The 57671-nt window shown below is 49.2% G+C and carries 45 protein-coding genes, 1 other RNA gene and 1 pseudogene (1 of these 47 running past the window's edge); 12 read left to right on the forward strand and 35 right to left on the reverse strand.

Features of this window, described 5'->3' with window-relative positions:
- Positions 1-123 precede the first annotated feature (123 nt).
- The 14 genes from pyrE to LHUE1_RS12585 form a co-directional block, all read right to left on the reverse strand.
- A complete protein-coding gene (pyrE, locus tag LHUE1_RS12520) occupies positions 124-765 on the reverse strand; it encodes an orotate phosphoribosyltransferase (RefSeq protein WP_049169826.1) in 642 nt (213 codons plus the stop codon).
- Complete coding sequence (gene pyrF, locus LHUE1_RS12525; protein ID WP_049169827.1) at positions 758-1477, reverse strand: orotidine-5'-phosphate decarboxylase; 720 nt, start codon at positions 1475-1477, stop codon at positions 758-760. Before pyrF ends, pyrE begins: the two co-directional genes overlap by 8 nt.
- Positions 1474-2343 carry a dihydroorotate dehydrogenase gene (locus LHUE1_RS12530; RefSeq protein WP_049169828.1) on the reverse strand — a complete coding sequence of 290 codons (870 nt, stop codon included), beginning with the start codon at positions 2341-2343 and terminating at the stop codon, positions 1474-1476. The genes pyrF and LHUE1_RS12530 overlap by 4 nt, the downstream gene beginning before the upstream one ends.
- 52 nt (positions 2344-2395) lie before the next feature.
- Positions 2396-5578, reverse strand: coding sequence for a carbamoyl-phosphate synthase large subunit (gene carB, locus LHUE1_RS12535; RefSeq protein ID WP_277848244.1), 3183 nt, complete (start codon positions 5576-5578; stop codon positions 2396-2398).
- Between the two features lie 2 nt (positions 5579-5580).
- Positions 5581-6663, reverse strand: coding sequence for a carbamoyl phosphate synthase small subunit (locus LHUE1_RS12540; RefSeq protein ID WP_277848245.1), 1083 nt, complete (start codon positions 6661-6663; stop codon positions 5581-5583).
- Positions 6660-7934: a dihydroorotase gene (locus LHUE1_RS12545; RefSeq protein ID WP_049169830.1), complete on the reverse strand. Its 1275-nt coding sequence runs from the start codon at positions 7932-7934 to the stop codon at positions 6660-6662. Before LHUE1_RS12545 ends, LHUE1_RS12540 begins: the two co-directional genes overlap by 4 nt.
- Positions 7935-7942: 8 nt before the next feature.
- Positions 7943-8884: an aspartate carbamoyltransferase catalytic subunit gene (locus tag LHUE1_RS12550; protein ID WP_049169831.1), complete on the reverse strand. Its 942-nt coding sequence runs from the start codon at positions 8882-8884 to the stop codon at positions 7943-7945.
- A complete protein-coding gene (locus LHUE1_RS12555; RefSeq protein ID WP_010488287.1) occupies positions 8871-10178 on the reverse strand; it encodes a uracil-xanthine permease family protein in 1308 nt (435 codons plus the stop codon). Before LHUE1_RS12555 ends, LHUE1_RS12550 begins: the two co-directional genes overlap by 14 nt.
- Before the next feature lie 3 nt (positions 10179-10181).
- Positions 10182-10730, reverse strand: a complete 549-nt coding sequence (gene pyrR / locus LHUE1_RS12560; RefSeq protein WP_010488286.1) for a bifunctional pyr operon transcriptional regulator/uracil phosphoribosyltransferase PyrR — start codon at positions 10728-10730, stop codon at positions 10182-10184.
- 467 nt (positions 10731-11197) lie between these two features.
- Positions 11198-12310, reverse strand: coding sequence for an IS110 family RNA-guided transposase (locus LHUE1_RS12565; protein ID WP_138132191.1), 1113 nt, complete (start codon positions 12308-12310; stop codon positions 11198-11200).
- 360 nt (positions 12311-12670) lie between these two features.
- Entirely contained in the window at positions 12671-13591 is a 921-nt protein-coding gene (locus tag LHUE1_RS12570; RefSeq protein ID WP_049169832.1) for an RluA family pseudouridine synthase, read from the reverse strand.
- Entirely contained in the window at positions 13588-14055 is a 468-nt protein-coding gene (gene lspA, locus LHUE1_RS12575) for a signal peptidase II (RefSeq protein ID WP_277848140.1), read from the reverse strand. Before lspA ends, LHUE1_RS12570 begins: the two co-directional genes overlap by 4 nt.
- Positions 14056-14163: 108 nt before the next feature.
- The gene (locus LHUE1_RS12580) at positions 14164-15837 is read right to left on the reverse strand and encodes a formate--tetrahydrofolate ligase (RefSeq protein ID WP_049169833.1); all 1674 of its coding nucleotides are present in this window, start codon (positions 15835-15837) and stop codon (positions 14164-14166) included.
- 12 nt (positions 15838-15849) lie between these two features.
- Complete coding sequence (locus LHUE1_RS12585; protein WP_049169834.1) at positions 15850-16254, reverse strand: EbsA family protein; 405 nt, start codon at positions 16252-16254, stop codon at positions 15850-15852.
- Between the two features lie 24 nt (positions 16255-16278).
- Here LHUE1_RS12585 and LHUE1_RS12590 point away from each other — a divergent pair, with 24 nt between their 5' ends.
- Positions 16279-16677 carry a ribonuclease HI family protein gene (locus LHUE1_RS12590; RefSeq protein ID WP_025012381.1) on the forward strand — a complete coding sequence of 133 codons (399 nt, stop codon included), beginning with the start codon at positions 16279-16281 and terminating at the stop codon, positions 16675-16677.
- A 119-nt stretch (positions 16678-16796) separates the two neighbouring features.
- Here LHUE1_RS12590 and LHUE1_RS12595 read toward each other — a convergent pair whose 3' ends face one another.
- Positions 16797-17399: a nitroreductase family protein gene (locus LHUE1_RS12595; protein WP_025012382.1), complete on the reverse strand. Its 603-nt coding sequence runs from the start codon at positions 17397-17399 to the stop codon at positions 16797-16799.
- Between the two features lie 300 nt (positions 17400-17699).
- On the opposite strand from LHUE1_RS12595, the gene cls reads away from it, so the two are divergent.
- Positions 17700-19169 (forward strand): cardiolipin synthase, encoded by a 1470-nt coding sequence (gene cls, locus LHUE1_RS12600; RefSeq protein WP_277848139.1) that lies wholly within the window; start codon positions 17700-17702, stop codon positions 19167-19169.
- 169 nt (positions 19170-19338) lie between these two features.
- On the opposite strand, the gene LHUE1_RS12605 is transcribed toward cls, so the two are convergent.
- Both LHUE1_RS12605 and LHUE1_RS12610 read right to left on the reverse strand, forming a co-directional pair.
- Positions 19339-19665, reverse strand: coding sequence for a hypothetical protein (locus tag LHUE1_RS12605; protein WP_010488279.1), 327 nt, complete (start codon positions 19663-19665; stop codon positions 19339-19341).
- A gap of 137 nt (positions 19666-19802) precedes the next feature.
- Positions 19803-21254 (reverse strand): helix-turn-helix domain-containing protein, encoded by a 1452-nt coding sequence (locus LHUE1_RS12610; protein WP_049169836.1) that lies wholly within the window; start codon positions 21252-21254, stop codon positions 19803-19805.
- Positions 21255-21572: 318 nt separating this feature from the next.
- Between LHUE1_RS12610 and nrdH the strand changes: the two genes are divergently transcribed.
- From nrdH to nrdF, 3 genes are all read left to right on the forward strand, one after another.
- Positions 21573-21803: a glutaredoxin-like protein NrdH gene (gene nrdH, locus LHUE1_RS12615; protein ID WP_010488276.1), complete on the forward strand. Its 231-nt coding sequence runs from the start codon at positions 21573-21575 to the stop codon at positions 21801-21803.
- Positions 21804-21872: 69 nt separating this feature from the next.
- Entirely contained in the window at positions 21873-24044 is a 2172-nt protein-coding gene (gene nrdE, locus LHUE1_RS12620; protein WP_049169837.1) for a class 1b ribonucleoside-diphosphate reductase subunit alpha, read from the forward strand.
- Positions 24045-24097: 53 nt separating this feature from the next.
- Positions 24098-25078: a class 1b ribonucleoside-diphosphate reductase subunit beta gene (gene nrdF / locus LHUE1_RS12625; RefSeq protein ID WP_049169838.1), complete on the forward strand. Its 981-nt coding sequence runs from the start codon at positions 24098-24100 to the stop codon at positions 25076-25078.
- Positions 25079-25245: 167 nt separating this feature from the next.
- Here nrdF and LHUE1_RS12630 read toward each other — a convergent pair whose 3' ends face one another.
- Both LHUE1_RS12630 and LHUE1_RS12635 read right to left on the reverse strand, forming a co-directional pair.
- A complete protein-coding gene (locus LHUE1_RS12630) occupies positions 25246-26136 on the reverse strand; it encodes a LysR family transcriptional regulator (protein ID WP_049169839.1) in 891 nt (296 codons plus the stop codon).
- 237 nt (positions 26137-26373) lie between these two features.
- The gene (locus LHUE1_RS12635; RefSeq protein WP_049169840.1) at positions 26374-28278 is read right to left on the reverse strand and encodes a M13 family metallopeptidase; all 1905 of its coding nucleotides are present in this window, start codon (positions 28276-28278) and stop codon (positions 26374-26376) included.
- A gap of 722 nt (positions 28279-29000) precedes the next feature.
- Between LHUE1_RS12635 and LHUE1_RS12640 the strand changes: the two are divergent.
- Both LHUE1_RS12640 and LHUE1_RS12645 read left to right on the forward strand, forming a co-directional pair.
- A pseudogene (locus LHUE1_RS12640) lies at positions 29001-30179 on the forward strand (RNA-guided endonuclease InsQ/TnpB family protein); the annotation flags it as partial.
- Positions 30180-30363: 184 nt separating this feature from the next.
- Entirely contained in the window at positions 30364-31377 is a 1014-nt protein-coding gene (locus tag LHUE1_RS12645; RefSeq protein WP_049170414.1) for a lipoate--protein ligase, read from the forward strand.
- 77 nt (positions 31378-31454) lie between these two features.
- On the opposite strand, the gene LHUE1_RS12650 is transcribed toward LHUE1_RS12645, so the two are convergent.
- From LHUE1_RS12650 to LHUE1_RS12675, 6 genes are all read right to left on the reverse strand, one after another.
- Positions 31455-31682: a hypothetical protein gene (locus tag LHUE1_RS12650; protein ID WP_025012388.1), complete on the reverse strand. Its 228-nt coding sequence runs from the start codon at positions 31680-31682 to the stop codon at positions 31455-31457.
- Between the two features lie 133 nt (positions 31683-31815).
- On the reverse strand, positions 31816-32751 hold the full coding sequence (locus tag LHUE1_RS12655) for a phosphoglycerate dehydrogenase (RefSeq protein ID WP_049170412.1): 936 nt from the start codon (positions 32749-32751) through the stop codon (positions 31816-31818).
- 3 nt (positions 32752-32754) lie between these two features.
- Complete coding sequence (locus LHUE1_RS12660; RefSeq protein WP_277848138.1) at positions 32755-33906, reverse strand: THUMP domain-containing class I SAM-dependent RNA methyltransferase; 1152 nt, start codon at positions 33904-33906, stop codon at positions 32755-32757.
- A gap of 406 nt (positions 33907-34312) precedes the next feature.
- Positions 34313-34678: RNase P RNA component class B (gene rnpB / locus LHUE1_RS12665), an RNA gene on the reverse strand.
- Between the two features lie 12 nt (positions 34679-34690).
- The gene (gpsB, locus tag LHUE1_RS12670) at positions 34691-35089 is read right to left on the reverse strand and encodes a cell division regulator GpsB (RefSeq protein WP_010488257.1); all 399 of its coding nucleotides are present in this window, start codon (positions 35087-35089) and stop codon (positions 34691-34693) included.
- A gap of 55 nt (positions 35090-35144) precedes the next feature.
- Entirely contained in the window at positions 35145-35720 is a 576-nt protein-coding gene (locus LHUE1_RS12675; protein ID WP_049170408.1) for a DUF1273 domain-containing protein, read from the reverse strand.
- 66 nt (positions 35721-35786) lie between these two features.
- Between LHUE1_RS12675 and recU the strand changes: the two genes are divergently transcribed.
- Together recU and LHUE1_RS12685 are read left to right on the forward strand one after the other, a co-directional pair.
- Positions 35787-36413, forward strand: a complete 627-nt coding sequence (gene recU / locus LHUE1_RS12680) for a Holliday junction resolvase RecU (protein WP_049170407.1) — start codon at positions 35787-35789, stop codon at positions 36411-36413.
- Positions 36406-38712, forward strand: coding sequence for a PBP1A family penicillin-binding protein (locus LHUE1_RS12685; RefSeq protein ID WP_277848137.1), 2307 nt, complete (start codon positions 36406-36408; stop codon positions 38710-38712). Before recU ends, LHUE1_RS12685 begins: the two co-directional genes overlap by 8 nt.
- A 187-nt stretch (positions 38713-38899) precedes the next feature.
- Here LHUE1_RS12685 and LHUE1_RS12690 read toward each other — a convergent pair whose 3' ends face one another.
- The 9 genes from LHUE1_RS12690 to LHUE1_RS12730 form a co-directional block, all read right to left on the reverse strand.
- On the reverse strand, positions 38900-39364 hold the full coding sequence (locus LHUE1_RS12690; RefSeq protein ID WP_049170402.1) for a deoxycytidylate deaminase: 465 nt from the start codon (positions 39362-39364) through the stop codon (positions 38900-38902).
- Positions 39361-40014 carry an endonuclease III gene (nth, locus tag LHUE1_RS12695; protein ID WP_049170399.1) on the reverse strand — a complete coding sequence of 218 codons (654 nt, stop codon included), beginning with the start codon at positions 40012-40014 and terminating at the stop codon, positions 39361-39363. The genes LHUE1_RS12690 and nth overlap by 4 nt, the downstream gene beginning before the upstream one ends.
- A gap of 73 nt (positions 40015-40087) precedes the next feature.
- Positions 40088-40708 (reverse strand): DnaD domain-containing protein, encoded by a 621-nt coding sequence (locus LHUE1_RS12700; RefSeq protein ID WP_049170398.1) that lies wholly within the window; start codon positions 40706-40708, stop codon positions 40088-40090.
- Between the two features lie 54 nt (positions 40709-40762).
- Positions 40763-42061 (reverse strand): asparagine--tRNA ligase, encoded by a 1299-nt coding sequence (gene asnS / locus LHUE1_RS12705; RefSeq protein ID WP_049170397.1) that lies wholly within the window; start codon positions 42059-42061, stop codon positions 40763-40765.
- A gap of 30 nt (positions 42062-42091) precedes the next feature.
- Positions 42092-43267, reverse strand: a complete 1176-nt coding sequence (locus LHUE1_RS12710) for a pyridoxal phosphate-dependent aminotransferase (protein ID WP_025012399.1) — start codon at positions 43265-43267, stop codon at positions 42092-42094.
- Between the two features lie 52 nt (positions 43268-43319).
- Positions 43320-43811: a cell wall elongation regulator TseB-like domain-containing protein gene (locus LHUE1_RS12715; protein WP_025012400.1), complete on the reverse strand. Its 492-nt coding sequence runs from the start codon at positions 43809-43811 to the stop codon at positions 43320-43322.
- Between the two features lie 172 nt (positions 43812-43983).
- Complete coding sequence (locus LHUE1_RS12720; RefSeq protein ID WP_277848136.1) at positions 43984-46764, reverse strand: helicase C-terminal domain-containing protein; 2781 nt, start codon at positions 46762-46764, stop codon at positions 43984-43986.
- Between the two features lie 43 nt (positions 46765-46807).
- Positions 46808-50518 carry a helicase-exonuclease AddAB subunit AddA gene (gene addA, locus LHUE1_RS12725; RefSeq protein ID WP_049171454.1) on the reverse strand — a complete coding sequence of 1237 codons (3711 nt, stop codon included), beginning with the start codon at positions 50516-50518 and terminating at the stop codon, positions 46808-46810.
- The gene (locus tag LHUE1_RS12730) at positions 50515-54054 is read right to left on the reverse strand and encodes a PD-(D/E)XK nuclease family protein (RefSeq protein WP_049171452.1); all 3540 of its coding nucleotides are present in this window, start codon (positions 54052-54054) and stop codon (positions 50515-50517) included. The genes addA and LHUE1_RS12730 overlap by 4 nt, the downstream gene beginning before the upstream one ends.
- Positions 54055-54176: 122 nt before the next feature.
- Between LHUE1_RS12730 and mvk the strand changes: the two genes are divergently transcribed.
- The 3 genes from mvk to fni are packed head-to-tail and all read left to right on the forward strand — an operon-like array spanning position 54177 to position 57124.
- Positions 54177-55112 carry a mevalonate kinase gene (mvk, locus tag LHUE1_RS12735; RefSeq protein WP_049171449.1) on the forward strand — a complete coding sequence of 312 codons (936 nt, stop codon included), beginning with the start codon at positions 54177-54179 and terminating at the stop codon, positions 55110-55112.
- Positions 55113-55119: 7 nt separating this feature from the next.
- Entirely contained in the window at positions 55120-56124 is a 1005-nt protein-coding gene (mvaD, locus tag LHUE1_RS12740) for a diphosphomevalonate decarboxylase (protein ID WP_049171446.1), read from the forward strand.
- A complete protein-coding gene (gene fni, locus LHUE1_RS12745) occupies positions 56090-57124 on the forward strand; it encodes a type 2 isopentenyl-diphosphate Delta-isomerase (RefSeq protein WP_049171443.1) in 1035 nt (344 codons plus the stop codon). The genes mvaD and fni overlap by 35 nt, the downstream gene beginning before the upstream one ends.
- Positions 57125-57212: 88 nt before the next feature.
- On the opposite strand, the gene LHUE1_RS12750 is transcribed toward fni, so the two are convergent.
- Positions 57213-57671: the 3' portion of an RsmF rRNA methyltransferase first C-terminal domain-containing protein gene (locus LHUE1_RS12750; protein WP_049171438.1), read on the reverse strand. 873 nt of this gene lie beyond the right edge of the window; the window shows 459 of its 1332 coding nt (coding positions 874-1332); its start codon lies beyond the right edge, outside the window — the gene reads right to left on this strand; it ends in the stop codon at positions 57213-57215.

Raw genomic sequence — 57671 nt, forward strand, 5'->3', positions numbered from 1 at the left:
AACGTCATCGTAGCTTTAGAAACATTTCAACAAAGAAAGGCCCTGTCAGCAATGTTGAAAATCGACATTGCTGACAGGGCCTTTCCGATTAAATTTTGATGAATATGCTCGACGGCCTAGCGATTATTGGAACCGATCGCCCCACTTGGCGGGATCCTCACGCCATTGATGTAAGGAACTTAGCTGCTGAGTCGTTATGGCGCCTTGAGCTTCAGCAGTTTGAATGAGCGCCGTATAGTTGGTCAGCGTGAAGAATGGCAAGCCTGCTTTGGCGAAGTTAGCGGTCACTGCTGCCAGCTGATAACTGAAGATTGCTGCGACCCCCAGAACGTTGACACCGTCTTTTTGCGCTGCGGCCACGGCACTGAGCACGGAACCGCCCGTCGATAGCAGGTCATCAATGACGACCAGCTTGGCGTCTTCTGGAAGGTGTCCTTCAATCTGTCTCCCCTGCCCGTGGTCTTTAGGCTTACTCCGAATATAAACCAATGGCAAGTTCAGCAGATTGGCGACTAAAGCCGCATGCGGAATCCCGGCAGTGGCCACCCCACCGATGGCCGTCACGTCCGGGTAATGAGCCACGATTTCCTGGGCTAAGCCGGCCGCAATTTTACTGCGAACGTCAGGGTAACCGATAGTGAGACGATTATCGGTATAAATTGGACTTTTTAACCCGCTTGCCCAAGTAAATGGTTCTTCGGGACGTAATGTGACGGCTTTGATGCGGAGTAAATCGCTGGCAATTTGGTTTTCTAGTTTAGTCATGTGCTGTTTCCCACGCTTTCTTGATCGATTGATAGGCTTCTACCGGGTCAGGCGCCTGTGTGATCGGGCGGCCGACAACAATGGCCGAACTACCTAACCGTTTGGCTCTTCCCGGTGTGACGACCCGTTTTTGGTCGCCGATTGCGTCACCCTGTGGCCGGATGCCTGGTGTGACCACGAGAAATTCAGGTTTAGTCACACTGCGGATCAATGGCGTTTCCAGGGCACTGGCAACAACGCCGTCTGCATCACTGGCCTGCGCGATGGCCGCCAAGTGTTGAACTGCTTGATTAAGTGGCACATCGATGGATAATTGGTTTTCCAACATGGTTTGATCGGTTGAGGTCAGGTGGGTAATGGCGAGCATTTTGGGTGCTGGATGGTGCGCGGCTTTGGCACCTGCCAACAAGCCGCGTTTAGCCGCTAGCATCATTTCCTTACCGCCGGCTGCGTGCACGGTTGTCAGCGCCACACCTAATTTGCCTAATTGCCAAGCGGCTTTTTCAACTGTATTCGGAATATCATGCAATTTTAGGTCGAGGAAAATGTCAACCGGGTGTGCTGCCTGAATGGCGGTAATAATCGCCGGCCCTTCAGCATAGAAAAGTTCCATCCCGATTTTGACGAAAAGCCGTTTATCTTTTGGAAAACGTGCCAAAAAATCAAGTGTGGTCGCCTGATCTTTAAAATCGAGTGCAATGATAGGTGTCATACCGCCTGTCCTTCCTGAATGCGTGCAAATGCTGCGGCAATTTTAGGAATTGCCTTTTCTTCATAGTAATTGGCCGATCCGATTGCGACTGCCTGGGCGCCTGCAGCTAACATCTCGGCAGCATCGTGACCGGAGCTGACCCCACCCATGCCGATAATTGGAACATGAACAGTGTGGGCAACCTGATAAACCAGATGCAGTGCTATCGGGAAGATTGCCGGACCGGACACGCCGCCAGTGACATTGTCCAAAACCGGTTGACCCGTGTGGATATCCAAGCGCATACCCACCAGCGTGTTAATCAAGGAGATGCCATCTGCACCAGCGGCTTCGACTGCTTTAGCAATCACGGTGATGTCAGTGACATTAGGCGTGAGTTTAACGAAAATCGGGACCGAACTGGCTTCTTTGACAGCGCGCGTGACGGCCGCAGCAACCACCGGATCCGTACCAAACGCCATGCCACCTTGTTTCACATTTGGGCAGGAAATGTTAACTTCCAAAGCTTTGACATTTGGGGCCGCGCTCAATTTTTTAGCAACCGCCGCATATTCAGCAACATCGGCACCGGCAATGCTGGCGATGATTGGCAGATCAGGATAGTTTTTTGCCAACCAAGGCAGTTTTTCGCGTAACACAACCTCGGATCCCGGATTTTTCAACCCCACGGCATTCAGCGTACTGCTCGGGCCGTCAGCGAAAATCTTGCCTTGGTTGCCAACCCGTGGCAATAAGGTGGTTGATTTGGTCACCAATGCCCCCAGCAGGTTCAAATCATATTGTTTGGCGTATTGTTCACCAAAACCGAATGTTCCGCTGGCGGGCATGAACGGATTCTTCATCGTAAAGCCGGGTAATTCAATCATGTGACGCTGCCTCCTTTGTTGTAACGGCTGCTGCTGCCGGCAGTTGTCGGCTTTAACTTCTAATTGGTGTCATCGAAAATGCCCGTGATTCCAAGACCTTCAAAATGGCATCTGCGGTATCGAGGCTGGTCATCAATGGTACGCCATGTTCGATAGCAGTTTCCCGAATGCGGAACCCATCACTTGAGGTCTTCTTGTCGGCGGTCATGGTGTTGATCACCAGCTGAATCTTGCGGTCGGCAATGTCCTCCAAAATAGTTTCTTTGCCGCTATCAAGTTTCTCGATGGTCTCAACTGTAATCCCGGCTTTTTCAAATGCTTTGGCTGTGCCGCTGGTGGCGACCAGCTGGTAACCGACTTCACGGAACCGTTTGGCCAGTTCGGTTGCTTCGGTTTTATCAGCGTCTTTAACCGTGATTAATGCGCGGCCGAATTGCGGCAAGTGCATGCCGGCTGCCTCGAATGCTTTGTATAAGGCTTTGGCTAGGGTTGTATCACTGCCCATAACTTCGCCGGTGGACTTCATTTCCGGTCCTAACAAGCTATCAACGTGATTCAACTTGGAGAAGCTGAACACTGGTGCTTTGACGTGAATTCCTGCCTGGTTTGGCAGTAAGCCCGTTTTAAAGCCCTGCTCTTTCAGACTTAATCCGAGAATCGCCAAGGTCGCAACTTGCGCCAGTTTGACATTGGTTACTTTACTTAAGAAAGGAACCGTGCGGCTGGCCCGCGGATTGACTTCGATGACATACGCTTTGCCTTGATGAATGATGAATTGGACGTTCATCAAGCCGATGCAGTTCAAAGCCCGTGAAAGTTTGATCGTTGCATCGGTGATCTGGTCAATGATGTCCTGACTGAAGGTTTGCGGCGGATAAACAGCCATCGAGTCGCCGCTGTGAATGCCGGCGCGTTCGATATGTTCCATGATTCCCGGCAAAACAACTGTCTCACCATCGGAGATGCAATCAACTTCGCATTCTTTTCCGACCAGATAGTGATCAATCAAAACCGGATGGTCGTGGGAAACCGACACAGCCCGATCAATGTAACTGGCTAATTCATCGGCATCATGCACGATTTCCATCGCCCGACCGCCTAATACGTAACTTGGCCGAACCAAAACCGGATAACCAATCTTGTCTGCAACTGCCAGTGCGCCGGCTTTATCGGTTGCGGTACCGCCTTCCGGTTGCGGTAACTTCAATTGTTTGATGACTTGATCAAACAGATCCCGATCTTCCGCCCGATTAAGATCCTCAACGGAGGTGCCTAGAATTTTAATGCCGCGTTTAGCCAGTGGTTCCGCCAGATTAATCGCTGTCTGGCCGCCAAACTGCACGATCACGCCTTCTGGTTGTTCCAGGTCAATGACGTTCAGAACGTCTTCGAGGGTTAAGGGTTCAAAATACAGCTTATCCGCAATCGAAAAGTCAGTGGAAACCGTTTCTGGATTGCTGTTCATGATGATGGCTTCATAGCCGGCTTTTTGAATGGCCTTAACGCTGTGAACCGTTGCATAATCGAATTCGACCCCCTGGCCAATCCGAATCGGACCGGAACCGATGACTAAGACGCTCGGCTTATCGCTTTTGAAGCTATCCGTGCTGCTTTCATAAGTGCTGTAATAATACGGCGTATCACTGGCAAATTCGCCGGCACAGGTATCGACCATTTTATAAACCGGTAAAATGTGCTGTTCTTTGCGCATCTGCCGAATCTGATCCGCATGTAAGCCCCAAAGCTGGGCAATTTCTTCATCAGCAAAACCATAACGCTTTGCTTCAGCGAGCAACGGCAAATCGGCTTTATGCGCAGCCAGTTCCCGTTCCAATTCGACGATGTGTTTAATCTTGTCGAGGAAGAATGGGTTCATTTTGGATAATTCGGCGACTTCATCGATGGTGTAATCCCGCCGAAATGCTTCAGCCAGATAAAAGAGCCGTTCGTCGTTGGCTTGAATGATATGCTTACTTAATTCATCGTCGCTAAGCTTGGCAAAAGCCGGACGACGGGGATGAATGAGGCCGACTTCAAGTGAGCGTACCGCTTTTAGCAGACTTTCTTCAAGCGTTCGGCCGATCGCCATGACTTCACCGGTGGCCTTCATCTGAGTGCCGAGGGTGCGGTCGCCGTTTTCAAATTTATCGAATGGGAAACGCGGTAATTTGGTAACCACATAATCCAAGGCCGGTTCGAATTCAGCCCAGGTTTTCTTGGTGACCGGATTCTTGATTTCGTCTAGATGCAAGCCGACTGCAATTTTAGCGGCCATTTTGGCGATCGGATAACCGGTGGCCTTGGAAGCTAACGCGCTGGAGCGGGAAACCCGGGGATTGACTTCAATGACATAGTACTTGAAGCTGTTGCGGTCAAGGGCAAACTGGACATTGCAGCCGCCTTCGATCTTCAACGCACGAATGATCTTCAAAGCTGAGTCACGCAACATCTGGACTTCTTTATCCGTGAGCGTTTGTGTTGGCGCGAAGACCATTGAATCGCCGGTATGCACACCGACTGGATCGAAGTTTTCCATGTTGCAGACCACAATGGCGGAATCGGAAGCATCGCGCATGACTTCGAATTCGATTTCCTTATAGCCGGCAATGGAACGCTCGATCAACACCTGGGTGACCGGGCTCAGGTTCAAACCGTTTTCGGCAATTTCGGCAAGCTCTTTTTCATTATCGGCAATACCGCCGCCTGTGCCGCCCATGGTGAAGGCCGGGCGAATGATAACAGGAAAGCCGATTTTGTCAGCAAACTCCTGCGCTTCATCGACGTTGTTGGCGATGGCAGATTCCGGAACCGGCTCGTGGAGTTTTTGCATCAGGTTTTTGAACAATTCGCGGTCTTCGGCTTGATCGATTGCGCTGAGCTTGGTGCCCAGTAATTCGATGCCGAGCTCGTCCAAGATGCCGGTGTTGCTTAACTTCATGGCAAGGTTCAGACCGATTTGTCCGCCGATTGTTGGCAAAATGGCATCTGGCAACTCTTTACGCAAGATCTGGCTGACGAATTCGACGGTTAACGGCTCGATATAAACCCGATCCGCAATTTCCGTGTCGGTCATGATGGTGGCCGGATTGGAGTTTACCAAAACAACTTCATAACCTTCTTCACGTAAGGCAAGACAAGCCTGAGTCCCCGAGTAATCAAATTCTGCGGCTTGCCCGATGATAATCGGACCTGAGCCGATCACTAAGATTTTATGAATATCTTGACGTTTTGGCATGATTATCCTTTCTGCGTACGATCTGAAAATGCATCCATCATTTCCATAAACTCATCAAAAAGATGGTCGGCGTCATGTGGGCCCGGAGCAGCATCCGGATGGAACTGAACTGTGAAGGCTGGGTAAAGCCGATGGCGTAAGCCTTCTACCGTACCATCATTGATTTCAACGTGGGTGACTAACAAAGTGTCCGGATCAATGCTGTCCGGATCAACGGCATAGCCGTGGTTTTGGCTGGTAAAATCGATGCGTCCAGTCGCAATCTCGCGAACCGGATGATTAAAGCCGCGATGACCGTATTTCATCTTAAAAGTATCAGCGCCGTTGGCCAAAGCAAACAACTGGTGGCCGAGGCAAATCCCGAATAACGGAATTTTACCTTCAATGCCGCGAATCATATCCAGCGCTTCCGGCACATCTTTTGGATCACCGGGGCCATTGGTCAGCATCACGCCATCCGGGGCCAACTCAAGAATGGTGGCAGCTGTTGTCGTCGCTGGCAACACGGTTACGTTGCATTGGCGCTTGGCCAATTCCCGTAAAATGCTATGTTTGAGACCAAAATCGATGACCACGACAGTGCGGCCGGTACCAGGTGCCGGATAGGCTTGCTGAGTCGAAACCTGTTGCACCTGATTCTTCGGAAGCACCAACGCTTTGAGTTGATCAAAAGCATGTTCATCGGCTGCATCCACAATGCTGGCCTTCATGGCGCCGACTTCTCGAATTTTCTTGGTCAGAGCACGGGTGTCAACACCGCTGATGCCCGGAATATGTTTGCGTTTAAGAAATTCATCGAGTGTCATCTGACTGCGCCAGTTACCGGTGACCCGGGCTACCTCGCGCACCACGATGCCTTTGGCGGTGGGATCAATGCTTTCATAATCATCGCGGTTGATCCCTACATTGCCGATAAGCGGCTGCGTGAAGGTAATGATCTGGCCGTTGTAACTTTGGTCGGTAATCGTTTCCTGATAACCGCTCATACCGGTATTAAACACAATTTCGCCGGTTGTGACGGTTTCCGCACCAAAGCCGACGCCAGGAAAAACGCTGCCGTCTTCAAGAATTAAATAGCGCTTCATGCTTGTCCTCCCTTTTGATAGGCAATCCGCCCGCGACTGATCGTATACAAGGCCTGGCCCTGAACCTTTTCGCCGATAAATGGTGAATTCTTGCCTTTGGAGAACCAGTCGGCAGGATCAATGGTGTAAGTGGTGTCCAGATCGAGAATCGTCAGATCGGCGGGACCACCTACCGTGATATGGCCGCCTGGCAGACCAAACTTCCCTGCCGGAACCGTACTCATTTTGGCAATCAGTTGCTTAAGCGTGAACATTTTTGATTTGACCAGTTTGGTGTAAAGCAGTGGAAAGGCGGTTTCGGAACCGACGATGCCGAATGCCGCGGTTTTAAAGGAACCGGATTTTTCTGCAGCTGTATGTGGGGCATGATCCGTGGCGATCATGTCCAGTGTGCCGTCTTGCAAGCCTTCAAGTAAGGCCAGATGATCGGCGCGGGAACGCAAGGGCGGGTTCATCTTGAACATCGGATTATCGCCTGGGATATTATTTTCATCAAGTAGTAAGTGATGTGGCGAAACTTCGGCGGTGACGTGAACGCCGCGTTTTTTGGCTTCGCGAATCAAGGCTACGCTTTGGCGAGTTGAAACATGGCAGGCGTGGTAATGAACACCGGTGGCTTCTGCCAAGTCCAGATCGCGCGCCAGCTGGCTGCTTTCGGTTTGATTGATGATGCCAGGCAGGTTCAACTTCTCAGCAACCGGGCCGGCATTGATCACGCCGCCGTGCATGAGACTGGCATCTTCGATATGGGCGACAATCGGTGCTTTCAGTTTAGCCGCCTGTTTCATAGCTTGATACATTGTATCGGCATCCTGAACGCCAACGCCGTCGTTGGAAAAGCCCAGAGCGCCTGCTTCCAGCAACGCCGGCATGTCGACTAGCTGATCTGAATGTAAGTCATGCGTAATCGGGGCAAACTGCCGGACGGTAATCTTGGCATCGCTCCGGTTTTTCGCCAATACCGGCGTCAAGGTGGCGACTGTGTCGGGAACAGGTTTTAGATTGCTCATCGCAACAACAGTGGTAAATCCGCCATGTGCGGCTGCTTGAGCCCCGGTTTTAATCGTTTCTTTAGCAGTAAAGCCAGGTTCGCGAAAATGAACATGGACGTCAATCAGTCCCGGAACGACTGTTGCACCGGTGGCATCAATGACGGTTTCATCACTGCGGGCAGCAAGTTGCTGGCCGATCGCCGTAATTTTGTCGTCGGTGATCTGAATATCCGCTGTGTATTCGGTATCGCTGATGATATGGGCATTTTTGATGAGCATAAGTAAAGTTACTCCTCTCCGAAGTGACGGGCGTTGATGACCGCCTCAAGCATCGCCATCCGCATGAAAACGCCATTTTGCATTTGGGTGAAGATCCGTGAGCGCGGACCGTCAACCAAGTCGCTAGCTAACTCAACGTCGCGGTTGACCGGTGCCGGATGCATGAAAATGGCATTGGGCTTCATGGTTTTGGCTAAAGCATCCGTGATACCGTATTTCGCATGATAGCTTTCTTTGGAAAATGCTTCGCGGTTGTCAGTATTAAACCGCTCAAGCTGAACCCGCAGCAACATCAAAACATCGACCTGTTTGACTAGGTCCGGCACGCTGATGAAGTCGCCATATCGATCAAAGCTAGGATCATACCACTGTTGTGGGCCGGCAAAATGCAGCGTCGCCCCAAGTTTGTGAAGCATCTGCATGTCGCTGCGCGCAACCCGACTGTGGCTAAGATCACCCACAATTCCGATATTCAAGCCATCAAAATGCCCGAATTCTTCGTGAATCGTCATTAAGTCCAGCATCATTTGGGATGGATGCTGACCGGCACCGTCACCGGCATTGACAATGGCAGTTGTCGGCCAGGCGCCCATGAGTTCTTTGTAATAGCCGTCTTTAGAATGACGCATGACAGCGATGTTGACACCGATGGCACCGATCGTTTTGATCGTATCTTCCAAGGTTTCGCCTTTCGAAACCGAACTGTGGGCGGGATCAAAGGGAATAACGGTCAACCCTAGTTTGCGTTCGGCCATTTCGAAGCTGGTGTGTGTGCGGGTGCTATTTTCAAAGAATAAATTGGCAGCATAGATCGGCTCTGGAAAATGAACTGTCTGACCAGCCTTGAAGTCTTCGGCCCGGTTAATTAGTGCCAAGGCGCTTTTTTCGTCAACTTGTTCAGCGGAAACAAAATCTTTAAATGGTGTATCAGTGAGATTAGATAAGGTCATTTTTTTCTGCCCCTTCTTCGTTAGCGGCATGTTCTGGTAAAACAAAGTTCAGGAAGATTCCGATCACGGTTGCCAGTGCAAGGCCGGAGAATTGATACCCGGCGAATTGCAGGCTGGCATTGCCGATACCGATCACAAGAATGGTCGAGGCAATCATCAGGTTGCGTTTTTTGTCGAAGTCGACTTTGTTGTCAATTAAAACCCGTAAGCCATTGGAAGCGATGACGCCGAACAGCAGGAAGCTGATGCCGCCGATGACCGGGCTTGGAATACTGCGAATCAAAGCACTTAACTTACCAATGAAGGCGAACAGGATGGCAAACATGCCAGCGCCGCCTAGCACATAGACACTGTGAACTTTGGTCATGGCAAGCACCCCGATGTTTTCACCGTAACTGGTCACCGGTGGGCCGCCGACGAAACCGGCAATAATGGAAGCCGTGCCATCCCCTGCCAAAGTATGATTCAGGCCCGGATCCTTAAAGAAGTCGCGTTTTGTCAATTTGTTGAGGACCATGATGTGGCCCATGTGTTCGGTCATGGTGACAAAAGCGATGGGCGCCATTGAGAGAATTGCACCCCAGTAAAGTTGCGGTTTGTAGCTGATGAATGGCAACTCGAACTTCGGTAGGTCAAACCAGGCAGCTTGCTGAACCGAGGTCAGGTCCACGATGCCAAACAACAGCGCTACAACATAACCCGTGACAATCCCCAGCAGAATGGGTAGTAAGCTAATGAATTTTTTGAGATACATGTTGTAAATGATGACCGAAGCCAACGTGATCATGGCAACGGCGAAGTAGCGCAAATCATACACGCTTTTGGTCGCGGAAATCGTTCGCATGGTGGCGTCAGTTGCGGCAGTGCCGGCCAGTGACAACCCGATGACCATGACAATCGGCCCAACGACAATTGGCGGTAAGGCGCGATCAATCCAAGCCGACCCGCTGCGGGCGACGATCAATGCCACGATCAGGTAAACAACCCCGACAGCGACGGTGCCTTGTGCGATCGCGGGATAACCGGCACCTTTCATCAACGCCTGCATGATGGTAATGAATGAAAAACTTGATCCCATGTAGGCCGGAATTTTACCGCGGGTGATCAAAATATAGACTAAAGTGCCAACCCCGCTTGAGAATAAGGCAATACTTGGATCCAAACCGACCAGAATCGGTACCAGCACGGTTGACCCGAACATGGCGAAAAGATGTTGGATGGATAAGCCCACCCATTGACCGAACTTCGGCTTGTCGCCGATGTCCAACACCGCTTCATCGTTGTGAAAAGCCATTGACTAGTCCCCCATCTTCTCGATGCTGATGCCGTCTTTGCCATCAAGTTCCGCAACCTGTACCTGAATCTGTTCGTCAAGGGAGGTTGGAATATTTTTGCCGACGAAATCAGGACGAATCGGTAACTCGCGATGACCGCGATCAACTAAAACTGCCAGACTGATCTTGCGCGGGCGACCTTCGTCCATCAAGGCATCCAGGGCCGCGCGGATGGTGCGGCCAGTGAAAATGACATCGTCTACCAGGATGACGTGCTTCCCAGTGATGTTAACCGGCAGCTGCGCACCTTCAACATCGGGTTGATGTTCGTGATCGATTTTATGAACGTCATCGCGATAAAAGCGAATGTCCAGTTCGCCGACCGGTACCTGAAGGCCTTCGAGCTGTTCAAGTCGCTTGGCAATGCGGTGGGCCAGATAAATCCCTCGTGTTTTAATGCCGACAAGAACGAGATCGTTCAAGCCTTTGTTTTGTTCGATGATTTCATAACTGATTCGGGTCAATGCGCGTTTCATCGTTACCTCGTCGACTACTTGTTTGGACTGTGTCATGATGTGCCATCCTTTCTTGTATGTATGCTGGTTGGTGTGGGATTTGCGTGGGGCTGTTCTATTGGAGGCGATTAGGAGCTTGGGCTTTCGCGTTCTGTTATGAAGTGACCCCTGTCAACCCCATCTTTATAAGATTTTCGATATTGTCGTTGGCACTAACAAGCTCCAGAATTCCGTTGTCTCTCGACATTTAACCACTCTGTTATACGGGGATTGGCTACCCCAGGTTAATGGTCCCGTCGAAGGCTTTAGAATCTAATCTATAGTCGTGGATCACAAACTCTTTGTCTCTAGATATGGCCATACCCAGGGCGAGCCTGTGCCAAAATAGAACGCTCGTAAATAGCCAGACCGTTGAATTCTGACGCTTGTTGCTACCAGCGACAATATCGTGACGCTTTAGTCCTTGATACTTCTTGCTGTCATCTTTGTTGTTTGAATCTTCGGGCTCAATTGCGCTTTGGTGATCAGTAGTTGATATTGCCAGTTTCCATACCCCAGATAAATCCAGCGAGTTCTCGGGCGACTGCGGCGATTGCCACGTTATATGATTTTCCTTGAGTAAGCATCCGCGTGAATTTGCGATGAAGATGAGCGCCTGCCTTATCGGCATAGCTAATAACGGCTGATTCTTGTCCTGCTTGGCGTGCTTTTAGGGCTCTTGATTTGTACCCAATGCTGCCCTTGACCAATCCCTGTGTGGCTTCAATGATGGTTGTGCGGACGATACTGTTACCTTGCTTCGAAATCCCCCCTTTGATGGTATGATCGCCGCTTGAATGTTCTGACGGATTTAGCCCAACGTAAGACATAAACGCTTTAGCTGTTTTGAAACGTTTGAAGTCCGCAATCTCGATGTGGATGGTCATGGCTGTTGTGGTTTTAAATCCCTTCATACTTGTCAACGCGTGAATGGGCTTGGTGTAACGTTCACTGTTCGCAAACGTCTCGATGGTCTGGTCGTAGCGGGCAATCTTTTCCTCTAATTCAGATTTCTGCAGCGTCATTTCGTCAAGCACTGACCGTAATACCGGAGACAATGGGACTTTCTTTAGCCAATCCATATAGGCCAGCGTCCACTTGGATGCTGAGCACTTCAATCCTTGACGGAGAAGGAACATGCCGATTTGCTGTTTCACTCTAATGAGGTCCTTTTTCATCATTTTACGTAGTCTAATGAATTCTTTTACCTCGTTATCCGCTTCATCAGGGACATAAACGGCACAATACGTATTAGCTGCAAGATTCTTGGCGATCATTCGCGCGTCCATTGAATCATTTTTGACCATTTTGTTCTTAGCGGAACTATACATCGTTGTCGGTGCCAGAATGATACAGTCAATGCCTAAGTTTTTGAGTGAACGATAGAGTGAATATCCTAAAATACCAGCCTCATACCCGGTCACGAATTTTGTGTCTGATTCCAGTTCTTCAGCTAATCCGTTAATAAATTTTTCGACTAATTTTGGCTCTGAAGCGCACTGGGTCTCAGCTAAGAGCGCACCCGTTGCTTTGTCTAACGCGCATAGACTGTAAGTGGCTTTATGGACATCCATCCCGACGTAAACTATACTTTCCATGTGAGTGACCTCCTATTGTCATGGGGTAATGATTGTATGGTTCGTTTTAACACAACACCATTATCAGTCTAAATCCCCGAGTCGACAATCTAGGGGGTCACTTCATATTATCTATAACGCGCTCACAGTCGCAGAAATCTCCGTGTAAGGACCTTGGTCGCAATGGCCAAAATCGGGCCATCACGCCCAAGGCCACTTACACTCCGATTTCTAAGCGCTCCTGTTCGCGCTCAAACAAAAAGCGCCTCCCATCCAATTTGGATAGAAGGCGACCGTAGCCTGAATAATCCGCCGCAACGGAAAGGGACCTTCTAAGCCTCACTGGACTTAGTTAAAGGTGCTTGTTTGATTGAGTTAAGATTACCGGACGTTGCGGGTCTTGTCAATGCCTGCGCGCAGATCAACTAAGGTTTTTTCGAAAACTTCGGGGACCGGTGCCGTGAAAGTTAAGCGTTTACCGCTGGTTGGATGGACAAAACCGAGCTTGGCGGCGTGGAGAAATTGGCCGTTGCCTGGGAGTGTGCGTTTAGGTCCATACAAAGGATCGCCTGCTACCGGATGGTGAATGTAAGCCATGTGCACGCGGATCTGATGCGTCCGGCCGGTTTCCAGAACGCATTTGATCAAGGTATAGTGGGCAAATCGTTCCAGCACCTGAAAATGGGTAACCGCATGCCGACCGTCAGCAACCACCGCCTGTCGTTTGCGGTCACGCGGATCACGGCCAAGCGGTGCATCGATTGTGCCTTCATCTTCTTTAAACGTCCCGTGAACTAACGCGAGGTATTCACGAATGGACGTTTTGGCTTTAAGTTGCGCCGACAAACTCAACTGGGCCTTTTCGGTTTTGGCGACCATCAACAAGCCGCTGGTGTCTTTATCGATGCGGTGCACAATCCCCGGCCGAATGACGCCATTGATGCCAGGCAAGTCAGTATGATAAAGCAGGCCGTTCACCAATGTGCCGTCAGGATGGCCCGGCGCGGGATGGACAACCATGCCTTGAGGTTTATTAACCACGATCACTTGGTCATCTTCATAGACAATATCAAGCGGAATCGGCTCTGCGACGGCTTCTAAGGGTCGTGCTTCCGGAATTGAAACGGCAATGACATCTCCTGACGAGACCTTATAATTGGCTTTCACCGGCTGGCCGTTAACGGTGACCAAGCCGTCCTGAAGCCATTTTTGTACCTGACTGCGGGTATGGGTCGATTCATGGGCCGTGATCACCTTATCGATGCGCCCTTGTTCAGTCGTGATGGTAAAGGTCTCGGTCATGCGGACACCGCCTTGTCGCGATCAAATAAAATAAACAACAAAACCAGAATCACCCCGAATGTGATGCACATATCGGCAAAATTAAAAATAGCGTTGAACCGCCACTGATCCAAAAATTCAAGGTGAAACATATCCGTGACGTATTGAAACCGCAGTCGATCAATGAAGTTACCAATCGCCCCTGCCGTGATCAGTGTCAGGCCCAGCCGATAAACCGGCTTATGCAGGCTATCACGCCAAAGCAACGCGACGACCACAAACGCTAGAACCGTTGTGACGTAGAAGAACCACTGTTTCCCTTCAAACATGGAAAAAGCCGCACCGGTATTACGGATGTGCGTGAGATCAATCACGCCCGGAATCAGTTGCTGGCTTTCGCCAAGTGGAATATGCGCGCTCACCCAGGTTTTAATGACAAAATCAATCAAAACCAAGACAGCTGCAACGATCACATAAATAAACACAGATGTTCCCCCTGAATAAATGACATTTGCCTTTAAGTGTACCGCGCCAAAAGAAAAACCGCCATTCGAAAAATGACGGTTACATCTTGCGCCGAAAACATGGATGATTTAAAAGAGTCCGGAAATTTTACCATCATCGGTGACATCCATGTTTAAAGCGGCTGGCGCTTTTGGTAGTCCCGGCATGGTCAAAACGGTTCCGGTCATGACGACTAAGAACCCTGCCCCAAGCTTAGGGATAATGTCGCGTACGTGAATCGTAAATCCTTCAGGTGCCCCTAATGTTTTGGGGTTATCAGTCAATGAATACTGGGTCTTGGCCATGCAAACCGGTAAATCCTGCCAACCATTTTTAGCGATCGTTCGCAGTGCAGCGTTGGCTTTTCCTTCATAAACAACGTCACCACCACCGTAGATCTTTTGCACAATAGTTTTGATCTTGGTTTTGACATCCTGATGCACATCATAGAGTGGCGTGAAACTTGCCGGCTGCTTCAAGGCATCCAACACCGCATCTGCCACTGCTAAACCACCGCGGCCGCCGTCAGCCCAAACCGTTGCGGTAACAGCTTTGACGTTTAATTTTGCGCAAGCATCGATAAGCCACTGAACCTCGGCATCTGTATCGCTGGTGAAGCGGTTAACGGCTACCACAACAGGCACGCCATAGCCCTGCATGCTGTGAATATGCCGCTTAAGGTTCGCAAAACCTTGAGCCAAGGCATCCAGGTTTTCCTGTTGTAAATCAGCTAACGCAACGCCACCGTTGTATTTCAGGGCGCGAACCGTTGCCACAATAACCACGGCATCCGGGGTTTTACCCAAAACAGGTGTCTTAATATCCATGAACTTTTCGCCACCAAGGTCAGCGCCGAAACCTGCCTCGGTAATGGCGATGTTCCCCAGTTGCAACGCTGTCCGGGTAGCTAAAACGGAATTGCAGCCGTGGGCAATGTTGGCAAATGGGCCGCCATGAATGAACGCCGGCGTATGTTCCAGGGTCTGGACCAGATTTGGCTTCAACGCATCCCGCAATAACATGGCAATGGCGCCGGTGACCTTTAAGTCGGCCACGGTTACAGGCTTACGATCATAAGTATAGCCAATCACGATGCGACTGATGCGGGCTTTGAGATCCGCGATGTTTTCCGCAAGACACAAGACGGCCATTAATTCGCTTGCGACGGTAATATCAAAACCGTCTTCACGCGGCACGCCGCTGGTTGGGCCGCCTAACCCGATCGTGACGTGGCGCAATGCACGATCGTTAATATCCAAAGCGCGTTTCCAAAGAATTCGCCGTGGGTCGATATTAAGTGTGTTGCCTTGTTGCAGATGGTTGTCGATTAAGGCTGCGAGGGTGTCGACCGCGGTTGTCAGAGCGTGCATGTCACCGGTGAAATGTAAGTTGATGTCTTCCATCGGCACAACCTGCGCATAACCGCCGCCGGTTGCTCCGCCTTTCATCCCCATCACCGGGCCTAATGATGGCTCCCGCAATGCGATGACGGGATGCTGGCCGCGCTGCTGAAGCGCATCGCCTAAGCCAACCGTAATCGTCGATTTGCCTTCACCAGCTGGAGTCGGGTTAATCGAGGTCACCAAAACAAGCTTGCCAAAAGGCTTGTCTTTTAACGCATTGAGAGCCGCGAAGCTAAGTTTGGCTTTAGACTTGCCATAAAGTTCCAGATCATCATCGGTCAGGCCTAGATTTGCTGCAACTTTCGTAATTGGCCACATTGAGGTCGCTTCATTGGCCTGGGCAATTTCAATATCAGACATACAACACACTCCTTATTTAGTTGATGTTTCCAATCCTTTTTCGATCAACGCCACGATCTTTTGCTTTCGTTTTTTACCGAACATCAGGAACGAAACCCGACCGTATTGTTTGGTTTTAAGCATAACTGTCAAATGGCCGGACGTAAACCCCTCAATTTCGCTCCAGGACAGATTGATCGTATTACTTTTAAAAAGACTGGTTAATCGGATGCCTTTTTCAGTCGCAATCAGGCGAAGCAGCAAAATCTGGCCGATAGCCGTCAAAATCGTAATCGCCGCAATCGCAATCGCCAGCCATGAAGGTTTCGTACTTTCCAGCTGGATGATGATCGCCAAGCTGAGACCGATCACGATCGCGCTCCAAAACATGCTAAAATCGATCCAGGCAGGTTGATAATGTGTTCGATAGTCAGCCAATTTGTCACTTCCTTAGGAGAAATCATGCTTAAACTATACACAGATGGCGCTACAAAAGGCAACCCAGGCCCGACTGGCATTGGCATTCTGGTCAGCGGTTTGCCTCAGCAAATCCAACGACATGCCGCTTTACCACCGATGACCAATCATGAGGCGGAATTTGCTGCTGCGATTGCTGGATTTGAACTATTAATCGATGCTAAGTTAACAACCGCGCCAGTCGCCTTTTATAGTGACTCCAAGCTCGTCGTTCAGGCGATTGAGAAACGCTACGCCAGACATTATCCTGCCTTAACAGCAGAATTGCTGGCCTTGATTGACCGGTTTCCGCTTGTGCTGCCTAACTGGTTGCCCGATCGTCAAAACCGTGGTGCCCACACCTTGGCGCAGCAAGGGTTACGTGAAGCAGAGACGAAAAGTTAATTTTTCGCCAAAAAGAGACCGTGACATTCCATTATTCGGAATATCGCGGCCTCTTTTGGCATGAACATAGATTTTTAAAGTAAAATGACGCCTCAGCCGAAAGACTTCAGCACCTGTGATTACATGAATACTTTAAACTGGCTGGTACGATCCATATAATCCTTATCTTGTGCCGGTGCCTCGATGGAACCAAACGGCATCTGGGCACGCAATTGCCAGTTTTGCGGGATATCAAAGGCGTCGCTGACAAGCTCATCAATGATGGGATTGTAGTGTTGCAGATTTGCACCAATGCCATTGTTAGCTAAGGCCACCCATGTGTTGAGTTGAGCCGATCCCTGAGCCTGCTCTGCCCAAGTTGCAAAGTTATCTGCGTACAGCGGGAAGTCATGCTCCAGCTGCTTCACGATGTCGGTATCGGTAAAGTACATAATCGTTGCATAGGCGGCTTTGAAGCCAGCTACTTTTTTCTTGGTTGCCTCGTAGGCTTCCTCAGTCGGAACTTCACTCTTCAAGCGCTTAACCACGATATCCCAAAGCTTGTCGTGTTGTCCGCCAAATAGGAAAACTGCTCGGGTTGTTTGCGAATTGAAGGCCGTTGGTGTTGCCTGAATGACAGATTCAACTTGTTCGATGATGTCATCGTCTTTTTGCTTAACATCTTTGCCGAGTGCGTAAATGGAACGGCGTTGCTTGAGAAGGTTCAGAAGATCTTGATTCACAGGAAAACCACCTTTTTCTATTAATGGCCACATTGTCACGCATGTATCCGATAACCTAGCTATTCACTAGCCATCAGGAAAGGCAATGCGAAAAAAATGTAGCAGAACAAAAGTAAGTGTACCAACTCACTATTAGTAAGTAAACCCCTTGAGCGATATTTTTTCAGAAAGTGCAACATATGGCTCGATCATCAGGTCACGATCACACTTAAGCGTATTTACCATAAGGGATTGTTTCCGTTAACGTGACAGAGATAGGTGGCTTGGGTACAATGAAACTATTCTTCTTGGAGGTGCGCTATGTCGCTGATCACCTGGCTAATTATTATTATTTTGGTTTTGAACACCACGGGTGCGATTTTTACGGTTCTTCGTGAAGTTCGCGACATTTCGACGACCTGGGCCTGGTTGCTGGTGCTGATTTTCCTGCCAATCATCGGGTTCGGTTTTTATCTGTTCGCGGGTCGCGGACTCTCGACCAAAAAACTGCGCCGGATTCAGCGTGAGTATGAGTCTGGGGTCAAAGCGTTTGTGTCGCTTCAAAAACACGAAAATGCCCGAAATAAACTTTTGCCTCCTACTGATTACACTCCAGCGGCAAAAGCTCTGACCGCCTTTTTCCTGAATACGGCCCAGGCACCGGTGCTGGCCCATAACCAGGTTCAGCTTTATACCGATGGCGAAAAGAAGTTTGCTGCGTTGTTTCGCGACATTGAAAGCGCCAAGCACTACATTTATGTCGAGTATTACACCATTTATAATGATGAATTAGGCAATCAGTTTCAGCAATTATTGATTAAAAAGGCCAAACAAGGCGTGACGGTTAAGGTTTTATATGACGCTTGGGGGTCGATGGGTGCCTCGGCAAAATGGTGGCGCCGACTAACCGATGTCGGCGGTCAGGCTGAGAGCTATTTTAGCTCCAAACATCCGATTACCGACTTTCGCTTGAATTACCGCGATCATCGCAAAATCGTTGTGATTGATGATCACGTCGGCTATATTGGCGGCTTCAATTTCGGCGATCAGTATGTTTCCCGTAAACCAAAATTCGGCTATTGGCGCGATACCCACCTGCGTATCATCGGTAACACCATTTATGCGCTGAAAATTCGCTTCACAATGGATTGGAATGCGACGGTCGGTGAACAGGACGAGATTGCCTACAATGTCGAGCAGGATAGTACCGAAAATCGCTCAAACGAGAGCATGACGGCTGGCAGCACACCGATTCAGATTGTCGCATCGGGACCTGATCGCCCTACCCAGCAGATCAAGTTAGGGTACACCAAGCTGATTACTAGCGCTACCAAGTCGGTTTGGATTCAAAGCCCTTATTTGGTTCCGGATGACACGGTGATTGATGCGCTCGTTTCCGCCGCCATGTCGGGCATTGATGTCCGAATCATGATTCCCGATATGCCCGATCATCCGTTTATTTTCCGGGCGACCCAGTACTATGCCACCTATCTGGCTCGTGCTGGCGTTAAAATTTACCACTATCAACATGGCTTCATGCATGCAAAAACCGTGGTTGTCGACGATGCCATTGCCAGTGTCGGGTCAGCCAATTTCGATATTCGTAGTTTTAAACTGAATTTTGAGGTCAATGCCTTTATTTATGATCGTAAAGTTGCCGGGGCACTTGCCGAAATCTTTGAAGCGGATATGAAGCAGAGCTACTTATTGACACCAGCGATTATCGCTAGTCAAAGCCGCTGGTTACGCTTCAAACAGGACTTTTCTCGGCTCCTGTCGCCGATTTTGTAAGCCAGCCTGTAAGTCATCAGAAATTGAACTATATTGTCACAAAAACACCGCGTCAGCATGGGGCACTGAGGCGGCGTTTTTGTGACCGAAATATAGCATTTTCAAAATAATGATAGGTGTTTAGCTGATCGCCATAATGGCAGTGAAGAAGACTTGACGAGTCGGCTAATTACCGTTGCCAATCGTCTAGTGCCTTGGTGTGGCCGAGAAGATAGTGGATGGCAGCTTGGACAAGTGTGTCACGGGCAGTCGTTAACTCGTCGCCTTCCAGGTTATATTTGTCACGCAGGTAACCTTCCGCAATAGCCTGATATTCTTTGCGGGCCTCGCCCCCATCTTTTAGGTAGGCATCAATGGCATTCAGATCATCTTTAGCGCGGTTAGCTAATTCTTCAGCCAGATCTTCGACATGTGGCTGGCGTTTATGGGCATAGTCCATCAGCGTGTCATTCATATCAACGACAGCGGCCTCGTCTGCTTTCTTGTCACGTTTCATGTTCGCAGTCATCTCCTAATACTTTTAGTATGCACCTACGCCGGATTTTCATCAACGCCGCCTATTTTAACAAAAGCATCGATAACAGCGTTCTTACTAATCTATTAAAGCTTGCGTCGGTGATGCCTGCCCATTTTTCAGAGATGAAACTGCTGGCGTGAGCGACGAAATAATACTTGATACAGCGCAGACCAGCTTTCAAAGCGCTCACTGTCTAGATAAAAGACCGGGGTATCAGGTACACTGGATTCCTCGCTTGCAGCCAAAGTATGCGCGGAAATCACGAAATCGGGATGTTGGTCAATGGTAACTAGGCGAATGTAGGCGGGATGCACAAGATTAAGCCGCACGGTTTCGTACAATGGCTGTGGCATCAGCGGATCAAGTGCTACTTTTAGCTTATTGGCAACCGCACTTTCGGTCATGAACGGCCAAAGCAATTGATAGAAGCCGTCAATGATCTCTGAACGGACTTTCTCATCCGGTTCTTCTCGAGCAAAAAAGGCTTCAATCGCCTTGCCAAGACGTGGAAAAAGCGGCCGCATTGGGCTGGCAGTTTTCGCTAAGTCGATATACGCGCCATCAGGAAAAATCCGTTCACTGATCAGAATTTTCAATAAATTGCCGGCTAAGGCTAGATCTTTGGAAACTGCTGGTGAAATACCGATTAAATGACGACTGAATTCGGTGCGGATTTTTTCGACGGTCTGCCACGCCGAGGTATTGTGGGCAACATGGTAACCGACAAATCCGGCAGCGTCGAATTGTTGTTCTGTGTGGAAACGCGGAATCCGCCACTGCCCGAGATACAAATAAAGGATTTCGGCTTCCGCCACTTCACGGGGTAAATGTGCCAAGACATCTGGCAGCTCATCAGGCAACACTGGGCGAGGTTGTAATGCCGCGAAATTCAGGGTGTTGCCGATCGAATGATTCGCCTGCAGTCGATACAGATTAATGTTGGCCGAAAATTGAAGTTGCTTGACGGAGAAGTCCGGTCGAATCAAACCGGCTGCCTGCAAAGACTGAACCAGCTGGCGGGACTGCGGCATCATCGTGGCAAACAGTGGATCCTGGGTGTCGACTAGCTGCCACAATAATTGGCGATAAACTTGGCGAATTCGCGGCTCTGCGCCGGCAAGTGCCAAAGGCGTGAGATTAATGGTGACCTCTTTTTGGCGCAAGTACCCGCGTAATGCGGAAATCCGTCGGAAAAAAGCTGCCCGGGAGAAACCGGTTTCTTCTAATAACATGGGCAACGTCAAGTCAGGTTGCATCAGTGTTTTGACCAAAAGCTTTCCGGGAAGCGAACGGCGAAACAAAAAGATTCGGTAGCGAACCCGACTAATCGAAGGGGGTGCCGTCATATTGCCATCCCCTCTACGTAATAAAGGTGGCGCACTAGGATCAATGGCATGTAAATCCTCGGCGACTTTCGCCATTTGCCGTCGCAGTTGCCGGTAGCTCTCGCCGCGGGCCATCGCTGCCGTTGCAATATTCATTTGCCGATTAGGCGCGTCTCGCAAATCGCCATAAAGCGCCAACCGCTCGCGTTCTTCGCGGTCTAGGAACAATTCTTCAAACGCCATGGTGACGACCTCCTTTCCAAATTTTTGCTATAGTATAGCAAAGAAGATCGGCAACCGGATAAATGATGCTTGTGTACTTGTCTCAGACGCCTGTTTCCTTAACGGGCAGGCTTTCGCCGCTTTAAGTCAGTCTATGATTGATTAGCACTGGCGTCTGGCATGCAATCTTGCTATACTAAAAGTAAGCGAAAATCAAGTCGACACCATATGCTTTGGGGCATCAAAAAAATTAACCCCAAGATATGGTGTTTTTCATTGACATGCACCCCAATATTGAGTATTCTAAACTACATAAGATAACAAGAAAGGATGATACCTATGCGTAACATCACACTGTTCACGCGCAATGGCTGTCCACAATGCCGGATGACAAAGCGCTACCTCGATACCCACAAGATTCCATTTACGGAACACAACATCAACGAGGAACCTGAATACATCGATTACTTAAAGAAAAAGGGATTCCAGCAGGTTCCTGTTCTTGAAGCAGATGGGCTTGATTCATTCTCCGGGTTTCGACCGGATGCCTTGAAGCAACTGGCTGTCTGAACAGCCAGTTTTTTTATCGCATCGAACTTAACCGAATGAAGATAAATTGCAGTGAAAGCAGGGATTAGCATGTCATTAAAAACAATCAGTCCGGACGAGGTTACTTATTACGCCCTTAACAACGAGATCAATATTCCCGTCAACGACCAAATTCCGCTCAATAAGGACAAGGAAGCATTACAGGCCTTTTTGACCGAAAATGTGGCGCCAAATACGATGAAGTTTTCGTCGCTACAAGAGCGCTTGAAGTATTTGGTTGACCATCACTATTATGAAGCCGACTTTTTAAAAAAGTATCAGCCGGTCTTCCTGGAAAAGCTGGATCAATTTCTGACGGCCCAGCATTTTCAGTTTAAGTCCTTTATGGCGGCTTATAAGTATTACGCTCAGTATGCGTTAAAGACGGACGACGGCACTCAGTATCTTGAAGACTACAAAGATCGGGTGTTTGCCAATGCCCTCTTCTTTGCGGATGGTAATGAGCAGCTAGCGGTTGACTTAGCGGATGAAATGATTCATCAGCGGTATCAACCGGCTACCCCTTCGTTCCTGAACGCTGGTCGGCAACGCCGTGGTGAGCTGGTCTCCTGTTTTCTACTGCAAATTACCGATGATATGAATTCGATTGGCCGCGCCATTAACTCTGCCCTTGAGTTGTCACGGATTGGCGGCGGGGTTGGCCTGACGCTGTCGAATTTGCGTGAAGCCGGTGCGCCAATCAAAGGTATTGACGGTGCTGCAAGTGGCGTATTGCCGGTCATGAAGTTGTTGGAAGATTCTTTTTCCTATAGCAATCAACTGGGTCAGCGCCAAGGTGCCGGTGTGGTTTATTTGAATGTCTTCCATCCCGATATCATCAGTTTCCTGGGTGCCAAGAAGGAAAATGCGGATGAAAAGTATCGGGTGAAGACCCTTAGCCTCGGCGTGATTGTCCCTGATAAGTATTACGAGCTTATTAAGGACAACGCCGATATGTATCTGTTCTCCCCTTATTCGGTTGAACGGGCTTATGGCAAGCCATTTTCGTATGTGGACATTACCAAGGAATACGATAATATGGTGGCCAATCCGGACATTAAGAAATACAAGATCAAGGCCCGCGATCTGGAAAATGAAATTTCCAAATTGCAGCAGGAATCTGGCTATCCTTACATCATCAACATCGACACTGCCAACAATGCGAGTCCGATTGATGGCAAAATCATCATGAGTAACCTGTGCTCGGAAATCATGCAGGTGCAGGTACCGTCCAAGCTCAACAACAAACAGGAATATGAAGTCTTAGGGACAGATGTTTCCTGCAACCTAGGCAGCACGAATATTCCTAATTTGATGCATAGTCGCGATTTTGGTCACAGCGTTGAAGCCATGGTTCGGGCATTGACCTATGTCACCGATCACAGCAATATCGACGTTGTGCCATCTGTTCAGCACGGTAATCACATGGCGCACAGCATCGGCCTTGGTGCGATGGGCTTGCACACGTACTTTGCTAAGAACCATATGTATTATGGTTCACCGGAAAGCCTTGATTTCACCAACATCTATTTCTTGTTGCTGAATTATTACACGTTGAAGGCATCCAACAAGATTGCTAAAGAACGTGGCGAGTCCTTCCATAATTTTGAAAACAGCAAATACGCTGATGGCAGTTATTTTGACAAGTATATCCAACAATCATGGGCACCTAAGTACGACAAGGTGCGTGACTTGTTTAAGGATGTTCACATTCCGACCCAGGCGGACTGGGAAGCACTCAAAGAGAGTGTGATGAAGGATGGCTTGTATCATCAAAACCGGATGGCTGTGGCCCCTAATGGCTCGATCAGCTATATTAACGATACCAGTGCCTCCTTGCAGCCAATTGTTAACCGGATCGAGGATCGTCAAGAGAAGAAAATCGGCACCATTTACTACCCGGCGCCTGGTTTGTCGAATGACACCATGCCTTACTATCAAAGTGCCTACGACATCGACATGCGTAAAGTCATTGATGTTTATGCCGCTGCTCAACAACATGTTGACCAAGGGATGGCGATGACCTTGTTCATGCGTAGTACCATTCCTGCTGGCCTTTATCCGTGGAAAGACGGCCGAACCGACAAGATGACGACGCGTGATTTGAACATTTTGCGGAACTACGCACATCACAAAGGCCTCAAGTCGATTTACTACATCCGGACTTACACCGATGACCAGGAAGAAATCGGTAGCAACGCTTGTGAAAGTTGCTCAATTTGATTATCTTTTAACAGGGGGATCTCCCCTGTTTTTACATACAAGGAGCGAAGAATATGGCAAAACAATATATTGCGATTAATTGGAATGCGATTGAAGATGAAGTCGATAAGGCGACTTGGGAAAAGTTGACGGAACAATTTTGGCTGGATACCCGGATCCCTTTATCCAACGATTTAGATGATTGGCGTTCATTGAGTCCTGATGAACAGTGGGTTGTCGGGCATGTCTTTGGCGGGCTGACGCTGCTGGATACCCTGCAAAGTCAAGACGGCATGGCAAGTTTGCGGCAGAATATCCGTACGCAGCAGGAAACAGCGGTCTTGAACAACATTCAGTTCATGGAAAGTGTTCATGCCAAGAGTTATTCGTCGATTTTCTCAACGCTGAACACCCCTGCGGAAATTGATGAAATCTTTGACTGGACGAATCATAATGAACATCTTCAGTACAAAGCCAACAAGATCAACGATATTTACCACAATGGTTCAGCGTTGCAAAAGAAAATTGCCAGTGTCTTTTTGGAAACCTTCCTTTTCTATTCAGGCTTCTTTACCCCACTCTATTATTTAGGCAATAACAAGCTGACCAATGTGGCGGAGATCATCAAGCTGATCATTCGGGATGAAAGTGTCCATGGCACGTACATCGGCTACAAGTTCCAATTAGGCTTCAATGAATTGCCAGAAGCCGAGCAGCAAAAATTGCAGGATTGGATGTACGATTTACTTTACGATTTGTACGAAAATGAAGAGAAGTATACGAATGATTTGTATGCTAAAACCAAGTGGACGGACGAGGTTTTGACATTCCTGCGTTACAACGCCAACAAAGCGCTTATGAATCTGGGCCAGGAAACGGCCTTTGCAGATACGGCTGATGATGTGAACCCGATCGTTATGAACGGCATTTCGACGTCAACAGCCAACCACGACTTCTTCTCCCAAGTCGGTAATGGTTATCGACTGGGACAGGTTGAAGCCATGCAGGATGACGACTATACATTTTCAACTGAAGACGAAGGCCATGATAAGTAAGGCTTTCGGAAATGAATGTGTTGAGAAATTAAAAAACCGGCTCCAAATGCGTCGCAGGTTATGTGCGATATGCATCTGGAGCCGGTTTTTGATATTCACTTTTTAAATCAGAATGTCAGGAATAGCTCATTTTGGATGATCGTACGAGATCCTCTTTTCCTTTCGGTCTAACTTTCTGCTTTTTGCTGGCTGATCGTTTCATGAACGAGGCTTAAGAAGCGTTGGGCGATGCGTGAAAGTTCGCGGTCTCGTTTCCACACTAACGCAATCGGATCGGCTAATGCCGGAGCTAAAGGACGGAAGGTTAAGGAAGTGTTCGATGTTTGCGTTGCCAGATATTCAAGACATAGCGCGCGCCCTAATCCGACTGCGGTCATGCCTAAAGCATCAGCGGTCAAATCGTAAGTGCCAACAATGTAAGCTGGATCAAGTCCCTGTCCTAGCCAGTGTTCAAAGGCATTGCGAGTATGCGTGGCCCGCGGCAGAATCAGCTCGCTATCGTTGAGATCGTTTGGCGTGATCAGAAGGTTATCGGTTAAGGGATCATCTGTGGTCATCAAAACGCCCCAGGCATCGCGAATCGGGAGCGGCAGACTTTCGTACTGGGTCTGTTCCTTACCTGGGCGCAAAATAAAATCGTACATACCGGCTTCAAGATTAGCAATCAGACTTTCATCGGAACCATAAGTCACATGGACATGTAGACTGGGGTACTGCAGCCGGAGTGATTGGGCAACCTGCAACATCAGGCGCTTGCCACTGGTTTCGCTGGCACCAATGTAAAGATCACCACCCAGTGTATGTTTGCCTTGCAAATTATTTTTGGTGCGTTCGGCGATGGCGGTTAACTCGCGGGCCCGGTTCAATAAGTAGGTGCCATCTTCCGTCAAGGTGACTCGTCGATTCCCCCTGATCAGTAACTTAACACCCAGTTCTTTTTCTAGATCTTTTAATTGCCGCGATAACCCCGGCTGGGAAATACCTAATGTTCTGGCAGCAGCCGTAATACTGCCATGGTCGGCAATTTCAATAAAGTTACGCAACGTCTGCAGTTCCATAAACTCCCCTACTTCCTATCAGTTCTGATTATCGCAGATGCTCTCCTATAACTATTATAACCTATCAAGACCACTTTGTATTCCCTTTCACACGCCTTTGCTCAACTGTGACTTAAATCCGCTGCTCGGAAGATGATGCTTCAATGCATTCACTTCTGGTCATCAGCATTGCGTGGTGCTTTGTTTAGCGCCATTCTTCTAAAAAAGCATCGACTCACTGAGTCGATGCTAATGGGATTACCAAATTTGAACGCGTTTTTCCGGCGGTAGATACATGCCGTCGCCTGGTTGAACATCAAACGTCGTGTACCAGTCATCCAGATTACGCGGCTGGATATTGGCACGCAACTCATGCGGGGCATGAACATCGACAGCCAGCAACATTTTTGCCCGTTCTAGGCGGGACTTGGAGCGCCAGATACGCGCCCAGTTAATGAAAAATGCACGCAGATCGGCATCCGGCTCGCGTTTGGCAGTATCCAAAGCTGCCGCCAAACCACCGGCGTCGGCGATATTTTCCGACACAACGAGTTTACCGTTAACTTTGCCTGCTTCGGTTTCGAGACCGTCAAATTCGTCAATCATGGCTTTGGTTAGCTCATTAAAGTGCGCATAGTCTGCTTTTTGCCACCAGTTGACCATATTACCGAATTCGTCAAACTGTGCCCCGTTATTATCGAACCCATGCGAAATTTCGTGAGCGATAACGGCACCGATGCCACCAAGGTTTTCTGAGGCAGTTTGCTTCAATGAATAAAATGGCGCCTGCAGAATCGCTGCTGGGAAGGTGATGTCATTTTTTGACGGGTCGTAACTGGCATTGACCAAATGGCCCGGCATATTCCAGACACTACGATCAACCGGCTTGCCCAGCTTATCGTAATTATATTGTTGCTGAACGATTTGCATGGCTTTTAAGTTTTCAAGTAAAGACTTTTCCGGGTCAACGTGCAGTAAATCATAAATGGCTTCAGGCTTGTCCGGATAGCCCATTTTGAGTACCATCTTATCAAGTTTGAGGATAGCTTTATCTTTGGTTGGTTGTGAGAGCCAGTCAGAATTGGCCAGGCGCTGTTTGTAAGTGGCAATCATTTTTTCCACCAACTGGGTTACATCGGCTTTCGCCTTTTCGCCAAAATAAGTGCGGCCATAGTAAATACCGATTGGCTCACTGAAATAGGCATTGGCTACCCGATAAGCATGCTTAACCTGATCCGGTGATTTCGGTGCCCCGGATAATGCGCGATTATAGGTGCCGCCTAATTGTCGCAGCGGTTCGCTCAAGAAACCTGCAACACTATCGAGACTTAATACATAAAGCCAGTCGCGGTAGTTCGCAAAATTGGCTTCATTGAATAACTGACCGAATTCATCCAAAAAGCGCGGATCGGCGACGACAATGGTATCCGGAACCGTTTTGAAAATTGCCTTCAGGAAGTTTTCAAAATCAAATGGTTTGAGTTTTTCAACGACAGTAGTTGTCGGCATTGGATTGTAAGCTTTTGGATAATCCGCCCACTCTTCGGAACTTTTGACGTGTTTAGCAATTTCGGCATCAAAAGCAAGCGCGCCTGCCAAGGTTGCTTTTTGCGCCGCTTCATCAAGATCGGTGTATGCCAGTAGCTTGCTCATCATGTCCTTGAAGATCGCAAGTAGTTGGGCTCCGTTTTGATTGTCTTTGGCGTAATAGGAAGTATCCGGCAAAATGGTCTTGGGTCCCATGAGATTAATCACATTTTTGCTGGTGTCCTTCATGTCGGCATCGACGAAGACGTTGAACGGCGGATCAATGAGCTGTTGCTGCAGTAACTCGGCAGCACGTTGATTGTAGTCAGCCAAATCTTTGATGGCGGCAACTTGGTGCAACGTTGGTAAAGCCGGTGCAAAGCCGGCAGCGTCACGTGTCTTAAAATCTTTGGCTTGCTGATAAAGCGTGACTGCCTGCGCAAAATATTTGTCCGGTGCTTCTTTTGAACCATCGGCAACAGCTGCAAAGTCAGCCATCATTTTTTCTTCTACTTCGTCGGCTAAATCCTGGAAACCGCCGGTACTGCTTTTGTCATCAGGAATGACTGCTTGATCCATCCAAGCCCCATTTACTGCTCGGTATAGATCGTCTTGATAGCGCACTTTACTCGTCATTCAAAAGCTCCTTTCATAATAAAACGATATATGACAATCTTAACGCATTTCTCATTTAGTTGCACGAGGAATCAGTTGAGCGACGGTGCCGGTTGTCATTGTCACTGTAAAACCGAATAGAACGATTGTTAAAAGGTGTTCACTCTGCGCCATATAAAAATATTTTATGGAATCGATTCCATTTAGACTAATGAATTGTTTACAATCGAAATCGCTTTCTTTTTAATGATTAACTCGTTAAAATAGACCATGTACCAAATGGCGCTTAACAATCTTCGTTGAGTGCCACAAGATCGGATGTTGAACCGGCCTTTCGGTTTCTAACCGCGCCAGTTCACGCTTCATCATAACGCGTTCACCGGCGCAGGAGTCTGTGTGTAAGGACCTTGGTCGCAATGGCCAAAGAGCGGGCCATCACGCCCAAGGCCACTTACACTCCGACTCCTAACCGCGCCGGTTCACGCTCACAAGGAGGATGTTAACAGCACTCAAATATATCGAATAGTATGGAATCAAGTGGTACAACATGGACAAAATAATTAAGTGGAAGGTGTCCATGTGTTCAAACCAAGTTAACTGGCGAAATGTCTTGACAAGAACCTGAATCGCTACTGTATGATGGTTCTTACCAAAGTTACGCTAGCTAGTATTGGTTTGAACGTCTACTTCAAGCTTCCTCTCGAGTAGCGTTTAACCAGCTAATTGAGAGGAGGTGACAACTTTTGATTAAAACGCATAAGATCAAGCTCTATCCCAATGCAACCATGCGGCGCGAACTGGAGCGATTGTTTAACTATCGCCGGTTTTGCTGGAATCAGGCCCTCGAAACTTGGAATGTCATGTACGACGCATCTCTCCTGATGGCGGACAAAACGCTGCGACCAAATGAACGTAAAGTGCGCGATGAGCTGGTTTGGAACAAAGCTGACTGGCAGTACGAACAATCAGCCCGAGTTTTACAGCTCGCGGTAAACGATTTAAGTAAGGCGTGGAAGAACTACTTCAATCCGAAGATGCCAGATCATGGTAAGCCCAACTGGAAATCTAAGAAACGATCTCGCAAAACGTTCAAAACGGATCGAGCGCAACTTCTAAACGGCAAGTTACGTTTGGATAAACCCCGTGGAGCTGGTGCTTGGTATGACATCAAACTAGCCGAGCAACCGCATTGGCAAGGAGAATTGAAACAAGTTTGCGTCGTTCAAGCCGCTGACGGTTACTATGCTTCCTTTTCAATTGAGGTTCAGACCTCTGTTGAAAAGCGGCCGGTTCTAACTGTCACTGGGGTTGATGCTAACATCGGTAAGTTTGACTATCGAACGTCAACTGGCTACGCTATCCAACCTACCTTGCCTGATCGTCTGCCAATACTTTATGCCCGCATTGCTCATTATCAGCGCCAATTAGCTCGCAAACGGAAAGTAAATCCCAAGCGTTTTAACTCCGCGGCTTATCGCACAACGAGAACCAAGTTGAAGCGCCAGTACCAACGAGTTGAACGGATTCAAACGGATTTGCTGCAAAAGTTTACGACTATGCTCGTCACTGATTATGACTTAATTGGGATTGAAGATTTAGACAATCAACACATGCGCATGAATAAACGTCTCGCCAAGAACCTGCATCGATCCCTGTTTGGCAAGTTCAAAGTGATCATGCAGTACAAGGCTGACTGGTATGGGAATACGTTAGTGCTAGCGGATCAGTTTTACCCCAGTACACAACGTTGTTCCCGCTGCGGTCATGTTAAAACGGCAGATGAACGGGTCACGCTAAGCGGCAACTTAAAACACCGGACCGGCCACGATGACTATCATTGTTACCAGTGTGGGGTGAAGTTGCGGCGAGACGAAAATGCCGTTGAGAATCTGATAGCTTATGCGAAATCAAAGGTTTACGGGGTAGGCTATACCCTTAAAGTTCAGGAGGCGGTCACTGTCGGGCTGATTTATTTCAGTGCGGGAATACCGTTGTTGACGGGACTAAATGAAATGTAGGATTGTCAATCAAGAAAGGAAATATATAAAACCTTTATTGGTGTCAAAGAGACATTCTTCCACGTTTTATATAGCAGGAAACCCATAGATGTACTATGTCATTATGAAGTCCCACGATATTCGCGAGAATTTGGCGACGGAGCAGTATTTGATGAACGCCAAACAGTTTGATGAGCCACTGTTGCTTTTTTATTATGAAAAGCCGAGTGTGATTGTCGGGCGCAACCAGAATACACTGGAAGAATTGAATCAGAAGTATGTTGAGGAACATAATATTGTTGTCACGCGGCGGCTATCAGGCGGCGGTGCGGTTTACCATGATTTGGGCAACCTGTGCTTCTCGTTTGTGGTCGATAGCGATTCTGAAGAATTCGGCGACTTCAAGTCCTTCACTCAGCCGATTGTGGATGCGATTCACACGTTGGGTGCCACGAGCGCCGAGGTTTCCGGCCGCAACGATATGCTGGTTGACGGCAAGAAGTTCTCTGGCAGTGCGATGTACACCCGCAACGGCAAGACGTTCTCTCATGGTACTTTAATGCTGGATGTGGACATGAGTGTCATTCCAAAGGTCCTCAACGTACCGGAAGACAAGATTAAGAGTAAAGGTATTAAGTCCGTTAAGAGTCGGGTCACCAACCTGCGCCCTTACTTGGACAAAAAGTATCAGGATATGACGCTTCCGGAATTTCGGGATATCTTGTTAACGCGTTTGTTCGGTGTGGATGATGTTGCTGAGATTAAAGACAAGGAATATCACGTTACTGACGCTGACCAAGTCGAAATCAAGAAGATTTATGACGACGTTTACAACAATTGGGACTGGGTTTATGGCCACAGTCCGGAATTCACTACCAAGAAGCGTAAGCATTTCGATTACGGTACAATCGATGCCCGTTTTGATATTAAAGACGGCAAAATCGCAAACGTTAAATTCTACGGTGACTTCTTTGGACCACAAGATGTTGCTGACGTCGCCGCTGCGTTGAAAGACAAGCCGTATACGTCTCAGGCAGTTAAGGAGACGCTGGATGGCATTAACACCAATGATTACTTCACCAATATTCCTAAAGATGACGTGATCAACTTGCTGGTACCTTAAGCATTAATCAGTTCAATATTTCCAAAAAGGGGCAGCCATTTTACCGGCTGCCCTTTATCTACGCCTTCTTAGAAGCGTTAATTATATTTAATTTGGCTAATGGCGTACGCCTGAATTCGTTTAGCTCCTCGCCCAGTTGCTACCGTAATGACGCCGCGTTCGTTGTACGGTTTAACTTTTGCCGCCTTAATGTCGACGACACGGCCTTTTAGGCAGCGGCGATCGATCGTATCGATCGCAACCTCGTGCTGTGAGTGTAAAGCATCTTGAAGCAAGTTGGTAATTTCTTCCGGGCGTTGTGCCATAAGAATTCCTCCTTCATCTTCATGCCGTCTGAAATGCTGGCGGCAACTGTTTCAACGCGTATTGCCGCTTTGCCGGGCAATACAGTAACTGAAAACGTTTACGAGTTCAGTATAACGGTTGCCGGACTAAATTTCAGTAACCTCGGCTCAGATCGACTTGATGACTTGCTAATTGACCGCTTAATACCAAGGCTTGGAGGTTTTCATTAAAAATTTTAAAAACTTGGTCGCGCAAATGAGGAACCGTGCCGGAAATGTGGGGTGTCAACAAAACCTGATCCATGTCCCAAAGCGGCGAGGTTTGCGGCAATGGTTCAGGATCGACCACGTCAAGAACAGCAGCACGCAACTGCTGGGATTGCAACGCTTGAACGAGTGCCGCTGTTTCAACGGACGCCCCGCGCCCGATGTTAACGAAAATTGGCTGCCGATCGAGAGCAGCAAAGAATTCTTCGTTGTAAAAATATCTGGTAGCAGGCGTGAGCGGCAGTGCGTTAATCACAATGTCAGCCGTTCGAATCACCCGCTTTGTCTCAGCATCGGTCACGACATCCTCAAAGCCAGCTGCAGGCCGACCATGGGCACTGACACCAATCGTATGCAATCCTAGCGCTTGCAACTTGGAGGCAATCGTCGAGCCAATATGGCCGGTTCCGAAAATAACCACCGTTAACCCCTTCAGTAGCGTCATTGGCGGCCGTTCCTGACGCAATGTCCACATCTGGCGCCCTGCGCGAATCGCCGGTAGGATACCACGACTGATGGTGAACAAAGCGCCGAGCACATATTCAGCGATCGGTTCTGCGTGAATGCCGCTGGTATTGGCCAGTAAGACGTGATGCTTGGCAAAATCAGCGAGCGGTAAATAGTCAACACCAGCGGACATTGCCTGGACAAACTGCAGATGGTCATAATTAACCGTTGCTGAGGCCGCATGCCAGCCGTAAATGACATCGATTTGCTGGGCGGTCGTTGCGTCCAGTTGGTCTTCTTCGATCACGGTATGCCCGGCTTTTTCCAATGCCTGCCGTTGCGCTGGTTCAAGAGTGAAGCTATTTAGAATCTTCACGATTCATCCCTCTTTTCTGTCGTGATGGTGCCAATTGGGTTTGCCCCAATATTGGAAAAGATCGGTTCGGATTGTGCCATTGTATAGTTTGCGGCGTTTGGTCGCTTTACTGCCATAGGCTTTCTCAAAGCCCATGTCGCTCGTTAGAATGTATTTGCTCCAGGTGGTCAAAGGCGCAAAAGCCTGCCCCATTTCCGCATATAGCTGGCGGACGGCCGCTTGATCGCTTAGACGTTGGCCATAAGGCGGATTAGCCACAATAACGCCATTTTCTTTGGTGGTCGTAAAATCTTTAACTGCCAATTGTTTAAAGTGAATGCTATGAAGTAGCCCTGCTTGCTGGGCGTTTAACTTGGCCATGTCAATCATTTCACCGTTAATGTCACTTGCCTGAATATCAAGTTCTCGGTCAAAATCCGCCTGATCCATAGCCTGATCTTTGGTGGTCTTCAATACGTCTTGATCAAAAAAGGCGAAGTTTTCAAAGGCAAAGTGCCGTTGTAAGCCCGGCGCCAAATGATGGCCAATCAAAGCCGCTTCAATCGCGATGGTTCCGGAACCGGTTGTAGGGTCGACAAACGGCATATCGGGATGCCAGTTGGTGAGCAAAACCAGTGCCGCCGCAAAGTTTTCTTTCAGCGGTGCCTCCCCTTTGGCAATCCGATAGCCGCGTTTAAATAAGCTGGGCCCGGTCGTATCCAAAGTCAGCGTTGCCACATCTTTTAAAATCGAAACTTCAAGCGGATACTTAGCTCCGGTTTCGGGTAAACGGGTGGTGCGGTGGTAAACGGCCGACATTTTCTCGACAATCGCCTTTTTGGTAATGGCTTGCGCGTCAGGCTCAGAATGCAGCTGTGAGCGAACCGCCCGGCCTTCAACCGGGAACGCCGCATCCAGTGGCAAATACTGATCCCACGGCAATGCTTTGACGCCTTCAAACAATTCATCGAAAGTGCGCGCCTTAAACTGACCGACCACGATTTTGATTCGATCGGCACTACGCAACCAGACGTTGGTTAAGGCAATGGTTTGATCATCGCCTTGAAAATACACTTTGCCATTTTCGGTTCGGGTCTCAATGCCCAGTGCTTTTAGTTCCTTGGTCGTAACAGCTTCCAGTCCTGCTGCCATGGTTGCGACGAGTTGATATGTCATGACGTGATTTCCTTTCAAAATGCCGGTTTAAAGAATGGTGTTCAGGTCTAGTTTAACTTTTTTTGGCGGGGTTGGCGATGTTGGATTTTAAGGTGGGGGAATTGTTGGTGACGGGATAGGCGATTGAGTTTTGCATTCTGTAACGCGTTTACCGGCGTGTAAGAGCCTTTGGCGTGATGGCAAAGCTCGCGTTAACTAGGAGATTTCTATTGTGGGCAAGTATTAGTCTGACTTGCGCTTTCTATAACGCGCTCGCCAGCGCAGAAGCTTGCGTGTAAGGACCTTGGTCGCAATGGTAAAGACCGCCATCACGCCCAAGGCCACTTACACTCCGGTTTCTAAGCGGGCTGGCTCGCGCTCACAAAAAAACAGCCCGAGTCTCCCCGAGCTGTGCCTGCATGTAGATCCCTATAAGCCATGTTTTGTTCCAGAACCTGTTCAGGCGCAGGTTCCTTCAGTCATCATCTATCTCAGCGTTGCCGCTGTATTGCCGTCGCTTCACTTTGCTTGGCAAAACGCCCCTACCAAAAGTTTGGGTTACTCGCTCGCGGGGTTTACCCGTTCCACCGTTTAGGTTTCCCTGAACGTTTCGTCACTGTGGCACTTTTCAGACCTACTGGCGCATAGCCGAAACCTTAGCGCGGTTGGTCGCCGTAACCGTTGACACGGTCCCTAAGCTTATTGGGCTTAGCACGAACACTACAAGCATCGCAGCTTGTGCGGGCATGGACTTTCCTCAGCCTGCAGATGCAGACCGCGATCACTCAGGATCTACATGTGATCATCAATATTGGTCAACGTCGGAATGGCTGTTGTCATCGTGGGTATCAGCGCTGCCGCTATCCGATAGCTTTGAACCGAAAACATGACGCTCCAGATTACTCAGACGTTTAAGAATATCATAATTTGTGGCGGCAGCGTTAGTTTGCGGTGTCTGCGCACTGACATTCTTGGAAACACTCAGCTGTTTGGTTAGCTCATCGACCCGACTAAACAGCTTTGCATTTTCTTCTTTCAGTCGATCAATCTCGTTAGTAAAAGCTTCATAATCACGAATGATGCCGTCTAAAAATTCATCGACTTCATCCGGATCATAACCGCGAACCTTATTCTTGAACTTCTTGTCCAAAATATCTTTAGGTCCGTACTGGATACTAAATTTTGTTTCTTTGTTACTATCCATTCCGACACACCTCATTGTTTTCATGGAACCAGACTAACAATAAGCTTACCATATCTCAATCGTTTTGAAAATGCTCATTTTCCGCTTCTGCCATTTCTTGGGCAGTGTCTTCCAAATCGTCCATCGTAATCAACGTGACCGGATAATCACGCCGTTTTGCCATATCTTCGGCAGCGCGGTAATCCCACTGCGGCTTACCGGGAAACTCCGGATCGTAAACAATCACCGCAGCATCCGTGTGTGCGGTCATGAACCGCGTATAACCCTGTAACTGTGCCGGTCGTTGATACGGCGCCTGCGAAACTGCATCGGAAAAATCGACTTGCTGGCGTAGTGCGGCCAGTTGTCCCTGATTGGCTTCATTCCACTTTGAGCCAAAATCCGTAAACGGCAGCATCATCGCAATTTTAAAGTCGGGATACAATGGCTTCAGCGTTAAAGCAACCTCGATTGCCCACTGCTCAACGCCTAATTGGCCGCCGGTAATCAACCAGTTCAAACCTTCATCCAGATACTGAAGTAAGGTGTTTTTTAATGAAGTTTTAAGGACTTTTAGCTTCGGGTCCTGATTGCCAAAAACGTTGAGTTCATAGGCACGGTATCCGGTTATCCACAATCGTTTTCCAGCCATGATTTTCCTCCAAATATTAGGCCAACGCGGTTGATATTGGTATAATAGCGCCAGGAGTGTGATCGCATGACCATTCGTTATCCCAATGGTAATCCATACAAAGACGGGACGCAATTATCACCGGATCCCGTTTCGCGCCCAACGATTTATGGCGGGCGTGGGATGACATTAGAAGAAGAACTTAATCTCAGTAATCAGTATTATCGCAGTGTTGACAAGGCGGTCGTGTATAAAAAGCCGACGCCTGTGCAAATTGTAAAAGTCGACTACCCCAAACGTAGCCAGGCGGTGATTCGTGAAGCCTACTTTAAGACCCCTTCCACCACAGATTATAATGGGGTTTATCGTGGTTATTACCTTGACTTTGAGGCCAAGGAAACCAAGAATAAGACAAGCTTCCCGCTAAAAAACTTCCATCAGCACCAGATTGATCATTTTCGGCGTTGCTTGAAGCAAAACGGGATCTGTTTTGTTGTGATTCGATTTGCGACAATTAAGCGGCTTTTTGTTTTTCCGGCAAGCCGATTAATCGCATGCTGGGATCACCAGAGCACCGGTGGCCGTAAGTCGATTCCTTTAACAAAAATCATTCAACACGGATTTGAACTCCATCCGCAGTTGCAACCGGTCGTGCCGTTTCTTGACGGCGTTGACTGGTTGATCGAAACGAAAGTAGGTAATTTGCGTGGCTGATAATCAAAACATGTCGCGAATGGCGCGACGCCGCGAAGATAAACTCACTAATGGACCCAAGCCGCCCAAGAAATTGTGGCGGCGTATTCTCAAGTGGACATTGCTTGGATTGCTTGTCCTGTTCATTGCAGGCGTGGGCCTGTTCTCTTGGTATGCCAAAGATGCCCCTGAAGTCACCCAGGCGAAGTTGGAATCAGGCGGTTCCAGCACCATTTATGATCGCAGCGGAAATGAGATCACGACGCTTGGACTCGAAAACCGTGATTACGTGAAAGCTTCCGAAATTCCGCAGCGGTTGAAAGATGCCGTTGTTTCGATTGAAGATCGCCGGTTTTACGATGAAAAGTTAGGCATTGATCCGGTTCGAATCATCGGCGCCGCCTTCAACAACCTGACTGGAACCAGCGATGGCCTTCAAGGTGGTTCGACTTTGACGCAGCAGCTCATTAAGCTGTCTGTTTTTAGTACCAAGTCTTCTGACCAAACCCTACGTCGTAAAGCTCAGGAAGCTTGGCTAGCGATGCAGGTTCAGCAAAAATACAGTAAGGATCAGATTCTGGAGTACTACATCAACAAAGTCTTCATGAATTATGGTCAGTACGGGATGAGCACCGGCGCCAAGTTTTATTTTAATAAATCGCTCAAAGATCTGACGTTAGCGCAGACGGCGTTTATTGCCGGCCTTCCGCAAAGCCCTGCAGGCTATGACCCTTACAAATATCCGCAAAAGGCAACCCAGCGCCGCAATGCGGTTATTGATGCCATGCTGCGGGACAAGAAGATCACAGCAGCAGACGCTAAAAAGGCCAAGGCTACGCCGATTACGGATGGCTTGCAGCCGAAACAGCAGCAAACTAATACCACGACCAATGACAAGATTGTCGATTCTTACCTCACCCAGGTGATAGCCGAGGTGAAGAAGAAAACCGGGTTAAATCCGTATACTGATAATCTGGATATCTATACCAATATTGACATGAGTGCTCAGCGCCGGTTGTATGACATTGTTAATACCGATGACTATGTGAACTTCCCTGATGATTCTTTCCAAACCGGGGTTACCATGACCGATCCGGATAATGGTGAAGTGCTGGCACAGATTGGTGGCCGTAAAACCGGCGATGTTCGCCTTGCCTATAACCGCGCGGCGCAAAACACCCGCAGTAATGGGTCAACCATGAAACCGCTCATGGATTATGGCCCGGCAATTGAATATCTGAACTATTCCACGTATGAGCAAATGCTGGATGAACCTTACCAGTATCCGGGAACCAGTATTTCCTTATATGACTGGGATAAAAAATATCAAGGCCGGATTTCCATGCGGACCGCCCTCGAACAATCACGGAATATTCCGGCAGTCAAAACTTTGAGCGCTGTCGGTATGACCAACGCCGTGAAATTCCTGAAAGGCTTGGGCATTGATTTGCCAAGTTCGGAACAATACCTCTCAAGTGCGATTGGCGCTTCAGTTAACACCGTCCAAGAAGCTGGTGCTTATGGCGCTTTTGCGAACGGCGGCACGTATTACAAACCGTATTACGTCAACAAGGTTGTGAGTGCTGACGGCAACACGCAGACCTTTAATAGTCAAGGAACGCGTGCGATGAAGTCCAGCACGGCGTATATGATTACGGATATGCTGAAAGGTGTCTTGACTAAGGGTACCGGGACAGCGGCAGCTATTTCCGGACTTCACCAGGCCGGCAAAACCGGGACCACCGATTACAGCGATGCCGAACTTAAACAAAATCCGGCGTTAAACGCAACGGGAATTGCTAAGGACGCTTGGTTCACCGGATATACGCGCAATCGGGTCATTTCGGTTTGGACAGGCTACGATAAACCGACGTCGCATGGCATTAGTTATGCTGAGCAGGAGATCTCGCAGAAAATATACAAAGCGCTGATGAGTTATACCTCACAGAATCTGGATAATCGCGACTGGACCAAACCAGATACGGTTGAATCCTACAACATTCTAAAAGGCAGCAATCCGGGAACAGCAATTACTGGCGGCTCAGGTAATACCACGAAAGAACTGTACGTCCGCGGTCATGGGCCAAGCAGTCGCAAAGCGGTCGCCGAGTCTTCATCCTCAAGTGCCACTTCCGAATCATCTTCGTCACGGGCTAGTGATGAAAGCTCAAGCAGTGAAGTTTCCGAAAGCGTTGAATCAAGTGTTTCCACACCGAGTGTCACAACGCCAAGTGCCTCGCAGGCTTCACAAGAAGAATCATCTTCAAATAGTACGCCTTCATCGGCAAGCGGTGGTGGCTCCTCTAGCGGCAATCAGTAAGGCATTTAAACTGCCGACTGAATACTAAAAAGCTCGACGTTACTGCCAAATGTTTTGGCGGTGGCGTCGAGTTTTTTTGACGTGGAAACTTGATTGGATTTTGGGCTCTTTCGAGTTCACACTTCATGTCAAAAGGTCCCACTACTTTGATGCAGGCACATCAAACAGTGGGACCTTTTCTATAACGTTAATCTTGCGGTGCTAAGTGTAAGACATCCAAATGATGTTGTTTTAACAACGCTTCACCATATGGGTCATTGCGGTAGTCATGCGCATAAACAATGCGCTTAATCCCGGCTTGAATCAAAGCCTTGGTGCAATTCAGACACGGGAAAAAGTTCACGTAAACGGTTGCGCCGTGAGTACTGACACCGTTGGCTGCGCATTGGATAATCGCGTTCATCTCTGCGTGAATCGTGCGAATGCAGTGGCCGTCACGCATTAAGTGCCCTGCCTCATCACAATGCGGATCGCCACTGATGGCGCCATTATAGCCCGTGGCAATGATGCGGTGCTCCTGCACTAAAACAGCGCCAACCGTGGCCCGCTCACAAGTTGACCGTTCCGAAACTTGTTGCGCGAGTTCGAGAAAATAATGATCCCAACTTTCACGGTGAACCCTTCGTTTAGATGGCACAATTTTATCTGTCAATGCTTAGCTGCCTCCTTAAGCGGCGCGTAATGCTGTGCTAAAAATGACCATTCGGAACCGGCCGGTATTTTTGGGTCGCGGGCGCGTAAATGCTCGCGACCAAAACGAATCAGGCTGCGGTGCAACTTGATCCAGGTAGACTTCGGCATTAATGCTTCCAGTCGCTTCTGAATCTGAACTGGTGTGGCCTTAGGCGAAACTAATCCCAACCCCTTCACAATCCGACTGACATGTGTATCGACGGCCACGCCAGGAATGCCGAACGCATCGCTAAGTACGACTGTCGCCGTTTTCTTGCCGACCCCTGGCAGCTTAACCAAATCAGCTGCGTCAGCTGGAACCTTGCCGCCATATGACTGAACCAAAATGGCACTTAATGCCTTTAAATGGGCTGCTTTCGTCCGGTACAACCCGAGTCGGCTGATTTTTTCGGCAATATCCGTCACCGGCGCAGCGGCCATTGCTTCCGGAGTTGGATAAGCCGCAAACAATGCCGGGGTGACAGCATTGACGGCAATATCTGTCGTTTGCGCCGACAGCATCACCGCAACCAGAATTTCAAAAGGGTTCGCTGCGTGCAATGTCGGTTCGGGATCAGGATATAGTGCCATGATTTGGTTAAACAATTGCCTAGCCTCTACGTCAGTCATGAATGCGCCTCCTAGTTGGCTTTCACCGCTTTTACCCGATGAAAGTATGATCTGATCTGATTTGATGGTGAATCTAAAGCTCCTGATGCCGCTTAATGTCAGCTTGGACTTGTTGCGCGGTTTTGAGATGGCGGCGTTCCCAGTTTAGCAAAATGCGATCCATATATTTTAATGAGTACGCCGAATTCAAAACCGCCTCGCGTAATGCCAACAAAATGACCTCCGGCAGATAATGATCAGTGGTCAACCAATCCCGAATGGTTTCCTGCTCAATCGGGGAAAGCGGCCGGCCAAATTCAATTTCGATTTGGTTGAAAACGTTTGTCTGGGCATCGGCATTTGGTTGCGTCATCGCCGTGCTGGCGGTTTGGCCGCTATTCGGAATTTTTGCAAGTAGCGGACTGAGATCATAGTAATCACGCATCCGCCCTTGATTGTCAGGAACGCTTTCCAGCACGATCGCTTTTTTTTGAATCAAGGTTTCAATGGCTGTGTAAATCGCGTTAGGTGCGACATTCATCTGGTTGGCTAATGCTTTGAGATCCGGTGCCTGATGATGCTCGGATTGCCATTGGTCCAAAAAAAGATACGTCAGAAATTCGGTCTGTGTCAGCCCCAATGCTGGATAATGGTCAAACAGCAGGTTCGAGACACTGAACTGTCCTGCTTCAGTATAAGTCCTTAAATCAGTCATTCTTGTGACCCTCCAAAAAAAGCCGGCGCGTTGGCGTCCGACTTTTGCGTGCCATTACGGCTTCAAACGATTGATCATGCGTGGGAATGGAATGGCTTCGCGTAAGTGATCCAGCTTGCAGATCCAGGTAATTGCCCGCTCCAGACCCAAACCAAAACCGGAATGCGGCACGGATCCATACTTGCGCAAGTCTAGGTACCATTCGTATTCATCCAAATCAAGCCCGGCTTTTTCGATGGCAGCCTTTAATGTGTCATAATCGGTTTCACGTTCGGAACCGCCAATGATTTCACCATAACCTTCAGGTGCCAGCATATCGGCACAGACATATTGCTGCGGGTCATCCGGATCCGTCAACATATAAAACGGCTTGATGTTTTTCGGATAATTCAAAACAAACACCGGCTGATCGAATTGGTCAGACAGGTAGGTTTCTTCAGGCGAACCAAAATCATCACCATACTTCACATTCATTCCGGCATCCTGCAGCATTTCGATCGCTTTTTTATAGCTGATGCGTGGGTATGGGAGCTTGGTGTATTGTTTGAGGACTTCAGGATCGCGACCGAGCAAATGCAGCGGATAACTGCAGTTGTCCAACACCGCCTGAACTAAGTAAGCAACGTAACGTTCCTGAACCTTGAGGCTTTCTTCCTGATGACAAAAGGCCATTTCCGGTTCGATCATCCAAAATTCGGTCAAATGACGGCGGGTCTTGCTCTTTTCCGCCCGGAACACAGGACCGCAAGTGAAGACTTTACCATAAGCCATAGCACCTGCTTCGGCATACAGCTGGCCGGACTGACTGAGATAAGCTTTCTTATCAAAGTAATCGGTCTCGAACAATTCCGTCGTTCCTTCAGGTGCTGAATCAGTCAGAATTGGCGGATCCATTTTGATAAAGCCTTCGTTGTTGAAGAATTCAAAGGTCGCACGGATCATTTCGTTACGAATTTGTTGAATGGCAAATTGGCGTTTGGACCGTAACCAAAGATGCCGGTGATCCAGTAAAAACTCAATCCCGTGTTCCTTAGGGGTAATCGGATAATCTGCAGAGTCGCCGACAAGTTCGATATCGCGCACTTCAATTTCGTAGCCAAAATGACTGCGGCTGTCTTGATGAATGACGCCGGTGATCCACATGCTGGACTCTTGGCGCAGCTCTTTGGCGAGTTTAAACACTTCATCTGAGACGTCAGCTTTAGAAACAACGCCTTGAAAATACGCCGAGCCATCGCGTAACTGAAGAAAAGCAATCTTGCCAGAGCTTCGTTTGTCAGTCAACCACGCGCCAATTTTTACTTCTTCGTTTACATGTTCCTTTGCATCAATGATGCGAATCTTTTCGGTCATGCCTTAACTCCCCACTTTAAAAATATAAAATTATTTCCGGACAAATTCCTGAATGCGCCGCGCTGCTTCGCGCAGACTGTTAAGATCTTTACAATAACTGATGCGCGCATGATCCGGCATCCCAAAGGCGCGCCCCGGAACAATCGCAACCCCGGTTTCATTCAACAGAGCGCTGATAAAATCATCAACGGTGCCATAATGGCTTAATTGCGCTGCCCGCTTAATATTCGGGAAAAGGTAAAAGGCCCCTTGTGGCTTCTCGCCCATATCAAATCCCGGAATTTCGGCCAACAGATCATAGAACAGATTGAGGCGCTCTTCAAACGCTTGACGCATCTTTTCGACAACGCTCTGATCACCGGTAAGCGCCGCTACAGCAGCGTATTCGGAGACGGCTGCAGGATTAGAGGTGGTATGGCTGATGAAGGTTGCCATGGCTTGCATGAGCTTTTCCGGACCGGCCGCATAGCCGATTCGCCACCCGGTCATGGCATAAGATTTGGAAACGCCTGAAATTAAAACCGTATTATCTGCAATGTCAGGATCAATACTGATCATGGATGTATAGGATGTGCCATTGTAAATCAGATCCCGATAAATATCATCAGTGACTACCAGAATGTGATGTTTTAAGGCCCAGTTGCCGATTAAAGTCAATTCGGTGCGATTATAGACGACACCGCTTGGGTTTTGCGGCGAATTGATGATCAACGCGCGCGTTTTGTCCGTTCGCGCAGCTTCAAGATCATCAACGCTGACTTTATGGCCAACTGCTGGCATGACCAAGTGTGGGATGCCGCTGGCTAATTTAATCTGTTCCTCATAGGAAACCCAATACGGAACCGGAATCAACACCTCATCGCCTGGGTTTAAATAAATCTGGAATAAGGCGTATAAAGCAAACTTTGCTCCAGTAGTCGCAACAATCTGGCGCGCCGGATAGCGGACCCCATCCTGGGCAAAAATCCGATCGCTGATGGCTTGTTTTAATTCCGGAATACCGGTTGCTGCTGTATAGAAGCTAGCATTGCCGGCTTGAATGGCAGCAACTGCCGCGTCATCGATGGCTTTAGGGGTCGGAAAATCCGGCTGACCGATCGATAAGTCAATCACATCGGCGCCTTTCGCCTTCAGTTCCTTAGTCTGATTACTTAATGCTAATGTCGCGGACGGTGCAACGTTGAGGATTCTTTTTGCTAAATGCACGAGGGCGCCTCCTACAGTGTCGACACCACTCAGGATGTCGAATCATGCTAATTTATAGATTTTTGATCGCGTTCAGCTGTTCGCCGCTGCGAAAACTGTACGTCACGTAATTCAGTTTACCAGACTTTGACAGATAGCCAATATCCCAAACGAATTCCGAGCCACGTTTACCTAAGGAAGCGTTTAAAATCTTCTTCGGGTTGTTATCACTTGTCGCTTGTTGGATCGCCTGTTGCCGGGTGATACCGGATTTTTGGTTTAAAATGTCGACTTTGCCGGTTTTTTTCTGAATAACGACGTAGACGGACTTATTTTTTTGCGTTCGTCCGGCAACGCTTAGGTAGCTTTTATCGCGGTTATACCACCAAAAGCCGTTAATCGTTTTCAGGTCGGCCCGATTGGTGGCAATTCGTTCAGCTTGGCTGCGTAATTGCTGATAAGGCGAGATACTTTTGGCATAAATACCGATAACCGCGATGATGAGAATGATGAGGCCGCTGATCAAGGAAAATTTAAGCCAATCAAAACGTCGGTGACGCCGCATGGATTGTTCCCTCCTTTGTTGGGTGAGTGAGTTGTAAGTATAAGGTTGGCCGATGCTGCTGAAACGCGATCACCGGCGCAGGAGTCGGAGTGTAAGGACCTTGGTCGCAATGGCCTAAGCCCGGGCCATCACGCCCAAGGCCACTTACACTCCGACTCCTAAGCGCGCCGGTTCACGCTCTTAGCCACATTTTGACATACTCTGGCATATCGTTTAGAGGCATGGTCATGGGTTTAATATTCGGTAAGGATTTTTGCATCTTTTTACCGTATTGCGTAGTGATGAAGCGCGGATCCAAGATGACGAAAGCACCGCGGTCGGTTTCGGTACGGATGAGGCGGCCGAAGCTTTGACGTAAGCGAAGCGTTGCTCGTGGCAGTGCATCGTCGGTGAATGGATCGCCGCCACTGGCTTTAATTTGGGCATAACGGGCTTTGGTGATGGGTGCTTCCGGTGCGTCAAACGGTAACCGAGTCAAGATGACCATTTCGAGTAGTCGATCCGGATAGTCGATGCCTTCAAAAAAGCTGGCTGCGCCTAATAATAGACTCTGCTCGCCGACTGCAAAGCGCTTGGCAATCTTTTCCGCCGAGCCGGTCACGCCTTGTGCCAACAGTTCTTTGTGGTCGGCAATGGGGCGATGGATCAGTCGTTGATAAACGTCCTCGATCACCGCCAAAGAGTTGAATAACACAATGGTTTGATGGCGATTATCAGCAAGTAGCTCAATTGCCTGAGCAAGGTAGTCCGCATAGGCTGATGCTGACACCTCACTGGCGTTTGGCGCATCTGTCGCAACCAACACCTTGGCTTGGTCACGATAATGAAACGGACTGCGGAGTTTCAGAAAACTCGTTTCGGGGAGCTCGCCGTAGCCTAGTTGCCGGGTCAAAAAATCAAAGGAGCGGGCAGCCGTCAACGTTGCGCCGACGAAAACCGGTGCCGTAAATTGACGAAGTAACTGTTGCACCGCTGCCCCAACCTGAAAAACATCCCAACTTAAGCCTAAGCTTGCCACATCCTTCACCTGGCTCAAGGTAATTGACGCAACGGCAGCCCGGCCGTTGATTAGCTCCGGCAATCGTCGAAGCATTTCCTGCAGCCGATTGCGTTGATCAGCCAAACTCATGCGCAATGCTGCTAGTGCCTGAAAACGTTGACCGTCACTTTTTAAAAAGAACCGTGGCCGTTGATTAAAATCAGCCGTCAGTTTACCTGCCGTCACTGTCAGCCGACCAATGACTTTGATTAATAGTTTAACCTTATCCGACTGAGTTTCACGCAGCCAGTCGACGGCGGCCGGATCCAAACTTAAATTGACAAAACCAGACATCGCCGTCGTTTTACCGTGGAAAAAGTGCCGGTAGATGTCTTGCTGCAAAGTGGTGACGGTTGTTTGCGCCGTTTCCGTTAACTGATGTAGTTGTCGCAGAACCATTTGCATCGCCGGCTCGCTTTGATAGACCGCAACTAAGGAGTGAGATTCATCCGGATCGCTTAACTGCCATAGATGGCGCAACTGACGACGCAAATGGCCTAACGCCATATGTTGGGCGAACGCTGCTGCGGTGTTATCCGCGAAATGCTGTGCTTCATCCACCACCAAAAATGGCTGTCCACCTGCAAGTTGCTCGACATGGCGCGCAAGAAAGGCATGATTCGTGACCACAATTACCGCTGCGTCCGTGGCCGTTTGCAGACGTCGATAAAAATCCAACGTGTAAAACGGATTGGTAAACGGCGTACCGACATCGCCGGTGTGCCGAATCTGCAAAAACAACGGCGCACGATATGTCGTCAGATGCAATTCGTCCAAATCACCTGTCGTTGTCTGAGTCAGCCAAACCAACAATTTCATTTGCAGTAACTGGGTTTGCCGTGTCGGTGCTTCCTGATGCAGGCTGGCAGCAAATTTATTTAGATCCAGATAATGCTGCGGGCTTTTAACTTCCACACTTGGCACCGTGCGCCCTAGCAAGTCGTTGAGGGCCGGAATGGCTTTCTGCATGAGCTGGGTTTGCAAAACTAAAGTTGGCGTTGCAATAACCAGTTTGTGCTCGGGGGTTGCAGCGTAAGCATAAGGTAAGAGATAGCCTAATGTCTTCCCTAACCCTGTCCCGGCTTCTACAAATAACGGTTGCTCAGGTTGATGTGTATGGGCAAAGATGGCATCCATCATTTTGGCTTGTGCCTTGCGAAACCGATAACGCGGTTGCAACAGATGCTTTTTGGCTAAGTCGGTTGCCGGATAAGCGCCTGATAGTGCAAAATCGGTCGTCGGTGTCACGGGCCGCCGCAGCACCAACGAGCCGACTTGAACGTAGGCTTTTTTAAGCGGATTCGGCGGTGTCGCAATCAGGTTGAGGTAATCGCCGGTTTCGCGAATAAATCCGCCGCGATGCTGAATGAGTGCCTGCTGGGTCGGAGTTGGCAGTTCCTGAAATCGTTTGGTTAATTGTAATAGCAATTTGCCGGTGCTGATCGCGTCACTGTCGGCTTGATGTGGATTATCGTGTTGAATGGCCAGATACGCGGTTAAATCACTCAGGCGAAAACTGCTGATTTCCGGCAGTAGAACCTGCGCCAGTTCAACGGTATCAATAGCCTCCAACTGCAATTTTGGCAAGCCGACCCGTTCAAATTCCGCATTCAAAAATGGATAATCGAAATTCACGTTGTGCGCAACAAAAACCGTGTTTGTCAGCAAGTCGTGTAAAACCGGTGCCACTTCGTCAAAATACGGTGCTGCGACTAACCGATCGGGATTAATCCCTGTCAACCGTTGAATGGTCTGCGGCACCGAGCGATCAGGATTAACCATTTGTGAAATTGTTTGAATGATTTTGCCATGGCGCAACAAGGCGCATCCGAACTGAATCATCCGGTCGCCATCTTTGACGCTGGTGCCGGTTGTTTCCAGATCGACCACAGCAAACGTGGTGTCAGCATTCATAAATTCTTATCCATTCCCGTCTAAACATACTGCGTCTATCATACTATTTCCCGATGGGGTTCGCCACCAAATCAACAATCGTACCGGTTCGCAACAAAACCAGATAACGATGATTAACCGGTTTGGGTTGCAGCCGGGTCAATGCCTGTGCATAAAGGTTCAGCTGACCGCGATAACGCGCAACTAATACTTCAGGATTAGGTTCGTGATCCGTTTTATAATCAAAAAGCGTCACCCCTTCAGCATCACTGACGAAACCGTCAATAATCCCGTGAATCAAGACGTCTTCGCCGGGATCATCTTTCAAACCTTCGAATAAACGATCCGCTGGCAACAACATGGAAAATGGCACTTCCCGATGAACTTGCTGCGGTTTGGCTTGCAACAGGCGACCCAAGTCAGTCGCAAAAAAGCGCACTAGTGCGGATAAATCAATGCGGGCGGCTACTTCCTTAGGGATAGCGCCCGTGGTTATCAGATGGCGCCGTAGTTCATCAAGACTTGTATGCGTCACCGGTTGGGTCAGGTCTACCAGTTGCAACAACAAATGGGTAGCCGTGCCGACAGCAGTTGCACTGACGCCACCTGATGATTGGGTTAGAAATACCGGTGCGGCTAAATCTCCCAGCGGCGGTTGGGGTCCCAAAAACCGATCGGCACTCACCAGTTCCATCGTATCTGGGTCATCAAAGGCGCGTTTAATTTCCGAGACACTTTGGAAGCCTGCAGTGGTGGTAGCGGCCTGAAATGGATACTGCTGCTTGAACCAGCTGTTTAAGTCGAGTGACGGCGCTTCAGCCGGAGCTGATTTTGTAGCGGTGGCCGCCGGTTTGACTTGCGGATTAACCTCGATTTCAATGGCAAATTCGGTTGAATCACCGATGAGAGCAGGCTTTACGGTAGTTTCGGCTAAACCTTTGACTTGGGGATGACGAATCAGTGCCGGACCGATCCAATCCAGGTAATTCGTCGCCGCGCTGCGAACTTGGGGAGCCAGTACCAGTTCTTCGCTTTCTGCTTCTTTAGCCCATCTTGCCACCGTTTTGTCGGCAGATGTGAGTTGTTGTCCGCTCATCGTTGCCCCAACAACATATAGCCGTTGCTGTGCTCGGGTTAAGGCGACATACAGCAGCCGCATTTCTTCAGCAAGCGTCTGATTTTGGCGGGCGGCTTTTGCGGCCTGATACTGCGGTAATTCGTATTCAACCCGGGTTTCCGGATCCACCCATTTAACGCCGATGCCATTTTTGGTCAAAATGGCCGCGCCGCGTTGATCACGTCGATTAAAATGTTTATTGGTTTGCATGACAAAAACGACCGGGAATTCGAGGCCCTTACTTTTATGAATCGTCATTAACCTAACCGCGTCTTGATCCGGATCGACTTGGGCAGGTGTGGCGAGATCCTGATCCTGTTTCTGCATGAGGGTGATGAAATGAATAAAGGCAAACAGGCCCTTAAATCCGCCTGATTCATACGTTTGGGCCCGGTCAATCAAGGCTTGCAAATTGGCCTGACGTTGACTGCCACCGGGGGTTCCACCGACATAATCGAGAAAACCGGTTTCTTGATAAATCGCCCATAGCAAGGTCACAAGATCATTTTCCCGCGCAAGGTCGCGAAAATGCTTTAATTGCTGGAAAAATTGTATGAGTGTTGCGTGCGTTTGCTTGGCTAGCGGCGTGGATGGTGTCGCAGCCAAAAAGGCAGTGACCGCATCATAGTAAGGAACCTGTTTGGCTGCTAGGCGAATGAGCGCTAGTTGATCCGCTGACAGTCCGACAATTGGCGAACGCAAAACCGCAACTAATGGAATATCCTGCTTGGGGTTGTCAATAATCTTAAGCAACGCAAGCATGACCATCAATTCAGTGGTTTTAAAGAAGTTCTTCGTATCTGCCACGAACAGCGGCACGCCGGCTGCAGCAAACTGTGTCTGGATCAGACTGTTTTGCGTGGTTTGGCGGGTTAACAAGGTGATGTCACGATAATGGATCCGACGGTAAGTTTGATTCGCCCGGTCCCATAACTTCGCCTCCGGATCCTCAACCAACCGTTGAATTTCGGCGATGACCATTTGGGTTTGACCGGTCGCGACATCTAAAGGCTCATCATCGTCTACACTTTCAGGCAAATCAGGTGCATCAGTACTCTCGTCATCCTCATCTGAGGTGGCCTTGCTGTATAACAGCATTTTGACCGCCGGATGGCAGTCGCCGTAATCCACGGCCCCATACTTCAAAGCGGCGCGATCATCGTAGCTTAAGTCCCCTACCTCGGGATCCATGATCTGGCTGAAAATGAGATTGGTGAATGCCAATACGTTCTTGGTTGAGCGGAAGTTCTCTGCCAAAATAATCCGTTCGGGAGCGGCAGGATCACTGGGCTGATCGGCAAAAGATTGGTATTTATGAATGAAGAGTTGCGGATCGGCTAACCGAAAGCCATAGATGCTTTGCTTAACATCCCCTACCATGAAGCGGTCACCGGGGTCAGTTGTGCTGACAGCTGCTAGTAATGCTTCCTGCAGTGGACTGATATCCTGATATTCATCGACCATCACTTCATCGAAGCTAGCACGATAATTCTCGGCAATCGGTGCACCGGTTTGGGGATCTTGTTGCTGCAGAATCCGCAACGCGTTGTGGGCGATGTCGCTATAATTCTGGACATGACGATCTGCTTTTTCAGCAGTTAAGGCCGCCAAAAACTGTAGCGCTACTTTTGTCAGCATTTGCATCATTGGCTGAACCGTCTGCAGCAGATCCTTGATTTGTTCACCTGTCAGCGCAAATTCCGGCGCGACTTGTTTTTGCCACGTGGTTTTGGCCGCGTCACGTAATTGTTTAGCCGCTTTTTTGGTTGCTTTATCATTATCATCAAGCCCTTTCCTGGCGCTCGACCATGTTTCAAATTGATGATCAGCCAAAACGGCGCGGACCGTGTCATAAGTCGGGGCGGCATTTTCCAATAAATGTTGCAGTGGCGCCAGATCAGCTTCGATTTGGCGCTGCCAGATCGGGTTGGGTAATTGATCGGCCAGTGCTGCTGCTTGGGTGAGATCTGTGGTGATTTGCAGTAATTTTTGTTTCATCCGCGGCCAGATCTGGGTGTTGAAGGTTTGCTCCCATGCCTCGGGTGCATACGGTTCGGCTAATTGACGCAAATAGGCTTCAGGATCGGTCGTCGCCGCTGCTTGACGCATCAATTCAAACATCAAGTCCTGAAGGCCGCTGTCATCACGATCACCGCTAAAATTAGCCGTTAACTGTTCAAAAGCGGTGGCATCGTCACCAGCATAGAATTGCTCGCGTAAGTCATTCCAGACGCGTTCCTGCAACATGTAACGTTCCGTTTCATCCGTGAGTAACCGAAAACCGGGATCAAGATCGATGACGTAATAGTAGGTTTGGACAATTTGCAGGCTAAAAGCATCCAAAGTACTGATTTTGGCCGCATTCACCATCGCAATCTGATTGGCTAAATGGCGGCGATCTTCGGCATTGAGTTCGTGCCGTTTTTGCGTCAGTGTCTGTTTTAAAGCTGATTGAATTTTGGTTCGCATTTCGGCGGTTGCTGCGCGGGTAAAAGTGACGATCAACATTCTGGTGATATCGGCATGCTGTTTGAGGATCTTCTGAATAATCCGTTCAACTAACACCGTCGTTTTGCCGCTACCGGCAGAAGCAGAAACCAGCACATCATGGCCATGATGATCGATCGCTGCCTGTTGAGACGAAGTAAATTTTGTCATGATTGCGGTGTCTCCTTTTGAGAATCTGGTGTCTGCTTAGGGTCCGTTGTGAGGCGATTGACGACATCTTTCCGTTTTAATTTAGGAACATGATGATAATGATCAAAGCCGGTTGCCGGATCAAAAAGCATGATGCTTTGGTAATCACTGCGGCTGACGACTTCTGAGGATTGACCGTATTGGAAAGGTGCCAGGTCAATATTGCCGGAGAGAATTTGAGTGGCAGCGTCGATGATCAGTGCTTGATTGTGTGCCAAGTAAGCGCGTAAATCATCGGGCGTTAAAATATTCGACTGGCTACGGTTGAAGCTGCCATCCTTTTTAAACCCTAACGGAGCAACTTCGCTGGCGCCGCCACTTTCGGGTGAAATCGTGCGATCGACCGCGGAGAGTTCGTCACCATGATTGGCAACCAGAAAACCCAGATATTTGAATTTCTTGAGCCGCTCAATCACCGGTTCCAATGTTGGCGTGTATGGAAGCGTTGGATCCTGAAGATGGAAATACAGTGCGCCGGCCGGTACAAACGGCGGGTCGATAGGAACGTTTGTCATGGCTTCAATGTACGTCAGCATTTGCAAGGCAATCCCGTAATAGGCATCACTGTCATTAAACCGATGCTGGGTACTCTTATAGTCAACAATGATAAAGCGGCGCGCATTCGGTTCACGATAAACATCTAAGCGATCGATTTTGCCGCGAACGTTAACGCGGCCACCATGCGGCAACGGCCAGGATAACCCCGGCAAGCCTTTGGTGTCCCCGATTCGTCCAAATTGCAATTCGGTGCGTATCGGACGAAACCCACTGCGTTGTTGTTGCTGGCGCATGTTGACCAGTACTTGGATCAGTAGCCGGCTTAAACGTCTGGTCAGATAGAGCATGCGATGCGTGCTGCCGAGAATTTCGTAGCCCGGCTGGCTGGCAATGTCTTCGACAAGTGGCGGAATGGCGGCAGCGATGACGGCTGGGTCAACGTCTGCCAGTGCCACATGTTCTTCGCGTAGTTGGGTCAAATAGCGATCCAGCACCGCATGAAACAGACTGCCGGTGTCGGCTGGTGAAAGTTCGAATTCCGGGCGCGGTTGCAGGAGCAAGCCGTACTTGAGAAAATATTCAAAGTGGTTCAGATAGTAAGTTTCAAGCCGGGAAACCGACACATTCATGTCCCGCCCGTAAAGTTGGATAGCTAAATCCGGATCAAGTTGCCCCGGGTCATTCTGATAAGTGAGACTCCCAGCGAGGCGTCGGGATAACGTTGCTAAATCGGTTTGTTTCAACGCCGCCAAAACGCTTTGCCACGCTTGACCCAATGGCAGCTTTTGTTGTTGGGCATCACCAGCAGCGCGCACAAAGTCACTCAACATTGCCCGCGGACTGCCTAAAACGGTTTCGACTGGCGTTGTCAGCGAAACCGGCGCCCAGGCGGTTGGCGTTAGGTGCAGTGCATTTCCCATTTGCTGAAAATAAGGTGAGGCCTGATTTTCGCTGTTTTCCTGGGCGTTTTGAACCGGATAGCTTAACGTCAATTCGTCTGACGCTGCCATGAAGCCCAGGTAGTTGATAAATGGATCGCCTAAAGTCGTTGCCGGTCCCTGTTCAGGCAAGAAGCGATCATCCGGCAATTGAGCAGCCAACAATTGGCGCTCCTCACTGTTCAACACGCCATCATCAGTGGGAACATCCGGCATGGCCGTATTGGTTGCACCAATGACGAATACATGTTTTGCCTTCGCTAGCCGCACCAATCCGGTTTCAGAAATAACAACCGCGTCAAGGGTCGCCGGGATCTGGGTGTACGTGGCACTGGCAAATCCCGCGGCCAGCAATTCGTGAAACTGCTCCCGGTCAAATTTGGCACTGCCCAAGATCGTGACATAGTTGTCCAATAACGCGGTAAAAGTGGTCCACGCCTGTTCATGGGCGCGGCTGCGAGTCAGATCACCGGCGTCACTGGCAGTTTGTCGCCAAGCGCGCAGTTGATCAACAACGCCATTTGCGTCCAACCAACGATACAGGTCACCTGCAGCCTCCGCCCCTGTTTTTGCGGTCTGCCACTGTTTTAGCAACGTTGGGACGGTTTGGGCGATCAACGTTTTAATCGCATTGATCTGCGCGGTTTTAGCAGCTTCCGGATCCATCTGCGGGTCATCGGCGTCAGGATTACGCTGAAAATAGCGCCATGCAGCTGGTTGCGTCCAGCGCTGCTTCCCGGCAATGCCCGTCCGCACTAGGTGGTTATCCGTTGTGTCCACTGCATCCCGAAATTCGGCCAGTGACATCCCTTCCGGCAACAATAGCTCCGTGTGCAGCAGACGCATGACATCTTGATACTGATAATCGTGTTTTTGAATCGCAAACAGACTTTCCATCAAGACAACTAGCGGATGGTCCTTCATCGGCCGTTGCAAATCGGTAAACTGCGGGATCGAAAATTCGGCAAAAATCGCCGGAATCACGGTTGCATAAGGCTCCAATCGTCGTGCTAAAATCAGGAAATCACGATAGCGCGCACCATGCCGAACTGCGCGATAAATGTGCTGAGCCACATGGCGCAGTTCCTGATACGGATCGGTCGCGATGGCCAGATGAATTTGCTCAGCGGTTTCAGAAGTCGGAGCTGTTGATGGTTGCAAGTCAGTATTGGCCTCCCACCAATTTGCAACTTGTTGCATGCCGCGACTGATTTGACGCGGTGCCGCAAATTGATCCGGGCGAATCGGAACATGCAGCGTTTTCGCTTTTTGATAAAGCCGTTGGTAAAGTCGACCGGCGGGCAAAAATAAGTTCGGAGCAACTGGCGGATTAAGCGGATATGGCTTATTCAGCACTAACCCGAGCGTTACCTCGGCGGCCGTTTCGAGCATGGTTTCGACTAACGCAGACTCAGAAGCAGAAAATACGTTAAAATCATTGAGATAGATAAACGTATGGCTTAGGTCCTGCGTGCGCATGGCTTGCTGCAAGCCACTCAGTAAACTTGCGGTCGTGGCATAAGGGCCAATTTCTGCTTCATATTGGTCAAGAATGATCCCCAGATCGCGCAACTTCGCGCGATGCCGATCACCGGGAGCTAAAGCCGATACCGTATGCATCAGATCTTCGGCAGTGATACGGCCGATCATCAATTCGCTTAATTGATCGGCAAGTTGCGTCACGAAACCGGTATGTTGCGCTTCACCGGCATAAATGGTCAAGTCGTCTTGCCGATCAGCCAGAATTTTGGCCACCAACATGGTATTGCTTGCCTGATCAAGCCGTGGTTGTTGATAAAGTGGCGTGTTTTTCAAATAAAACCAGGCCAGACGCGAAAATGACAGTACCTGCACCCGACTCTGAGCGTACGCATCCGCCTCACCCTGTTGCAATTGGCGCAAGCGTTTGAGAAGATCGATTTCTGCTTCGAATTTAATATGGTTCGGCACTAAAAAGAAAATCTGATTTTGCGGATCAGCAGCGAGTTGTTCCTGGATCATGGCTGCCATGGTTTGAGCATGATCCCTTGTTGCGTCACCTAAAATAAACTGCAGCCCCATGCTGTGCCTCCTCAAGTTTCAATCAATGGTGATGATGACTTATGCTTTAGTCTAGCATAACTAAGTAGTGTCCGATCGGCGTTTGCGCTATCATAAGTAAAGAATATTAACGAGGTGTTTATATGGAAATCGGGACGGGTAAAAGTTACGCAAAAATTATTCTTATTGGGGAGCACGCGGTCGTTTATGGGGAACCCGCTATTGCGCTTCCGGTCAAAAGCATCGGCTTGTCAGCGCGGGTGGCACCGTTGCCTGATGGTCGGCAAGAGGTGACGTCGGCTTTTTTTACCGGTGATTTGAATGCTGGTCAGCTGACCAACTTTGCCGGCATTGCCATGCTGATTCGCCGGTTGCTTGTGTTCTTCGATGCCAGTAAGCAAGGTTTTCACCTCACCATTACTAGTGCCTTGCCATCTGAGCGAGGAATGGGATCATCAGCTGCAACTGCGGTGGCGGTCGTGCGGGCCTTTTACGATGCGTTTCAGACGCCGTTAACGCGCACGGCGTTGTTGAACTGGGCCGATATTTCCGAAAAAGCGCTACATGGCAATCCCAGCGGCTTAGATGCAGCAACGGCTAGTGCCGAAAAGCCGCAGTGGTTTGTTCGGGGCAAATCATTGCGGTCAATCATGATGCCGCGGAATGGTGTTTTGCTCATTGCTGATACCGGCATTGCGGGTCAAACCAAAGTCGCGGTTGATCTTGTCGCGCAAAAGCTTAAACAGGCGCCTAAAGTTTATCGACCGCTTATTACGGACATCGGCACCGCGGTTCGCCAGGCAGCATTAGCTTTGGCGCAGGATGATATCATCACGTTAGGGCAACTATTGAATCGCGATCAGTCAGATCTGGCGGCACTTGGTGTCAGCAGTCCGGAGCTGGATCGATTGATTAATGTCGCCATCGATCATGGCGCATATGGGGCTAAATTAACCGGCTCCGGCATGGGCGGCTGTATGATTGCCCTTGCTGCTGAAGACCAGGCGCCGACGATTATTCAGGCGCTTAAAGCAGCTAATGCGGTCAAAGTCTGGGAATATCACTTTGAAACGAAATGAGGCACCTATGACAACTTACGCACGTGCGCATACGAATATTGCGCTCATTAAATACTGGGGTAAAGCTGACAAGAAGCTTATGTTGCCGGCAACGAGCAGCATTTCCCTGACGCTGAACGATTTTTATACAGATACAGCGGTGACGTTTGATTCAACACTTTCAGAAGATCAGTTTGTCCTCAATGATCAACCACAATCGCCAGTCGCTGTCAGCCGGTTTTTGGATCACGTCCGGAAGTTAGCCAATATTAAAACCCGCGCCCGGGTGAGCTCGTTGAACCACGTACCGACTGCTGCCGGTTTGGCCAGTTCTGCCTCGGCATTTGCGGCACTGGCACTGGCCGCCAGTCGTGCCGCTGGGTTAAATTTATCCCCGATCGACTTATCGCGCTTGGCCCGGCGTGGATCCGGCTCGGCAACCCGATCGATTTTTGGCGGCGCCGTCATCTGGCATCGCGGTTTTGACGATGCCTCTTCATTTGCCGAACCCTTGGCGATTCAGCCGACCTTGCCGTTACGCATGTTGGTTGTCACTGTTTCGGATCAGAAAAAAGCGGTCAGTTCCCGCACCGGCATGGCTAATACCGCTGCAACCAGCCCTTATTACCAGGCCTGGGTGGAGGCTAACGAAACTTTGATAAGTCCCATGATCACGGCGTTGGCTGAAGACGATTTTGCCACGATCGGCGCGCTCACCGAATTGTCCAGTATGCGTATGCACGCTGCGATCATGGCTGAAGAGCCGCCATTTACCTATTTTCTGCCAGAAACCTTACGCGCCTGGCAATTGGTGCAGGAACAGCGCCGACTCGGTATTCCGGCCTTTGTCACCATGGATGCGGGACCTAATGTCAAAATTCTCACAACGGCACCCTATGTGGATGTGCTCATGACCGCATTGCGTCTGGCTTTCGGTGATCGCATCCTCAGCACTAAAATTGGCCCAGACGCTCAAGTGATTACAAAGGAGCAGTTTGATGACACAGAGTCAGCAATCACATCGCAAGGATGAGCACGTCTTCTTGGCGGAAAAATATTTCAAGGCCGATGCTAATGCCGGGTTTGATCAAATCCGGCTGCTTCATCGTGCGCTTCCGGAAACGGCCTTAGCTGATGTTGATCTGACGCCCCCGTTACCTTTTGGTTGGCGCTGGCCGATTTATATTAACGCGATGACTGGCGGTTCGCCACAAACCGGTAAATTGAATGCCCAACTCGGTCAATTAGCCAATGCGCTGGATGTTGCGATTGCCAGTGGATCGCAGTCCGTCGCCTTGCATGATCCCGAGTTGAGTTCAACGTTCACGACCTTACGGCAGCACAATCCTGATGGCTTTATTTTCGCTAACATCGGTGCCGGTCATGATGTACACGAAGCCAAGAAGGCAGTGGCCATGTTGCACGCGAATGCGCTGGAGGTGCATTTGAATGCGGCGCAGGAAGTTGTTATGCCTGAAGGTGATCGCGACTTTTTATGGCAGGACAACATTCAAGCGATTGCAGCGGGAGTCTCCGTTCCGGTGGTGGCAAAAGAAGTCGGTAACGGGTTCATTCGTGAAGACTTGCAGACTTTGCAACAGTTGGGTATCCGCTATGTCGACTTAGGCGGTCGCGGCGGCACCAATTTCGCCGTTATTGAAAATGCGCGCCGGCCGCAGCAGGACTTTGCGTATATGCGGGACTGGGGTCAGACGACAGCTGAATCGCTACTTGAGGCCCGTGGCTTGCCGCTGACGATTCTGGCGACCGGTGGTGTTCGTTCGCCGCTAGACGTGGTCAAAGCGCAGCGGTTAGGTGCCCACGCGGTCGGGATTAGCGGACTTGTGCTTCATCATTTGATCCAAACCGGCTATACCGCAACGCTCGCTTATTTTCAGGAGTTCCTACACCAGATCCGGCAACTCTATGCATTGCTTGGCGTCACAAACTGGCAAGCTTTGCAAATTGCTCCCGCCCTTCTCGGCACCGAGCTGGAGCATTATCGCCGTGCTCGCAATTTGCCGGCGATTTGACCGTTAACAGCAGTAGGACCGACAAAAAAGATGATCTAAGAGTCAAAAGTCGCACTCTTGGATCATCTTTTTTAATACCCTTTAATGGCTAAACGCGCAGCCCTTTTGGATAAAAGTTTTTGATGGTGCCATTGACCAATTTGCCGATCGCAAACGGTTTGTGTTCAAACGTGAGTAACACAAATCGCTTACCAGTGGCGATTGTCGGTAAGGTTTCACCATGGCGATAGCGGGCATAACCATCCTGATCGACCTCGATGACGGTCTGAAACGTATTTGGCGATAACGCGGTCGCCAAACTATGGCTGGGTTCGAAACGTTTTTTGCGAAAACTGCCAAGTTCCAAACCTGCCCGCACCACTTTCACCCGGTCAAACGGCAGCATGGTTGCTGGCAGCAATGACAAGAAATCACCGTGACGATAGAATTGCCCGGTTAACGGCTGATTTAAACTGGTCGCAAAAAAGTCGCGGACCTCATCCATTGCCGGCTTAGCCAAAGGTTTGACCGAAGCCGCTGCAGGAGTGTGCACCGTTTTTTCGCCAGC

Origin of the sequence: Lacticaseibacillus huelsenbergensis (assembly GCF_029726355.1) — a bacterium.
GTDB classification, from domain to species: domain Bacteria; phylum Bacillota; class Bacilli; order Lactobacillales; family Lactobacillaceae; genus Lacticaseibacillus; species Lacticaseibacillus casei.

What these genes read in the sequence shown, in the direction of transcription:
- recU (WP_049170407.1), top strand. Translation starts at nt 35,787, where the DNA reads ATGACCATTCGTTATCCCAATGGTAATCCATACAAAGACGGGACGCAA.
- LHUE1_RS12550 (WP_049169831.1), bottom strand. Translation starts at nt 8,884, where the DNA reads ATGACCTTATCTAATCTCACTGATACACCATTTAAAGATTTTGTTTCC.
- LHUE1_RS12700 (WP_049170398.1), bottom strand. Translation starts at nt 40,708, where the DNA reads ATGACTGATTTAAGGACTTATACTGAAGCAGGACAGTTCAGTGTCTCG.
- nrdE (WP_049169837.1), top strand. Translation starts at nt 21,873, where the DNA reads ATGTCATTAAAAACAATCAGTCCGGACGAGGTTACTTATTACGCCCTT.
- LHUE1_RS12635 (WP_049169840.1), bottom strand. Translation starts at nt 28,278, where the DNA reads ATGACGAGTAAAGTGCGCTATCAAGACGATCTATACCGAGCAGTAAAT.
- nrdH (WP_010488276.1), top strand. Translation starts at nt 21,573, where the DNA reads ATGCGTAACATCACACTGTTCACGCGCAATGGCTGTCCACAATGCCGG.
- nrdF (WP_049169838.1), top strand. Translation starts at nt 24,098, where the DNA reads ATGGCAAAACAATATATTGCGATTAATTGGAATGCGATTGAAGATGAA.
- LHUE1_RS12570 (WP_049169832.1), bottom strand. Translation starts at nt 13,591, where the DNA reads ATGACCGAGACCTTTACCATCACGACTGAACAAGGGCGCATCGATAAG.
- fni (WP_049171443.1), top strand. Translation starts at nt 56,090, where the DNA reads ATGACACAGAGTCAGCAATCACATCGCAAGGATGAGCACGTCTTCTTG.
- gpsB (WP_010488257.1), bottom strand. Translation starts at nt 35,089, where the DNA reads ATGGATAGTAACAAAGAAACAAAATTTAGTATCCAGTACGGACCTAAA.
- LHUE1_RS12580 (WP_049169833.1), bottom strand. Translation starts at nt 15,837, where the DNA reads ATGTCTGATATTGAAATTGCCCAGGCCAATGAAGCGACCTCAATGTGG.
- LHUE1_RS12565 (WP_138132191.1), bottom strand. Translation starts at nt 12,310, where the DNA reads ATGGAAAGTATAGTTTACGTCGGGATGGATGTCCATAAAGCCACTTAC.
- LHUE1_RS12630 (WP_049169839.1), bottom strand. Translation starts at nt 26,136, where the DNA reads ATGGAACTGCAGACGTTGCGTAACTTTATTGAAATTGCCGACCATGGC.
- pyrR (WP_010488286.1), bottom strand. Translation starts at nt 10,730, where the DNA reads ATGACACAGTCCAAACAAGTAGTCGACGAGGTAACGATGAAACGCGCA.
- pyrE (WP_049169826.1), bottom strand. Translation starts at nt 765, where the DNA reads ATGACTAAACTAGAAAACCAAATTGCCAGCGATTTACTCCGCATCAAA.
- mvaD (WP_049171446.1), top strand. Translation starts at nt 55,120, where the DNA reads ATGACAACTTACGCACGTGCGCATACGAATATTGCGCTCATTAAATAC.
- LHUE1_RS12730 (WP_049171452.1), bottom strand. Translation starts at nt 54,054, where the DNA reads ATGGGGCTGCAGTTTATTTTAGGTGACGCAACAAGGGATCATGCTCAA.
- LHUE1_RS12545 (WP_049169830.1), bottom strand. Translation starts at nt 7,934, where the DNA reads ATGCTCATCAAAAATGCCCATATCATCAGCGATACCGAATACACAGCG.
- asnS (WP_049170397.1), bottom strand. Translation starts at nt 42,061, where the DNA reads ATGACCGAAAAGATTCGCATCATTGATGCAAAGGAACATGTAAACGAA.
- LHUE1_RS12555 (WP_010488287.1), bottom strand. Translation starts at nt 10,178, where the DNA reads ATGGCTTTTCACAACGATGAAGCGGTGTTGGACATCGGCGACAAGCCG.
- LHUE1_RS12720 (WP_277848136.1), bottom strand. Translation starts at nt 46,764, where the DNA reads ATGAATGCTGACACCACGTTTGCTGTGGTCGATCTGGAAACAACCGGC.
- LHUE1_RS12650 (WP_025012388.1), bottom strand. Translation starts at nt 31,682, where the DNA reads ATGGCACAACGCCCGGAAGAAATTACCAACTTGCTTCAAGATGCTTTA.
- LHUE1_RS12675 (WP_049170408.1), bottom strand. Translation starts at nt 35,720, where the DNA reads ATGGCTGGAAAACGATTGTGGATAACCGGATACCGTGCCTATGAACTC.
- LHUE1_RS12645 (WP_049170414.1), top strand. Translation starts at nt 30,364, where the DNA reads ATGTACTATGTCATTATGAAGTCCCACGATATTCGCGAGAATTTGGCG.
- nth (WP_049170399.1), bottom strand. Translation starts at nt 40,014, where the DNA reads ATGACTGACGTAGAGGCTAGGCAATTGTTTAACCAAATCATGGCACTA.
- LHUE1_RS12610 (WP_049169836.1), bottom strand. Translation starts at nt 21,254, where the DNA reads ATGGCGTTTGAAGAATTGTTCCTAGACCGCGAAGAACGCGAGCGGTTG.
- LHUE1_RS12715 (WP_025012400.1), bottom strand. Translation starts at nt 43,811, where the DNA reads ATGCGGCGTCACCGACGTTTTGATTGGCTTAAATTTTCCTTGATCAGC.
- cls (WP_277848139.1), top strand. Translation starts at nt 17,700, where the DNA reads ATGTCGCTGATCACCTGGCTAATTATTATTATTTTGGTTTTGAACACC.
- LHUE1_RS12605 (WP_010488279.1), bottom strand. Translation starts at nt 19,665, where the DNA reads ATGAAACGTGACAAGAAAGCAGACGAGGCCGCTGTCGTTGATATGAAT.
- pyrF (WP_049169827.1), bottom strand. Translation starts at nt 1,477, where the DNA reads ATGACACCTATCATTGCACTCGATTTTAAAGATCAGGCGACCACACTT.
- LHUE1_RS12660 (WP_277848138.1), bottom strand. Translation starts at nt 33,906, where the DNA reads ATGACATATCAACTCGTCGCAACCATGGCAGCAGGACTGGAAGCTGTT.
- carB (WP_277848244.1), bottom strand. Translation starts at nt 5,578, where the DNA reads ATGCCAAAACGTCAAGATATTCATAAAATCTTAGTGATCGGCTCAGGT.
- mvk (WP_049171449.1), top strand. Translation starts at nt 54,177, where the DNA reads ATGGAAATCGGGACGGGTAAAAGTTACGCAAAAATTATTCTTATTGGG.
- LHUE1_RS12530 (WP_049169828.1), bottom strand. Translation starts at nt 2,343, where the DNA reads ATGATTGAATTACCCGGCTTTACGATGAAGAATCCGTTCATGCCCGCC.
- LHUE1_RS12540 (WP_277848245.1), bottom strand. Translation starts at nt 6,663, where the DNA reads ATGAAGCGCTATTTAATTCTTGAAGACGGCAGCGTTTTTCCTGGCGTC.
- LHUE1_RS12590 (WP_025012381.1), top strand. Translation starts at nt 16,279, where the DNA reads ATGCTTAAACTATACACAGATGGCGCTACAAAAGGCAACCCAGGCCCG.
- addA (WP_049171454.1), bottom strand. Translation starts at nt 50,518, where the DNA reads ATGACAAAATTTACTTCGTCTCAACAGGCAGCGATCGATCATCATGGC.